Raw genomic sequence first — 57,671 nt, 5'->3', positions numbered from 1 at the left:
AACGCTCGTCGAAAAGACGCCGGTTGGCGACGCCCGTCAGGGGATCGTGTTGACTCAGTTCGCGCAGCTGTTCGGATTGGCTGTTCTGATGCTCCAGCAGGCTGCGGAACTCCCGCGACAGGGTGCCGATCTCGTCGCGGCGTGTCACCAGGTGATCGGGCATGTCGGGCGCCACTGCTTCATGGTGAAGACATTGGGTGTAGTGGGTGAACTGGCGCAGGGGCAACAGCACCATGCGTTCGAGCAGCCACAGTACGATTAGCAGCGTGACGATCAGCACGCCGCCGGTCCAGTAGAGGGCGAAGCGGAAGGTTTCGAGGCTTGCCTGGTAGCGCTGTCGAGGCAACAGGGCCTCGATGCGCACGACGCGACCCGGCGGCAGAGCCGGGATTAAGCGATGCGCTGCCATGTGCGTCGGTGAGATGCGCTCCAACTGCTGGACGGGGCCATCCTGTTCAGGCGCGGGAGTCAGTTCCAACTGGATACCGGTGGTATCGCGCAACTGCTCGATCCAGGAGGCATCGAGTGGGCGAACCATGGCCAGCCAGCCGGCGGCCGAGGACTCCTCCCGGCTCTGGTGAATCGGTGACAAGGCGGCCATGCCCATCTTGGAACGGGCCAGCAGCCAAGTGTCCGTGGCTTCGTCCGGCTTGCGTTCGATATGACGTACGAGGAAGGCTACGGCCGGTGTTGCCCAATCGCAGGGAGGTTCTGCACCAGGGCATGTGGTAAATTCACCCGCTTCGTCGAAACCAATGACCCAGTGGACATCAAGGTCGGCATCGAGAAAGAGCATCATCTTGAGATCCAGCGTCTCGAGGGTGTCCTCGTAGAGGTTCGAGTCGACGTATTCGGGCCGTTTCCCGCTGACGAAGTCATAGGAATCGTCCCAGTAGGCCCAGTCCTCCACCAGGCGGCGCATATGGTTGAGTTCGCTGTCCAGCGCACGCTCGGCCCGATCGAGTTCGGCGCCGGCAAAACTTTCCTCGTCTTCCAGCAGGATCGGCATGATCTGGTAGCGAGCGACCAGGACCAGGGCCAGCAACGCCAAGCACAGCACGCCACACAATGACAGCAGGAATCGGTTACGCAACGAATGGAGCCTTGTCATCATCGAGGCATGCCTGTTTATGTGCCGTCACCGCGGGTGTCAGGTGTCGGCACTAGTGTAGGTTTTCGCTTACAAGGACTATCGGCTTGGTATTACAAAACTTAAATGAACTGGAAATTCTAATCCACAAATACTGACCCCCTCAGAATCCAGATCAAGCATTGCAGTTCGCGCTCCTTGGAAAAGAAAAGCGCGGCCGAAGCCGCGCTGATTTACCGTTACGAGGCTGTCTACCTGACGCGCTGGCCGGGTTCTGCCCCCGAATCCGGTGACAGCAGATAGATACCGTCGTTGTCTCCGGCTGCCAGTACCATGCCTTCGGAGAGGCCGAAGCGCATCTTGCGCGGTGCCAGGTTGGCCACCATGACCGTCAGACGCCCCTCCAGAGCCTCGGGAGCATAGGCCGAGCGGATACCGGCGAAGACGTTGCGCGTCTCGCCGCCCAGGTCGAGGGTCAACTGGAGCAGCTTATCGGCACCTTCGACGTACTCGGCCTTGGCGATGCGGGCGATGCGCAGGTCGACCTTGGCGAAATCGTCGAAGGCGATCGTCTCAGCGATGGGATCGTCGGCAAGCGGCCCCTTGGCCGCCTCCTTGAGTTTCTGTTCTTCCACCAGGTCCTCCTTCGATGCCTCAATCATGGCATCGATCTTCTCCCGCTCGACGCGGGTCATCAATGGCTTGAATTTGGCAATCTCATGCGCGAGCAGCACGTCGTGACGGCTTTCCCAGTCGAGTGACTCCAGCTGCAGGAAACGGCGTGACTGCTGGGCCATGGCCGGGACGATCGGGGCAAGATAGACCATCAGCTGGCGGAACAGGTTGATCCCCACCGAGCAGATCTCCAGCACCTCCTGCTCGCGACCCTCCTGCTTGGCCAGCACCCAGGGTTCCTTGTCGGCAATGTAGGTGTTGGCCTCGTCGGCCAGCTCCATGATCTTGCGCACCGCACGGCCGAACTCACGGGCCTCGAAGTCCTCGGCGATGTCGTCACCGGCGGCGATGAAACGAGCGAGCAGTTCCGGCTCGGCGCAGTGCGACGAGAGCACGCCGTCACCCAGCTTCTTGACGAACCCGGCACAGCGACTGGCGATATTGACGACCTTGCCGACGAGGTCGGCGTTCACTCGAGCGGAGAAGTCCTCGAGGTTGAGGTCCAGGTCGTCGACCCGCGAAGTGAGCTTGGCCGCGAAGTAGTAGCGCAGGTATTCGGGGTTGAGGTGCTCGGCATAGGTCGCTGCCTTGATGAAGGTGCCGCGGGACTTCGACATCTTGGCGCCATTGACGGTAACGAAGCCATGGCAGTTCACCGCCGTGGGCGTGCGGAAGTCGGCGCCGTGCAGCATGGCCGGCCAGAACAGGGCGTGGAAGTAGACGATGTCCTTGCCGATGAAGTGATAGACCTCGGCCTCGGAGTCCTTTTGCCAGTAGGCATCGAAGTCGAGGCCGGTGCGGTCGCACAGGTTCTTGAAGCTGGCCAGGTAGCCGATCGGCGCGTCCAGCCAGACATAGAAATACTTGCCGGGGGCGTCGGGGATCTCGAAGCCGAAATAGGGTGCATCGCGGGAAATGTCCCACTCGTTGAGCCCCGATTCGAACCACTCCTGCAGCTTGTTGCCTATCTGCGTCTGCACGTGGCCGCCGCGTGTCCACTGCTTGAGGAAGTCGGCGAAGTCCGGCAGCTTGAAGAAGTAATGGGTGGAGCTGCGCACCTCGGGCGTGGCGCCGGAAATGGCCGATACGGGGTCGATCAGTTCCGCAGGAGTATAGGTGGCGCCGCACGCTTCGCAGTTGTCGCCGTACTGGTCGGGTGTCTTGCACTTGGGGCAGGTGCCCTTGATGAAGCGGTCGGCCAGGAACAGGCCCTTGACAGGGTCGTACATCTGCTCGATGTCACGGGTGGCGATATGGCCACGGTCGCGTAGGCGGGTATAGATCAGCTCGCTGAAGTAACGGTTCTCCTCGGAGTGGGTCGAGTGATAGTTGTCGAAGGCCACGCCGAAGGTGGCGAAATCCGCCTGGTGCTCCTTCGAGACGCGCTCGATCAGCGCCTCGGAGCTGATCCCTTCCTGCTCGGCGCGAAGCATGATGGCAGTGCCGTGGGCATCGTCGGCGCAAACGTAGTGGCACTCATGGCCGCGGCTCTTCTGGAAGCGCACCCAGATATCGGTCTGGATGTACTCCAGGAGATGGCCAAGGTGGATCGAGCCGTTGGCGTAGGGCAGGGCGCTGGTGACCAGTATCTTGCGCGGGGCGCTGGTGGAGTTCGACATATCGGCTCTGGAATTCCCAAGAAAAACAGGCTTTCGATTGTATCCCTGTTGGCGCGTCCCTGCATCCGATGGCAGGCAAAGGCACCCGAAGTCATCGAGGCCTTGCCCGGTGCACTACGCTATGGCCAGACATGGACAGACTCTACAGGCACGACAAGGAGGCAGGCTTGGACCCGATATTCTTCGATCAATGGCAGGCTCTGTTTCGCACGGCCGTACTTGGCGTGCTGGGCTATGCGGGGCTGGTGTTCCTGCTGCGTATTTCCGGTCGGCGCACGCTATCGAAGATGAATGCCTTCGACCTCGTCGTCACCGTCGCGCTGGGCTCGGTGCTGGCCACGGTCATGCTCAGCAAGGACGTGACCCTGGCGCAGGGCATGCTGGCCTTCGCGCTTCTCATAGGCATGCAGTATTTGGTGACCTGGTCGAGCGTGCGCCATCGCTGGGTCCGGCAGCTGGTCACCGGTGAGCCGGCGCTACTGTTCTACCGTGGCTGTTACCTGCCTGATGCCATGCGCCGGGCGCGTGTCACCGAGGAAGAAGTGCGAGCGGCGATGCGGGCCGCCGGCACGGCCGAGCTCGCCGCCATCGCGGCCGTGGTCCTCGAGACCGACGGCTCGTTCAGCGTGGTGAAGGGGGAAAACCGCTCTGATGTACCCAGTCTCGCCGGGGTGAAAGTGCCCGGAGCCCGGCCCGGCGAGCCGATCGGAGCCGACCGCAAGGGGCCGCCGGAACGCTGATGGATGCGATCGGCTGCCTGCTTCGTTACAATACAAATGAATGAATCCAAGGATGGGTTCCGTACACGACTCACGCATCGCAGGTTACGCATCATTCTCATAGCCGAACGACCAATGCTGAGGATGAAATGATGAAACTGCGACTGACTCTGCCCCTGCTGTTGATTGCCGGCCTGTTGGTGGGCTGTGGCACGAACGCCGTTGCCCCGCGCTATACCAGCTCGAATCCCGACATCATGCGCATCAGCGAAGAGCAACCCGCCAACCCCGAGAAGACCGTCGAGGATCTCGGCTCCTACTGTGTGGAAGTCACCGAGACCTGGAACGCTCACGGCGAAACGCCCAATGGCCAGACCCTGTGGGCCAAGGACACCCAGCGCGCTGTCGTTCCATGTGACTGAGCCTTGGCCAGGATGACGAACTAGCGGCACTCAGCCCGGCCCATGCCGAGGCATGGGCCGATTTTGTTGAGGTGTCGTTTGCTTGCCCCGCCTCTGGCATCGAGGAAAACATCATCGATCGGCGACTTCCCTTGCCCTACTGTATAGAATGACAGGCATGACGGTGGGATGATGCGAGGCTGTGGTGGAGCAATGGCAGGGGTTCGTGCTGACACGGCACTGGCGGGATACCCCCGCGGGCTGTGAAGTGGGGTTTTGGTTGGCGACCGACGCCGGGCCGCGCTATGTGCGTTTGCCGCCACAGCCTTCGGTGATGTTCTTGCCCGCAGAGCAGCGCGACCAGGCCGAGGTACTGCTGCGTGGCGAGCGCGACGGCGAGCTGCGCCAGTTGAACCTGCGGGATTTTAAACACCGCACCGTAATCGGCCTTTACTGTCGCCAGCATCGCCAGTTGATGAACCTTGCCAAGCGCCTGGGCGATGCCGGCATCGATATCTACGAAGCCGACGTGCGTCCACCGGAGCGCTACCTGATGGAGCGCTTCATTACCGCACCGGTAACGTTTTCCGGACAGGAAGGCGTGGATGGCACTCTGCATGACGCCCAGTTGCGGCCGCAGCGTGGCTATCGCCCTCGGCTCAAGCTGGTCTCGCTGGATATCGAGACCGATGTTCGCGGCGAGCTCTACTCAATCGCGCTCGAGGGCTGCGGCCAGCGCCAGGTCTACATGCTGGGGCCCGCCAACGGTGGGAACGGCGAGGCCGAGCGCAAGCGAGACTTCGCACTGGATTACTGTGCTGGCGTTGAAGAGCTGCTGGAAGCACTCAACCGCTGGCTAGCCCGGCACGACCCCGACGCGATCATCGGCTGGAATCTGGTTCAGTTCGACCTGCGCATCCTGCAGCGACACGCCGAACGTCTCGGCGTGCCGCTGCTGCTGGGACGCGGTGGCGAGCCGCTCGGCTGGCGCGCCCATGGCAGCAATCCCAATCACTTCTTCGCCTCGGCCGCGGGGCGGCTGATCATCGACGGCATCGAAGCCCTGCGCCAGGCGACCTGGCGATTCGACTCGTTCAGCCTGGAGAACGTTGCCCGGGAGCTGCTTGGCGAGGGCAAGGCGATCGACAATCCCTACCAGCGCATCGAGGAGATCGACCGCCTGTTCGCCGAAGACAAGCCGGCCCTGGCCCGTTACAACCTCAAGGACTGTGAGTTGGTCAGCCGCATCTTCGCCAAGACCGAGCTCATCGATTTTCTGCTCGAAAGAGCCAGCGTCACCGGGCTTCCGGCCGACCGCAGCGGTGGGTCGGTGGCGGCCTTCTCGCATCTTTATCTGCCGCGCATGCACCGGCTGGGGTTCGTGGCGCCTAACCTCGTGGAGGGGCGCGGCGGGGAAGACAGCCCGGGCGGCTTCGTCATGGACTCCCGGCCGGGGCTCTACGACTCGGTGCTGGTGCTCGATTTCAAGAGCCTCTATCCCTCGATCATTCGCACCTTTCTTGTCGATCCGGTCGGCCTGGTGGCGGGCCTGTGCGAGACCGAGGCCCAGACCGTACCGGGCTTTCGCGGCGCACGCTTTTCGCGTACCCGGCACGCGCTGCCCGACATGGTGGAGCGGGTATGGCAAGGACGAGAGGCCGCCAAGCGCGATGGCAATGGACCGCTGTCCCAGGCACTGAAGATCATCATGAACTCGTTCTACGGTGTGCTCGGCTCGCGCGGCTGTCGCTTCTTCGATCCGCGACTGGCCTCGTCGATCACGCTGCGCGGCCACGAAATCATGCGCCGTACCCGTGAACTGATCGAGGCCGAGGGTTACACGGTGATCTATGGCGACACCGACTCCACCTTCGTCTGGCTGGGGAGTGCCCATGAGGAGGATGACGCCCATGCCATCGGTCAACACCTGACGGAGCGCGTCAACCACTGGTGGGCACAACACCTCGACAGTGAACTCGGCTTGACGAGTGCGCTTGAGCTGCAGTTCGAAACTCATTTTCGGCGCTTTTTGATGCCAACCATTCGCGGGGCCGAGGAGGGCAGCAAGAAGCGGTATGCCGGGCTGGTACGGGATGCCGATGGTGGCGAGCGCGTCGTGTTCAAGGGACTGGAGACGGTACGTGCCGACTGGACGCCGTTGGCAAAGCGCTTCCAGCAGGAGCTGTACCGGCGCATTTTCCTCGGCGAGCCTTTCCGGGACTATGTCCGCGACTACGTCAGCAGAACCCTGGCCGGCGAGTTCGACGAGCGTCTGGTTTACCGTAAGCGCCTGCGCCGCCGGCTCGACGCGTATCGCCGCAACGTGCCTCCCCATGTACGCGCCGCGCGCATGGCTGATGAACTCAATGACCGGCTCGGACGTCCACTGCAATATCAGCACGGCGGCTGGATTCGCTATGTGATTACCGTGGCGGGGCCGGAACCGCTCGAGGCCCACCGCTCCGCGCTCGACTATCAGCACTACCTCTCCCGTCAACTTCAGCCGGTGGCAGACGCTATTCTGCCCTTCGTCGACGCAGACTTTGCCAACCTGATCGATAGGCAACTTGGGTTGTTCTGAGGCACTCATCTTCCTCGGCCATGGCCCCGGTCCTTAGCGCAGAGCCAGGTCGGAGGGCACGGCAGGAGCGTCGCCCGAGGCATCGGGTGAGCGATCGGCTTCGTCTTCGGCGAAGTGGTATTCACCGCTCGGAGAGGGGCGGCATGCGCCGTCGCCCGCTGAGAGATAGGGGCGCAGGATCGGCTCCATCCCCTTGAGCGCCTGTACCGGCAGCGCCGAAGTGAAGCGGAAGTCGTCCGAAGCGCTGCCGGGAACATAGGCGGTCAGGGTGCCGAAATGGTCCTCGCCGAGATAGAAGACGAAGGTCGCCGTACGATTGCGTGCCCGGGAGCTGATGACCTGGCCACCACGGCCCACCGTTTCGATCCGGTTGTTGCCGGTGCCGGTCTTGCCCCCGAGTACCAGCGGCGAGCCATCCTCGAGCGTGAAGCTGCCCTGGAGGCGTCGGGCGGTGCCGCCCTCGACCACTTGCGACAGTGTCTCACGCAGTACCGCGGCCACTTCGGGAGCCATGACGCGCTGGGCTCGCCCGCTGGCTGGCAGTAATCGAGTCTCGTAAGGGGTATTGGCGGCGAAGTGCAGCTCGTCAATGCGCAGGGTGGGGAGCCGTACGCCGTCGTTGAGGATGATGCCCATCAGTTCTGCCAATGCCGCCGGGCGATCTCCCGATGAGCCTATGGCAGTGGCCAGCGAAGGCACGAGATGATCGAAGGGATAGCCCAGACGCTGCCAGCGCTTGTGGATGTCGCTGAATGCCTCGACCTCGAGCATGGTGCGAATACGCACATCGCGTGCGCTACGATGTCGGGTCCTGAACAGCCACTGGTAGACCTCCTGGCGTTCGTCTGCGCTGGCGGATGCGGCCTCGCTGAAGCTGGCGTCGGGGTAATCGAGCAGATAGCCCAGCAGCCATAGCTCCAGCGGATGTACCTTGGCGATATAGCCCTGATCGGTAAGCGAATAGTTTCCCGGCGCATAGCGCTCGTAGAGCGTATCGACTTCGCGCTCGCTCAGGCGGCTGGCGTCGGGTAGCCAGGCGATGAGAAAAGCGGCGAAATTGTCGAGGTTGGCCTCGGGAAACAGGTAGCGATGGACGGCAGCCAGTCGTGGCGCCGAGATATTGAGCCCTTCGAGAAAAGTGACGAGGCGCTGGTCGGTATCGAGGTGGTGATACTTGCGCCAGAACCGCTGCAGGTAGGTGCGCCCCTCGCGATCGGCGAATAGGCGCAGGTACTCCATGCGCCGTGGATCGCTGTCGTCCTCCAGCAGTTGGCTGCGTGGTTCGCTACCGTGGGTACTGTAGCGCACCAGATCACGCATCAGTCGGATGAAGGGCAGGTTGAGCGACTCGCGCATGGCTTCGGCCAGGGTCGGGTTGCGCCCGTTGTCTTCACGACGGAAATTGTTGAACGTATGGCGCCCGCCGCCGGTGAAGAAGGCCTCCGCCGGGCTTGCCGAATAGCGACGCTCCATGGCCAAGTTCAATAGCTCGGCGAGCGCCAGCTCGGGGTTCTCGATGAGCCGGTCCAGTACCCAGCGGCTGAGGACGTCCTGACGATCGATTTCGACCGCACGTAGCGCTTCGCGGCTGCTCCCCGAGTGCCGTGCGTGCAGCTCGGCGATCACTTCCAGGTAGGTGGCCAGTACCCTCAATTTGGCGGTCGAACCGAGCTCGAGCTTGCTGCCCTGGTTGATGTCGAACGGCTGGTCGGTATTGTCGGTCTGCACGCGAACCACGAATCCCTCTTCGCTGCGTTCGAACAATGTAAAGCTGTAGCGTACGTCCTGTGTTCGCTCCGCTGTGAGCAAGCGATCTCCCAGCAGGCCGACCTCACTGGCAAACTCGGGATCGGCCAAGCGATGCAAGTAATGGGTCACTTCCCGTTGCAGCCCGGCATCGAGGGTGGTGCGAGCGCTGAGGTCGAGGCGGTCGAGGTCGTAGAGCGACATGCCCAGCATGCCGCTCAGGCGCTGGCGCGCGACCTGGAGCGCCTTGTCGGCTTCCACGCTCAGGTCAAAAGGAGTCTCGTTGTAATCGCGAAACGTCAGGCGTTGAGCCAGCGCCTCCTGGGCGAGCGCATCTGCTACCACGCCTTCCTGACGCAGCAGTCGCAGGTAGCTGTCGGTCAGATCCTCCAGAGCCACCCGACCGCCGGTGAGATACCACGAGGGGCGCCGCTGCGCGATCATGAGGGCCACGACCTGACGCAGGGCAAGCCCCTGTTCGGCGCGCTCTTCGACTTCATCGAAGCCGACGGCAAGACGGCGATTGAAGGCATCGAAATCGGTGCCGAACCAGACCCACAGCCCGTCGCCGATACCATGTACCTCGCCATAGCCGGGGGCTGCCGAGAGCGGCACGGTATTGAGGTAGTCGAGCGCCACGTCCTGGCGAGCGGTCAAGGTCTGAGGACCGTCACGGTAGCTGCGTACACTTGCCGAGATCATCTGGCGCAGCTTCTCCCGAGGGGAGTAAGTCAAGCCTTGGGGGGAGTGGCGATACTTTTCCAACTGCGTGGCGAGGGTGCTGCCACCTGCTGCCTGTCCGGGCAGATCCAGTGCCCGGCCAACCTGGGACAGGGCCGCCTTGGTGAAGCGCGGCCAATCGACGGCTGGGTTGGCGTAAGGCGTACTCTCGTCCAGCAGCTGGCGGTTCTCGATGAACAGCAGGGTCTGCAGAACGATCGGAGGAATGCTGTCGAAACTGGCGTACTGGCGCTGAGGGTGCCGGAACTGGTAGAGGGTGTCGCCCCGGCATTCCTCAATGGTCAGTCCTGCCTGGGTCTTTTCCGTATAGGGAGGGAAGAAACCTCGGCGGGTATAGTCGAGCAGGGCAGGCGTGAAATGGGCCTGCTCGATGACATCATAGCCACGTGACAGCAGGCGTGCTTCCAGTTCCGGCAGATGCGTATAGCCCAGGCGCTGGTCGAAAGGACCGTGGCTGGGGAATTGGATGCGGTTGCTGCTACCGGGCTCCAGCGTGTAGCGCAGAGTGGCGGCATAGCGCGAGATTTCCTGAGCCTGGAAGTGCGATGTCTTGGCTTCGGCAACCAGCAGCGTGGCAAGTGATATCCCGAACAGCAGTAGCAGGATGCCCAGGCCCAGGTAGAGATAGCGGTGAGACGGCTGATCCTGAGGAGCCGGAGCGAGTCTCGGTTCCTGAATGAAGGGCGAGTGCGTCTCGAGCGACTCGCCACTGTCGCGCCACGCCACGGTAGACGAAGTCCGGCGTGACGAAGCCCTGCGAACCCCCATGCGTCACCCCCACCGACCGCGACCTGTTAATTTCGTTTTAGCTCAGTCCAGCGGGGCAATAAAGTGGCTGCTAAAAAAGAATTTGTAACAGGGACGGCCAGCGGGCGAGTCCATGTGCCAAGCAAGGGGTTGCTATCGAGTACGGTAGACGCCGAAGTGCTTCAGCCCTCTGTCGTGCAGGTGCATGGCCTGCATGCGACTCATCACACCCTGGTCACAGTAGAGCAGGTAGCGGCGATCGCTGGGGAGTGTCGCGGCGCGCGATTGAAGTTCGAAGAAGGGAATCTCCAGGCACTCGACCTGCTCGAGCGAGAGGGGAGCGGCCTCGCGCTCTGCCGGAGGGCGAATGTCGATCACGCTGACGTTCGATGCACTGGCCACTCCCTGCAGGTCCGTCACGACTTCCAGCGGAGCGTCGTTGCTGGGCGGTGACTCGAGGAGATGATCGGAGCGAGTGAGGACTGCCTGTTCCACGGCGGCATCAAGCACGCTGAAATCGAAGTTCATTTCGGCGGCAGCGACCTTTTCGTGCCGCGCTTGGGTGTTGGGCCGTTGGGAGACTGCACCGCATACCTCCGGCATGCCTTCGGCAAAGGGGGCGGTGCCGATCTCACGCGCGGTATCGATGATCGACTGCTTGTCCTCGGCGATCAACGGGCGCAGGATCGGTACGTCGCTGGCCTCATCGATCAGCACCAGGTTGGTCAGGCTCTGGCTCGAGACCTGGGCGATGGCATCCCCGGTCACCAGCATGGGGATGCGCGAGCGCGATGCGATACGGCTCGCTGCTCTTACCATCATGCGCTTGAGAACCACGCCGATGAGCCCGTCGGGTATGCTGCGCTGCAGTTCCGCCACGATGCCTTCGAACGGCACCGCAAAAAACTTCACCCGGTGCGAGCGGCCGTAGGTCTCCCATAGATGGGAGGAGACTTCTCGCACGGCGGCTTCGTGACCGGCACCGCCGAGCTCGAAAAACAGGAAATGTGTCTTGATACCGCGTCGCATCATCTTCCATGCGGCGACGGGCGAGTCGTAGCCGCCCGAGATCAATGCCAGGGCCTGGCCCTGCAGGCCCAGAGGGTAACCGCCCAGGCCGGGCCAGCGCTGGCGTACCAGGCGCAAGCGACCCTCGACCACGTCCACTCGTACGTCCACGTCGGGTGCCTTGAGCCTAACCTTGGAGCCCGGCGCGGCATCCAGCAGTGCTCTGCCGAGATGGCGCTCGAGATCCTCCGAAGTGAAATCATGCTGTCCGCGGCGCTTTACCGTGATGCGAAAGGTGCGCCCCGTGATGACATCCCGCCAGACCGGCAACAGCCGCTCCGTCGTGTCGGCAAAGGAAACGAAGGGGACCTCCTCGACACATTGAACTTCGTGAATGCCCGGGATACGGCACAGCATCTCCTCCAACTGGCGAAGCCATTCTGAACTGGCCTCGTCGGGAATGCGTACCTTCAGGGCGTCCCAGCCACCCTGAACCTGCAGGGTATCGCCCAGCGGGCGCAGCACGTTGCGAATGTTGCCGACCAGGCAGCGCGTCATCTGGCGACGTACGGAGCGCGACTTGATGGTGATCTCGGGAAACAGCTTCAGCAGGTAATACATCGGCGAGGCACTTGTAAAAGAACTGGAAAACAATTGCTTGCCATTATACCAGAGCTGAGGGGCCGACGTTCGCCGGGTTCGTGATGGAGCCGGGCGGGCGCTGACCGCCCGGCGTGACAACCGCTCAGTAGAGGGCCTGCTCCTCGCTGATCACTTCCTTGAGCAACTCGAGAAACAGCTTGTCAGCTTCCGAGTGTTCCTGCGGGTCTTCGGGAATGTGCACACTCGTCGTGTCTGAGATCTCGTTGGCAATGCGTGCCTGGGCGCCTTCCGGATTGCCCTCGGCGTAATGACGGCGTGCTATCTCGAGGGAGCGCTCCAAAATCTGCGGTTCCTGAAGCAGCTTCTTGATGAAGCCGCGCAGCTCATTGATGACACGTGTTTTTTGAATTTCGGATGAGGCAGACATGCGTCTCTCCTTGTGCTGATGGCCCAGGTTGGACAATGGCCTGACGATAGCATGTTTGATGAGTGCTGGGAGAGCGCTGCCCGCTGATATCCCGGCTGGATGCGACCTGGCGTTCTCCTGCTTGATATAGCGCAGACCCATGCCAAAGGTTGATGCCGCGTGGTTAAAACTATTGGATTTTTTTATCCTCTCGTTTACGCTAGCTTACAAAAGTCAACAACAATGCCTGATGGCGTCGTAAGAAAGTGACATGAGTAGTTAAGTTTACTTCGGCTATTGCCAGGGAAGTTACGCTTTCTCCACACGCAGCCGACAGGCCTTAGGTAGTTGATTAATTAAGGGAATCGGGAATGGATGCACCATCCGGCCGCTCCGGATGAGCCCCGTAATAACAAGAACATGTCTCCACAACTCGACGGATTGCCTGTGCAGACGGGGCATCCGAATCATGAAAGGGAACACCCATGACATATGCGATTGACCTCTCTCGTGCCCATCGACTGGCCAAATCAGTGGTGGTGGGCTCATCTCTTGCGCTTCTTCCCGTGGCGGCGGCGGTAGCCCAGACACTGCCGCCGGGCTTGGCGGCACCGGGCGCTGCCGACATCCAGCAGGTGGTGCGCCAGGCGCTCACCACCAACCCGGAAGTGAGGGCCGCCCTGAACGGGCTGAGCGCTGCCGGGCATGACGTCGATGTGGCGCGTGGCAACTATCTGCCGAGTATCGACGCGTCTGCCGGTGTCGGCCTGGAAGATCGTGAGGGCGACGGGCGAGGCAGCTACGATACCGATTTTGCCGAACTGCGGCTGACGCAGATGATCTATGACGGTTTCGCCACCCGTAGCGAGGTCGAGCGTCTCGACCGTGCCGAGCTGGTGCGTTACTACGAGTTGCTCGACGCCAGCGAAAGCGTGACGCTCGAGGCCACGCAGGCGTATCTCGACGTCAGTCGCTATCGCGAACTCGTCCGGCTGGCCCAGAGCAACTACGCCGAACATCTGCGTGTCTACAACCAGATCGAAGAGCGCGTGCGCTCCGGGGCCGGACGTGGTGTCGACCTCGAGCAGATCAGCGGACGTCTGGCCCTGGCCGAGTCGAACCTGATGACAGAGGCGTCCAACCTGCATGACGTCACGGCCCGCTATCAGCGCATCGTCGGCAGCCTGCCGGCCGAGAGCCTGGCTCCGACGCCGCAGCTGGACGGCCAACTGCCGCCATCCGTTGCCGAGGCGGTCAACCTCGCCTTCCAGGGCAACCCTGAGTTTCACGCCGCGATCGCGAACATCGAGGCGGCCAGGGCCGAGAAGAGCGGTACCCGCTCGGCATTCCAGCCGCGTCTTGACCTGCGCGGCCGTACCGGTATCGACAATAACGAGAACGGCTTCGACGGCTTCGGCCGGCGCGATCGTCACAGCATCGAGCTGGTCGCCAGCATGAACCTGTATAACGGAGGCAGTGACCTGGCTTCGTTTCGGGCGGCAAGCGACCGTGTCGAGCAGGCGATCGATCAGCGCGACCTGGCATGTACCAACGTAAGACAGACCACCCAGATCGCCTACAACGACACCCAGCGCCTGCGTGAGCAGATCCGCTACCTCAACGACCATCGTCAGTCGATCGACCGCGTTCGCGGCGCCTACCAGCAGCAGTTCGACATCGGTCAGCGTACCCTGCTCGACGTGCTCGACAGCGAGAACGAGTACTTCGAGGCAAGCCGTGCCTATGCCAATGCCGAGTACGACATCGCTCTTGCCGATGCGCGCACCCTGGCTGCCATGGGCCAGTTGATGCAGACGCTGGGTGTGATGCGTGACGACATGCCGACGTTGGCTGAACTGGGAAGCGACGGCGTGGCGATCGAGCCCGAGGCGCTGTGCCCGGTCGAAGGTCCGATGGGCTACACGCTGTCCGACTTCGTTGGCGATATCAGTGCGCCGGCGCCGACGCGCGCCCCGGATGTCACGCTCTCTGCCGATGCCCTGTTTGCCGTCAACAGCGCCGAACTGGGTCCCGATGCGCGTCAGGAGCTCAGCGCGCTGGCCGGCCGGATCCGCGATCGTAACGACCTGGCGCGGGTGTTCATCGCCGGTCACGCCGACAGTACCGGCAGCGATGCCATCAACGATCCGCTCTCCCAGCGGCGTGCCGACAGCGTGGCGGACTACCTGGCCAGCCAGGGGGTCGAACGCAGTCTGATCCAGACCCGCGGCTACGGTTCTCGCCAGCCGGTCGCCTCCAACGATACGGTCGAGGGACGGCGTCAGAATCGCCGCGTGGAAGTCACCCTCGAGCGCGTAGGCGAGAATCTTGATCTCGGCGCGGCGTCTCAGTGGCCGAGCGAGCCGATTCTGGAAGCCGGCGATACGGAGCCGAGCCTGGCCGCGGCATGGGCCGAGACCCAGCCCGTGGCCAGCGTTTATGGCGAACTGGAAGGCTTGGCGCAGCTTGAGCAGCGGCAGCCGGTGGCAAGCGTGCAGCCCGGTGCCTTCCTGCAGGTCGTCGCCCTCAGCAACTCTGAACATGCCCGGAATGTTGGCTACCAGCTCAGTGAAGCGCTTGCCCAGCCGATGCGGCTGGTCAGTAGTTCCGACCTGCATCGAGTGCAGCTCGGCCCCATTGGCGACCTTGGAGAACTGGCGGCCCTGCGTGGCGAGCTGAAACGCCTTGGCTATGCTGACAGCTACGTCGTACAGGGTTGAACGACCTGGGGTAAACCTGCCTGCGCCGAAGGCGGCGTAGGCAGTATCGTCATTTAGCCCGAGCCCGTCCGGCATGGCCGGGCGGGCCTCATGCCCGAGGTTCCCGTGACGCAGCAAGAAGTACTGGATTCCTCCCAAGGTACTGCCCGGTCGGCGGTTCGCGACGAACTGCTCGAGTGCCTGCAAACCATTGCGCTCGCTCATGACCATGCAGTCACGCCTGATGCCTTGACGGCAGGCTTGCCGCTGGAGGAAGGATGCCTCACTCCGGGGGTTTTCTCCCGCGCCGCTGCCCGCGCCGGAATGACCGCACGTATCGTCAAGAGCCGGCTGGCGCAGCTCAACCCGGCCCTGTTCCCCGCGGTACTGCTGCTGGAACCGGGACGTGCCTGCGTGCTGGTGGCGCTGGACCTCAAGGCGCGCCGTGCCAGGGTGATCTTTCCCGAGCTTGGCGATGCCGTGAGCGAGGTCGATCTCGATGGACTGAGCCAAAGCTACAGCGGCCAGGCCATATACGTACGCCCGCGTTTTCGCTTCGATGCGCGCGGTCCCGAGGTCGGCAAGCAGCGATCACGCCATTGGTTCTGGGGCGTCATACGTGAGAATCGGCGGCTCTATCGCGACGTGATCGCCGGCTCCCTGGTAATCAACTTGTTTGCAGTGGCCATGCCGCTGTTCGTGCTCAACGTCTATGATCGTGTGGTACCCAACCACGCCACCGAAACGCTGTGGGTACTGGCTGCCGGTATCTTCATCGTGCTCTGTTTCGATCTGGCATTGCGCCTGATGCGCAGCGCCTTCATCGACCTGGCGGCGAGCCGGGCCGATGTCAAACTTTCCTCTCGTATCATGTCCCAAGTGCTGGGCTTGCGCATGGAGGCTCGACCTGCCTCGACCGGCTCGTTTGCGTCGACCCTGCAATCCTTCGAGTCGGTGCGGGCCTTCATAGGCTCGGCCACGGTGGTGGCATTGGTCGACCTGCCTTTCGTGCTGTTCTTTGCCGCCATCATCGCCCTGATAGGCGTGCCGCTGGCGCTGCCGGTCATCGCGGGCATCGTCATCGTGCTGCTTTATGCCATGGCGGCCCAGGGCAAGCTGCATGAGCTTTCGGAGACCACCTGGCGGGTCAGCGCCCAGCGCAATGCCACACTGGTCGAATCGCTGTCGCATCTGGAAACGGTCAAGACCCTGCGCGCCGAGAGCCGACTTCAGAGTACCTGGGAGAAGGCGACGGCCTTTCTTTCCCGTACCTCGGCCCAGTTGCGCCTGGTCAGCACTTCGGTATCCAACGTGGCGATGTGGGCCCAGCATACCGTGGCGGTATGTGTGATCCTCATCGGGGTCTACCTGATTATCGACGGCAACCTCACCCAGGGTGGGCTGATTGCCGCATACATGCTTTCATCGCGCGCCATGGCGCCGGTGAGCCAGGCGGCGGCACTGCTGGCGCAGTACCACCAGTCGGCTACTGCCTTGAAGTCCCTCGACGATGTCATGCAGCGCCCCGTAGAGCGGCCCGAAGGCAAGTCGTTCATCTCGCGGCCTGTCGTTCGCGGTGAGATCCGCTTTGACAAGGTTTCGCTGCGTTATCCGGAAGAAGAGCGCGATGCCCTGCGGGACATTTCGCTCAAGATCGAGCCTGGCGAGAAAGTGGCACTGCTCGGGCGCGTCGGCTGTGGCAAAACCTCACTCAACAAGCTGTTGTTGGGGTTGTATACCCCCACGGTGGGCTCGGTCATGCTCGACGGTGTCGACCTGCGCCAGTTCGATCCCGTGGAGTTGCGCCGTCACATCGGCTATGTGCCGCAGGACGTAAGCCTGTTCTTCGGCTCGCTGCGTGACAACATCGTGGCCGGTGGCGGTAGTGATGGCGTCGATGACGAAGCGCTGCTGCGCGCGATCAAGCTCAGCGGCCTGGAGGGCCTGGTCAACACACACCCCCAGGGCGTCGAACTCCAGGTCGGGGAGCGCGGACAGATGCTATCCGGCGGCCAGCGGCAGGCCGTCGCCATTGCCAGAGCGATGGTCAACGATCCGCAGATACTGCTGCTCGACGAGCCTACCAGCTCCATGGACCACGCCAGCGAAGAAGCCTTCAAGGCCAATCTGGCGGCGTATGGACAGGGCAAGACCTTGGTGGTCGTGACCCATCGCACCTCGCTGCTGTCGCTGGTCGATCGCATCATCGTGATAGATGCCGGCAAGATTGTCGCCGACGGTCCGCGCGACAAGGTGGTTGAGGCCTTGCGCAAGGGCCAGATCGGGAGGGCCAGTTGATGAATTCCAAGGTCCAGGGCAAGAGCGCCGAGCAGCAGGGCTTCGAAGCAATTGGACGTTTCACAGATGTCGGCGGCAAGCCGTTTCGTCCCTTCATGGATCGTCTGTTCTCCAAGCGTGTCACCTCCGCCCACCTCAATCGCGACTGGGCGAGTGACGCCGACTGGGCGCGCATGCAGCAGGACCCGATCCGCGCGCGGTTGTTCCTGTACGTCGTACTGCTCGCTTTCGGCGCGCTGATCGCCTGGGCCTATTTCGCCTCGATCGATGAGGTCACGCGTGGCACGGGCCGGGTGATTCCCTCCAGCCAGCTGCAGAAGGTGCAGTCGTTCGACGGCGGGGTGGTCCAGGAGATCATGGTACGTGAGGGTGAGATGGTCGAGGCGGGCCAAGTGCTGATGCGAATCGACCCCACACGCTTCATCGCCAATTTCCGTGAAAACCGTGCCCAGGCATTGGCCCTTCGTGCCCGTGCAGAGCGGCTACGGGCGCTTGCCACGGATACGCCCTTCAATCCGGATGAAGAACTGCGCAGCGAGGTGCCGGAGATCGTTGCCCAGGAGCGAGAGGTCTACGAAAGCCGTCGCGAAGAGATGCGTGAACAGGAGGCGATCTTGCGGGATCGCGTTCGCCAGCGTGAAGAAGAGCTGAACGAGGCGGAGGCAAGGCGTGATACCGCCCAGCGGGAAGCCAACATGGCTAGCCAGGAACTCAACCTGACTCGGCCACTGCTGGCCTCGGGTGCGGTGTCGGAAGTCGACATCCTGCGTCTCGAGCGGGAGGTATCGCGTGCGACGGGTGAGCGCAACCAGGCAACGGCCTCGGTGGCACGCCTCGAGGCGGCAGTCGAGGAGTCGCTTACCCAATTGCGCGAGCTCGGCGCCGAGCGGCGTAGCGAGTGGCGCAACGACTTGGCCCAGACACTGGGTGACCTGGGGGCACTCGACGAGTCCAGCGCCGGACTTCAGGATCGCGTGCGACTGGCCGAGGTCCGTTCGCCGGTGGATGGTGTCGTCCAACGCCTGGGGATCAATACCCTAGGCGGCGTGGTGCAACCCGGCCAGGAGGTGGTGGACATCATCCCCAGCGACGATCAGCTGCTCGTCGAAGCGCGTATTGCTCCGCAGGATATCGCCTTCCTGCGTCCAGGCCAGCCGGCCACCATCAAGCTGACGGCCTACGACTTTGCCATTTACGGCGGCCTCCAGGCCGAGCTGGATCATATCAGTGCCGATACCATCACTGATGACGAGGGCAACACCTTCTATCTGGTGCGTGTAAGAACGCTGCAAGGGGAAAACCTGGGCAGCGACATCCAGGTCATTCCCGGTATGACGGCCCAGGTCGACATCATGACCGGCAAGCGTACCGTAATGCAGTATCTGCTCAAACCCGTCTTGCGGGCATGGAGCGACTCCATGGGGGAACGATGATGGCAGTCCTGTTCGTAAGCCAGCGGCGCGCTGAGGTCCCGCGCCTGCGCAGCGCCTTTCCCGATGTCAGGCGTGTCACTCCCGATCAGGCGCGCGTCATGGCGGACAAAGGGGATCGAGTCTGGCTGATGACGGATCACTCGGATTGGCCGGTCGTGGCGACTGAAGTGGCGGGGCAGGGTGCCATCATCGTCGTCATGTCGCTGGCACCGAGCGAGGCCGAAGCACTCAAGGCGCTACAGGCTGGGGCGCGTGGCTATGTGCACGCTCTCTCCCCCCCGGAGTTGCTGGGGCAGGTCGCCCTTGTCACCCACCATCAGGGCATATGGGTGCCGGCCGAGTTGCTCAGCAAGGTCGTCGGGGGAGCCTTCACTGCCCTGGGCGGTAGCGAAAACCTGCCGCAGGAGAGTCTCTCCATGCTGACGGAGCGTGAACGTGCCGTAGCATTGGCGGTAGCGGAGGGGCGCACCAATAAAGAAGTGGCTCGTCAACTCGATATTACAGAGCGCACGGTCAAGGCTCATCTGGGCGCGATATTTCGCAAGCTCGGCGTGCGTGATCGCATGCAACTGGTGCTCAGGCTGGCCAGGCAGGACGAGCAAATTGCCTGATATCGCTTCGCTCCATGCCAGGTATCGACCGTTGCTTATTCAAGGGCTTGCTGCGACTGCAGCAAGCCCTTTGGTTTGTTGGACACTACCTTTCGAGCGATCCGTTTCCTGCCCTGTCCATCGGTCCAATATTTTTGTTTCGACATGTAACTTACTGTGCTTCTCCATGGGCCGTCATAACGCAGGGGCGTCGTACGGCTGAGTCACAATAACGAAGATCTTCAGGGAGATAAGACATGGCCATTGCCACCGTCATTTCGATTACCGGTCAGGCCTGGGCACGCGATGCCGAAGGTAACCTGCGTGAGCTGCGCGTGGGAGATACCCTCCAGGAGGGAGAGGTGCTGGTCACCTCTGACAACGGAAGTGCACAGCTCGACTTTGGCGATGGCCTCGAGGCGGCGCTCATCGAGAATGGCGAGCAAGTGGTCATGATGCCCGAGCTCGATGGTGACGAACCCGCCGATGCTTCCGAATTCGCAGCCCTGGATGAAGATCTTGAAGCCCTGTTGACGGCGCTGGACGACGACAGTGTCGATCTGCTCGACGTGCTCGATGCCACCGCGGCCGGTGCCGGCCCGGGTGGTGGTGCCGATGGCGGCCATAGTTTCGTGCGCTTGGCGCGAATTGCGGAGGACGTCAACCCGCTGGCGTTCGAGTTCGGTCTGGGGCAGGCGAGCGATCTGCCAGAAACCGAAGGCGCCTTCTTCGAGATCGTCGAGCCGTCTGCCGGCCTTCTCGATGCTTCCCTGTTTGATGCCGAGACCCTTAGCGAGTCGGGGTCCGTGGTTACCGGCGGCGTGCTGCCGTTCTCCTTTGGCACAGGTGTCAATGGCAGCGTGACCTTCGCAGACATGGACGGCGTACAAGCCCAGATCGGCCAGGAGAGCATCACCTATAGCTGGAACGCTTCCAGCAATACGTTGACTGCTTTCTCGCCTGCGCGTGAACTCAATATCTTCACCATCGAGGTCAATCCCGGCACCGGGGAGTTCACTCTCACGCAGCTGAACAACCTGCTGCATGAAGAAGGCATGGATGAGGCGCTGGCCAGCCTGGTCTATACCGTAACCAGCACCAGTGGCACGGCTTCTGGCACGCTGAACATCACCATTCTGGATGATGCGCCGAGCGTCGAGGTGGGCGATGTCGACCTGAGCGACGTGACCCTCGAGACCCAGGACAGCGACACCCTCGACGGCACTTCCGTGGCCACCGGCAGCGTGGCGGCGGCCTTCAGTGCCGCCGTCGACGCCCAGTACGGCGCCGACAGCGCGGGCAGCACCGTGATCGACGGCTACGCCCTGACCCTGGGCGAGGTCGAACACGGCCTCACCAGCGGCGGCGAGCCGATTGTCTTCACGCTGGTCGACGGCGTCGTCATCGGCAGCGCCGACGGTACCGAGGTTCTGCACATCGAGCTCGATGCCGACACCGGCGCGCTCACCGTGACCCAGTCGGGCCCGGTAGACCATGCCGAGCAGGGCACCGACAGCGTCGGCCTGCCGGCCGGCCTGGTCGGCGTGGAAGCCACGGTCACCGTGACCGACAGCGACGGCGACGTGGTCAGCGATAGTCTGAGCGCCGACCTCAGCGGCAGCATCACCATCGTCGACGATATGCCGAGCGTCGAGCTGGGCGACGTCGACCTCAGCGACGTGGCCCTCGAGACCCAGGACAGCGACACCCTCGACGGAACCTCCGTGGCCACCGGCAGCGTGGCGGCGGCCTTCAGTGCCGCCGTCGACGCCCAGTACGGCGCCGACGGCGCGGGCAGCACCGTGATCGACGGCTACGCCCTGACCCTGGGCGAGGCCCAGCACGACCTCACCAGCGGCGGCGAGCCGATCGTCTTCACGCTGGTCGACGGCGTCGTCATCGGCAGCGCCGACGGCACCGAGGTTCTGCACATCGAGCTCGATGCCGACACCGGCGCGGTCACCGTGACCCAGTCGGGCCCGGTAGACCATGCCGAGCAGGGCACCGACAGCGTCGGCCTGCCGGCCGGCCTGGTCGGCGTGGAAGCCACGGTCACCGTGACCGACAGCGACGGCGACGTGGTCAGCGATAGTCTGAGCGCCGACCTCAGCGGCAGCATCACCATCGTCGACGACATGCCGAGCGTCGATCCTATTCCCGGCAACCTGGCTGAACTGGATGTCGATGAAAGCGCCTTTGGCGAGCCGGCAACGGCCGACTTCTCCGGGGCCTTCGAGGTCGTCTTCGGTGCCGATGGCGAGGGCAGCGTCAGCTACGGCCTGAGCATCGATGGCGATGGTGCTACTGGCCTTGTAACAACGGACGGCGGCCAAGCCATCACCTTGATCGACGATAACGGCACGATCATTGGCCAGGCCGCCGATGGCCGTGTGGCTTTCACCATTACCGTCAACGCCGCTAGCGGCGAGGTCACCCTGACTCAGAACCTCGCCCTGTCGCACCCCGATGGCACCGATCCGGCCGACGTATTGGGCCTGGCAGGAAGCGGCCTTACGCTCAACGCCACAGCGGCTGACAGCGACGGCGACACCATCACTGTCGGTATCGACCTGGGCGGTCAGCTTAGCTTCGTCGATGACGGTCCGCAGGCCAGCAGCGATTTTGATTGGGGCTTGCTGTTGCAGCCAGGCCGCTTCGAGAAGTCCGGCAACGTCATGAACAATGACGAGCAGGGGGCGGATGGCGCCGAGGTTACGCACGTCCAGTTTGGTGGGGAAACGGTTGAACTGGTCGATGGTAAGGCAACCATTCAAGGCGTTCACGGCGAGCTGACCATTTACTCAAATGGCGACTACACCTACGTCCGCGGCGATACCCCGAACCACCAGGGGTTGTTCCTCGACAAGTTCACCTACACCCTGACCGACGGCGATGGCGATACCGATACGGCCACGCTGAACGTCAAGGGCCTTGACGCTGGGGTTATTATCTACAACCCGGTGGCTGGTCAAGGCGCTCATCTGGTCGTCAACGAGGCGAATCTGGCGAATGGAACGGATCCCAATGCCGGCGAACTGACCCAGAGCGGTGGTTTCCTCGTCAGTGCGGTGGACGGTCTTGAGCAACTGACCATTTCCATCGGCGAAGGCGGCGATCAGCAGACGCTGACCGTGACGCGAAACGAAGACGGCAGCTTCAACTTCGATGACGCCTCCGTCGACGTACCGGACGGATACAGGCTCGAGGTCACCGGCATTACGCCACTGCCGCTTGGTGGCTATGTCGTTAACTACGCCTACACCCTGCAGGGCAACAAGACCCATGCGGGTAGCGAAGACGACGCTCTGATCCGCAACTTCTCCATCACGATCACGGATCGTGACGGCGACACCGCAAGCAGCAGTTTGAAAGTGAAGGTCATCGACGACGCGCCAGAGGCCGACCTGGCGGGTGCTCGTGGTGCCATCGAGGATGGCGAGGCCGTTGTCGGTACCTGGAACACCGAGTCCGGCGCCGACAGCGAAGGCGCTCAGCAGCTCATCTCCATTAACGGTGGTCCCGAGCAGGCGCTGCAGATCGGTCATGCCTATGAACTGGCTGAAGGTACGCTGACCATCAACGAGAATGGCACCTGGACTTTCGTGCCTGGCACCAACCTCGACCACAGCAACGGCAAGGTGCCGGTGAGCTTCGAACTGATCGCCATAGATGGTGACGGCGATCGGGCCAGCGACACCCACCGTATCAGGATCAAGGACGGCGAAGGCCCGACTCCGGGGGGCGAAAACGGAGAGGGAGGCACGGTTGACTTGGTGGTCGACGAGCTTGGTCTGCGTGAAGTTGGTGACGCCGAGCTGACAAATGCCGAGGCAGTGCTCACCTTCACCGCTGGCAGTGACAATATCGTCGACTTTGCCTTCGTCAATCCGGGCGCCATCAACGTGAGCGGCCTCGAAGAAGGCGTCGAGCTGAGTTGGGTAATCAACGAAGTGGGCGAGCTGATCGGTAGCCTGGGAGGCGACCCGGTCCTCAAGCTGACCCTAAACGGTGGCGAGATCGCTGCGGGAGAAAGCGGTACGGTCACGGTCAATGTCGAACTGATCGGCAACCTGCCCCACAACGCCAACGTGGATGAACTCACCATCGGCGGTGTGCAGGTCGTGGCCTCCGATAGCGACGGCGACGTTTCCGCGCCGGGTACCATCAGCGTGCGTGTCGACGACGACCTGCCGAGCGTCGAGGGAACCGATCCTTCCGGCCACGAAGTCACCATTACCAATCTTAATAGCCTTGCCGGCTACAACAGCAGCTTTGGCTATTACATCAAGGACGAGAACGGCAATCCGACGGTCGGTATGGTCATCTGGGCCAACGTCAAGCAGGACAAGGGGGCCAGTTATGTCCTCGAAGGACATGCGCCTGGTGAGGTCGGCTATTTCATCATTCCCAATGGCGCAAACCTCAACTCTGGGCTCGGGAACGAAACTGAAGTCACCTTCCAGCAAGTCAATGGCGTCTGGGTAGCAGTTGCCCCGAATGGCGACCAGTTGAATGGGCAGAACGCCAACGCGCCCGTTCTCTTCAATGATCCCTCGCTGAACCCCGGCGGCGCCTCCCATGTCGAGAACAATGCCGAAGAAGGCGATATCAACTGGGAAGACGTCTATGGCGGCGGCGACAAGGATTACAACGACGTCAACATCAAGGTCGAGTGGGCGCCTGCCAACCTGACCGTGGACGAGTCCAAGCTCGAGGTCGACGCTGAATTCGACTTCTCCGGCTACTTCAGCGCCGAGTACGGTGCCGACGGCCTGGCGACGCGGGACTACAGCCTGAGCGTGGCGGAGAACGGCGCCGACTCCGGCCTGGTCGATACGCAGACAGGCGGTGAAGTGCTGGTCAAGGAAGGGGATGACGGCCAGATCGTCGGCTACGTTGTGATCGATGGCGAAGAGGTTCCTGTCTTCACGCTGAGTGTCGATGCCGAAACCGGTGTCGTGACGCTTGATCAGTTGAGGGCTGTCATCCACTCGGGCGCCGGTCAGATCGGGGCGAGTGATGTCACCAATATTCTCGCCAATGTCGTCTTCCTGACCAAGACCGTGGTCGATACCGATAGCGATGAAGCCAGCGCCACGATCGACATCGGTCAGGTCATTCACTTCCTCGACGGTGGTCCGGTTGCGCAGAATGACCTTGCGGAAACGGCGGAGGATACTGCCATCACCTATAACGTGATGGACAACGACATCGAAGGCGCCGACGGCGCCACTCTGACCGCGGCCAGTTTGCGTAACCCGAGCCAGGGCAGTATTACCTTCGGCGCCAATGGTGAAGTCACTTTCACTCCGGCAGCGGGCTTCGAAGGCGATGCGGTGATCGACTACACCGTCACCGACGCTGACGGCGACACCTCCAGCGCCACGCTGACCGTAACCGTGGCGGAAGACTCCGAGCCGACCATCGAGGTCAGCGGACCCGACGTCAACGACGGCCAGACAAGCGTCGACGAAGCCAGCCTGCCGAACGGCAGTGCCAACGACGGCTCCCACGCCACCAGCGGCACCTTGGCCATCAACACCGGCAACGACGGTCTGCAGTCGCTGGTCATCAACGGCGTGAACGTCACCGGCGGCGGCACGGTCAACGGCACCCACGGCACCTTGGTCGTCACGCTCGTCGATGGCGAGTATAACTGGACCTACACCCTGGACGGCGCCACCGACGATCACGAGACCCAAGGGCCTAATGTCGATGGCGTTACCGACAGCTTCGAGTTGGTCGTCACCGATAGCGATGGCGACAAAGCCAGCGATAGTCTCGTCATCGATATCGTCGATGATGTTCCCACAGCCAGCGATCAGAGTGCCGGGGCAGTCGAAGAGGATGGTGCCACGACTACGCTGTCCGGTAATCTGTTCAGCGACCAGCATGCCAGCTTCGGCGCCGACGGTGCAGGCAGCGTCACCTGGAGTGGTGCTGCTATCGAGTCGCTTGCCAACTATGGGACACTGTCGCTCGATGCGAACGGCAACTGGAGCTTCACTCTGAATAATTCCCTGGCAGCGGTCCAGGAGCTAGGCGATGGTGATAAGCTGAGCTTCAAGCTGGAATTTACGGTTACCGACAAGGATGGGGATAGCGATGACGGCTCTTTGACGATCGCCATTAACGGTAACAACGATGCGCCGCTCACCACCGACAGTGCCATCAGCACCGATGAAGACGTTACCGTCACGCTGGGTGTCGAAGCCTTCGGTAACTACAGTGATGCCGAGGGCGATGCGCTTGGCGCCGTGCAAATCGTGACTCTGCCACAAAACGGCGTGCTGGAACTCGCAGGGGTGGCGGTGGCGGCGGGTGCCATTATCAGCGAAGCGGATATTGTATCTGGAAAGCTGACCTTCACGCCTGATGAAGATAGTGACGCAGAGGGTTCTTTCACCTTCAAGGTACAGGATGCCGAAGGCGCATGGTCGGAAGTGGCCAACACGGCAACTATTAACGTCGATGCCGTAGCGGATGCACCGAACGTCAGTATTGGAATAGGTGAACAAACTCCTGTCTCCGAGCCAGGCGATGTCACGCCACTGCCCAATGGTATTTCGCATGTGAAATACGTGCTGAGCGACGGTACTACGCTCAAGCTGGATGGCTATGGTGGAGACATCAAGGATCCTTCCGATCCGACCAAGTACATTGCCGATATCGAGGCGAAGACCGGCCTGGCTGTCGTTAGCTACTACATCAAGGCAGGTACTGGTGTTTACTCTTCTAGTGGGGAGTACCTAGGTGGGTTCAACAATGGTCCGGCAAGTGATCCGCTATCTAACCGAGCGGACGATGAAGGGTCAGCTGGGAACTACCAAGCAGGAAATACGTACTTCTTTGGCGGAGAAGCTGACAGCTACGCCTTCAGTATTAACCTTGTGGCCAGCCTGAAAGATACCGACGGTAGCGAGTCGCTGAGCCTGGTGATCTCCGGTGTGCCGGAGGGCGCCGAGCTGAATCAGGGGACGGAAAATCCGGATGGAACCTGGACGATCGAGGTCGCGCCGGGTACCCAGAGCTATGTCTCCAATGGCCTGACCATCACCGTGCCGAAGGGCACCGATGAGTTCACGCTCACCGTCAAGGCAACGGCCACCGAATCCAATCCGCAAGGCAACGTGTCGGTTGAGACGGCAGAGTCGACGGCCAGCGATACGGCTGCCGTGGATAAATTGGAAGTCGAGGGCAATGGCGACAGTACGGTTGAGACGGGGGCAGGAGACGATGTCCTGATTGGCGACATGGGAGGCAAGTTCACCATCACCGAACCTGGCCAGAACTATAACATTTCTCTGATCGTCGACAGGTCGGGGAGCATGGGGCACGCCTCAGGTTCCGGCAGCTTGAGTCGCATGGACCTGACCAAGCAGGCGCTGCTGAACCTGGCCAATCAGCTCAAGGACCATGATGGCACGGTCAACGTACAACTGGTGGCCTTCTCGTCCCACGCCAGTACCTCGGCCAGTATTCAGAATTTGAATGCGGGGAACGTGGGCCAGCTCATCTCGGCAATTACCGCACTCTCGGCGAGTGGTGCAACCAACTTCGAGGCTGCATTCGAAGAAGCCGTCTCGTGGTTCAACTCCCAGAATGGCAACGGAGCTTCTGTCGTCGATGGTTTCAAGAACCTGACCTACTTCCTGACCGATGGAGATCCGACGAGATACTACGACTCCGATGGTGGCCTGAGGGGCTCGGGAAATGAGACGAGTTATAAAGTGTTCAAGAACTCCGTCGAAGCCTTCGAAGCGTTGAGCAATATCAGCCAGGTGCACGGAACCGGCATCGGGAACGGAGTCAGCGAGAACTACCTGAGATTCTTCGATAATACGGATGATTCAGGGGAGGGGACCGAGACCTTCTTCGTTGGGTATCCTTGGTGGGATATATTTGGCCAGTATCCTCAATATGAAAGCGTCACGGGCCCCGTTGGCGAAGTCGATATCGTCAATACTGCCGAGGATCTAGCCGCTGCGCTGCAGGGCGGCTCAAGCAGCGACGAGCTAGCCGAGCTGGGCGACGACGTGCTCAATGGAGGCGATGGCGACGACATCATCTTCGGTGACAGCGTCAATACGGATCATCTGGAGTGGACCAACGGCGATACCGGTGAATCGTTTACTGCTGGCAGCCACGATGGACTGGGCTATGCAGGACTGGTCGAGTACCTACGCTGGGCGGAGGGCACTCCGGGTGAAGCGCCGAGCGATGCAGAGGTCATTGCCTACGTCAGGGATAACTGGCAGGACCTGGTGGATAGCGTCCGTCCTGATGGCGGTATCGATACCCTAAGCGGTGGTGCCGGTAATGATATCCTGATCGGTGGGGCGGGTGACGACACCCTCAACGGCGGCGCAGGCAACGACACTCTCGTTGGCGGCCTCGGCGCCGATACCTTCGCCTGGAAACTTGGTGACCAGGGTGAAGAGGGCAGTGCCGCTATCGACACGGTCAAGGACTTCTCGCTGGAAGAAGGCGATAGTCTCGACTTGAGCGAATTGCTCAGCGATGGCAACGGCCCCGAGCACCTGCGCTTCGAAGCCGATGGGAGTGGCAGCACCACGCTCTACATCAGTACTGAAGGCAACTTTGGAACCGATGAGGGCAGCTTCGACAATACATTGGCCGACCAGGTCATCGTGCTGGAGAACTTCAGCGGGGATCTCGAGGCGCTGAAGTCGAGCCTCAATATCGACTGATTTACCGTAAGGAGTTAAAGCGCCCAGCCTAGGCTGGGCGCTTTTTTTATTGATAATCACTCACATTGCCTCTTGATTGGACTCAACTTTTTTCTCCACCCTGTACTACGGTCCAATATCGCGCTGTAAGCCTTGGCTCATACTTCACCTTAAGCACGCCCCTCCAGGCACGGACCGTTTGGCCGTGGCGAGCCTCGTAAAAAGTTCTTCCACTTTGCGGGGTAACTTCTCATGTCTATTGCAACTGTTCTGTCTATCTCCGGTCAGGCCTGGGCTCGTGATGCCTCGGGCAACCTGCGTGAACTCCGCGTCGGAGACGCACTGCAGGAAGGAGAAACCGTCATCACATCCAATGGAGGGGATGTGCAGCTAGACTTTGGCGACAACCTCGGTCCCACCTGTGATACAGGGTGGCGAGCAGGTGGTCATGACCCAGGAGTTGGGTGCCGACCAGCCGGTCGATGCGAGCGACTTCGCGGCCCTCGACGAGGATCTTCAAGCGCTGCTGTCAGCGCTGGATGACGAGTCGATTGACCTGCTTGACGTGCTCGATGCCACCGCGGCAGGAGCCGGCCCCGGTGGTGGGGCAGATGGTGGGCATAGCTTCGTGCGACTGGCTCGCATTGCCGAAAACGTCGATCCCCTGGCGTTCAACTTCGGGCTGAACGACTTGGGTGGCCCGCCGGATGAGCAGGGCGGGGCTTTCCTTTTGACGCAAGCCGAGGAAGTGGAGGAGCCGCAAGAACCGCAAGAACCTGTCGGCATCCCGCCGACTGCGGGAAGATTCGACGCCACGTTGCTCGATATAGAGACATTGAATGAGCCTGGCTCGGTAGCCAGTGGCGTGCTTCCCTTTACCTTCGGTTCCGGTAGTGGTGGCAGCGTGTCTTTCACCGCCATGGATGGAGTCACCGAGCAGGTGGGCGGTGAGACGCTCGCTTTCAGCTGGAATGCTGGCACCAATACGCTGCAGGCGGCTTCCGAAGCCCGTGGCGTCACGATCTTCAGCATTCAGATCAACCCCACTACCGGCGCCTTTACCGTTACACAGGTGAACAGCCTGCTGCATGCGGAGGGGATGGGCGAAGCGCTTGCCGGTCTGGTCTATACCGTATCGAGCAGTAGCGGCAGCGCTAATGGTCCGCTCCAGCTTACCATTGTCGATGATAATCCTCTGGCATCGGACGACACCGCCAATACCGGTGAAGACACTCCCATCACCGTCAACGTGATGGGCAACGACACCGCCGGTGCCGATGGCGCCACGCTGACCGCGGCGAGCCTGCGCAACCCGAGCCATGGCACGCTGAGCTTCGCAGCCAACGGCCAAGTCACCTTCACCCCGGCGCCTGGCTTCGAAGGCGATGCGGTGATCGACTACACCATCACCATCACCGACACCGATGGCGACATCGCCAGCGCCACTCTGACCGTGACCGTCGTACCCGACTCCGAGCCCACCATTTCTGTCAACGCCGATAGCGACAGCGTTGCCGAGGCCGGCCTGCCGGGCGGCAGTGCGGCGGGCGATGACTCCCACGTCACCAGCGGTACCTTCGTCATCGACACCGGCAATGACGGCCTGGCGAGCCTGGTAATCAACGGCGTCAACGTCACCGCCGGCGGCACCGTCACCGACAGCCACGGCAGCCTGGTGGTCACGCCGGGGGCGGGCGGCAGCTACAGCTGGACCTACACCCTGAGTGGGCCGACCAGCGGCGACGCCACCAGCGACAGCTTCTCCCTGGTCGTCACCGACAGCGACGGCAGCACCACCAGCGACAGCCTGACCGTCAGCATCGTCGACGACGTGCCGCAGGCCAGCAACGACCCGGGTGGCACCGTCACGGAAGATGCCGCCCAGAACGTGCTCAGCGGCAACGTGCTCAGCAACGATAGCTTTGGCGCCGATGGTTCCGCTGGGAGTAGTGCGGGCGTGACCTGGAACGCCAGCGCGGCACAGTTGACCGACATCGGCCAATACGGAACGCTGGTGCTGAATTCCGACGGAAGCTGGAGCTTCACCCTCGATAACAGCCTGGCCGCCGTGCAGGCATTGAACGCCGATGACCTGCTGAACTTCGAACTTGGCTATACCATTACCGATGCCGATGGCGACACATCCAGCGCCACCCTGAGCATCTCCATCCGGGGCGCGGACGACAGTGCCCAGGTGATCGTCAATGCCAGCGGCGCCGATAGCACCGTCCACGAAGCTGGCCTGACCTCCGTGGCCAACACGAGCGAGACAGCGACGGGCAGCTTCCAGGTCTCGGCTAGCGATGGCATCGCCAGCGTCACTGTGGGTGGGCAGAGCTTCACTCTGGCCCAACTGCAAGGCTTTACTGCCTCGTCACCCTCTGGCGCCATCGTAACCAGCATGGGTACGCTCCTCCTGACTGGCTACACCGGTACGGCCATAGCAGGCACCGTCAGCTACACCTACACCCTGAGTGAGGCCCAGGTGCATGGGGCTCCGGGGAGCAGCACCGATGGCTCCCTGACCGACAGCGTGGCGCTGAGCGTTAGCGGCGTGGGTGGCAGCACAGCAGAAGCAACGCTGACCGTGGACGTCATCGACGACACACCCAGCCTGACCAGCCTCAACCTGGCTATCGGGAACGTAGCCGGAGCGTACGATGGTGTCTATGAATTCGACGTGGGGGCTGATAGCCAAGGCTTCCTCGACAGCTTCGGTGAAAGTTCACTGATCTGGTCGGGAATGCCGGCAGGCTACGAGCTGATCATTACCGGTACATCCTTGACCTCGATTACCTACACTGCGCAATCGGGTTCCTTTGAGTTCTTCCATCTCACATTGAACGCCGATGCTACCTACAGCTTCGAACTGGTATCTCCCGCTCCTGTCGTCGAGACGGAAATAGAGAGTTTGTTGAGCGCCTTCGATCCAGATGGCTTCTACAAGGAAGGGGGCAAGGACGCCTACCTGTTCTCAGCGGATGTCTTCGATGGAAAGTTTGAACTCGCCGTCGAGGCATTCAGTAACGGTGGTCGAGCGAATGTCAGCCTGTCGTCAACGGACTTGGGCGTGCATTCTAACGTGGTGCAGGGCAACAAGAATGACATGCTGAGGTTTGATGTCCGGCCCGTGGGCGATGCGGGAGTGATCGGTATTTCCTCCTTCGTCTTCAGTGTATCCGGCACGGGAGGGACCAGGGCGGGTGACCAGGCCAAGCTGACCGTCTATGACGAGGATGGGTCGTCGCAGGTCTATACGGCCACACTGGCGACCGCCGATGGGGAGTTCGTCTTCAATATCGACCCGACCCTCAATCTCGACTATATGGAACTGCGTCCGGCTGGTAATAACAGCTTCAAGATCGATGGACTCTCGACCAGCTACGTGACCCAGATCTACCCGGACGATTACCAACTCGACTTTGAGCTGACCGGCTCGGATGCAGACGGGGATCTGGCGACCGCAGCGTTCACGGTTTCGGTCAAGACCACCGAAGACGGTACTTATGAGATCACCGGCACTGATAGTGACGACGTGGTACACGGTACCGAAGGCGATGACATCCTCATCGGCGGCGATGGCGATGATGTCTTCCTGTGGAGCCTGGGCGACCAAGGCGGGGAGGGCACACCGGCCGTCGATACCATCAAGGACTTCGGTATCGGCGAGGACGTGCTGGACCTGGCGGACCTGTTGCAGAGTGAAAGTGTCGAAACCATCGACAGCTTCATCGTCGCGGCACAGCAGGGCTCGGATACCGTGCTTTATATCAACCACGAAGGCGGTATCAATGTGGACGGCAGCAACGCCACCCAGGTGATCGTGCTCGAGAACTACAACATGGGAGAAGTCAGCTCGGCGGACTTCCTCCAGGAAATGCTGGAGAGCGGGCAACTGCAAATCGACCAGTAACGTACCGTTGAGCTAGACACTGCGCCCTGCCTGGAGACACCGGGCAGGGCGTTTGTTACTCTACGTAAGGACCATTCAAGGGCAGAGCCATGTACATCAAGCGCAACGAATCGGGCCAGGTCGTGCAAGTTAGCCGTGAGGCAACGGCAGAGTGCCGTGAATTCGTGCCGCCGTGTTCACCCGAGCTTCAGAGCTTCGTCGCGGAGGATGACGCCGAGAACCTGGCGCTATCCAAATCCGACCTGGCTTTCGTGCGGGTACTCGAAGACGTGATCAACGTGCTGATGGACAAGGGCGTGATCAGTTTTACCGACCTGCCCGAGCCCGCCCAGCAGAAGCTGATGGAGCGCCAGTCGCTGCGCAAGCGCAGGAACAGCGTCGGGCTGATGTCGGAAGAGGACAACGACACCATTTGAGGCTACGAACGAAAACGGCCGGCGCAATGCCGGCCGTTTCGCTAGCAGGGTGTCTTGTCTCACCCGTGAACGCCGTGTTCACGCACTCCCGGCCCCGTCACGCCATCCAGCCCCAGCTCGAAGAGCGTCTTTGCGGCTCCCTGGCTTTCCACGCCTTCCGCAATGGCCATGATGCCAAGAGAGTGGGCCAGTGTGGCCATGCCGCGCAGCAGGCTCTGCTGATCGCTGCGGCTCTCGATCTCCTGGCTCAGCGCACCTTCAACCTTCAAGAAGCTCAGGCCCAGGTCCTGCAGCCCCTCGATCTTGCCGAACTGCGTGCCGACGTGTTCCAGGCCGACCCGGCAGCCCAGCCCAAGCAGGGCATGGCAGAGCGTCTTCAGCGCCTGGGGCTGTTGCATGGCAACGGACTGTGGCAGCTCGAACCATAGCCTGTCGGCAATGCCATGGTGAGCACTGACGCGAGAGAGCAGCTCACCGACGAAGTGGCCATCATTGAGCGATTCGGCGGAAAGGTTGATTGCCACCGCCTTACCGCTGGACTCGACGTCGGCGATCGCCGCAGAGACCACGGCGAGGTCGAGTGTCGGCGCCATCGCCAGACGCGATACCCAAGGCAGGAAGACCCCCGCCGGACGCCATTCGCCTTTCAGGCGCAGTCGTGACGGCACCTCATGGTGAATCAACTGACCCTGCGCATCGAGCACGGGATAGTGTGCCAGGAGGACGCCTTGGCGGAGGGCATCGCCAAGGGCCTGACGCCATTCGTCATGACGTGTGAAGAGCACGTTGCTGGCGGGCTGGTCGACGATCTCCTGACCATTCTCACCGCGTGTTTCCGCCGATGCCAAGGCGCCATCGAGGCTGGCCAAAAGCTCGGCCTGGCGTTCACTCTGACTGTACTGACGCAGAGCGGAGGGTAGGGAGGGACTGAACTCCTGCTCGCCATTCAGGGCTTCGAGCTGTTGCTTGAGAGCTTCGCCAATCGCTTCGAGATCGTGGTGACGCGGCAGGATCACACCGAAATCGCTGCCGTTGAGGCGGCCAACCGTGCCATGGCCATGAGCCCTGGCGATCTGCTCGAGACGCCGTGCCAGCCGTGCCAGCAGGGCATCGGTTGCCGCATGCCCTAGCTGCTGGTTGAGTTCGGCCAGGCGCGCGACCCGCACCAGGGCCAGGGTGCCGCTGGCATCGTCCTTCTCGCTCTTGAGATGCGCCTGCAACTGGTCGAGGAACGGCGCCCGGGTAAGAGTATCGGTAACCGGGTCATGCTGCATGCGCCGCCGCAGCTGGTCGAGCTTGTCACTCTCTTGGCCTAGCATCTGGCGGACCGCCAGCGAGAGCTGGTTCATGGCCTGGACGACTTCGCGCAGCTCCCGGGTGCGCGGCTCGCTGGCCGTAGTGAAGCGGCGTTGACCGATGGCCTGCGCTTGGCTCACCACATTGCGCAGCGGGCGGCGTATGGTACACACGATCCAGCTCGCCAGCAGCAGGCTGGCGACACCGGCAAGCGCGAACCAGCCGGCCAGCTCCAGGGTGCTGCGCCATAGAGAGCGGTAGGCAAAGCTGTGCTGGCTTTCCAGTTCCAGGGTGCCGTACTGCTGCCAGCCGTCCTGCACCACCGCATGGCCTGCGGGCACGTCGAAACGTACCAAGTTGACGAACCAGTCCGGCACGTCATCGATATACTCGCCGGCAGTGCGCTGCTCGATGATATCGCCTGCGGCATCGCGTAGTTCGATGTGACGGTAATGCCCGGTATCGAACTGAGCGGCCAGCAATAGCTCCAGAATGACCGGATCCTTCTCCATCTGGCTCATCGACAAGGCCAGTGCATTGGCGTTGTCGTTGTTCTTGATCTCGATTTCCTGCTCGATGTAATGACGGCTGCTCGACACGCCGATGAGCAGGCTGCCGACGAAGGCCAGCAGCAGCAGGGTCGCTATGGTCAGCCAGAGCTGCTTGATCAATGACATGTCTTCGTTTCCCCCGGAAATGAACGCCCTGATTCGTGCCGCTTTATCGGTCGCTTCTTGTCGTGTGGCTTCGTCATCAGATGAATCCTTGCTGCTGCATGCGTTCGATCACGCTGCGCCAGCGTGACAGCCGTGCCACCGGATCGGCCCGCGACTGGCTGGAGCCGCCGGCCCACAGGCCCTCGCTGTTGAAGCTGAACACGGGGTCGAGATCGGTACGCTGGGTGGCAGGTGTGATGGAAGGCACGAGATTGTCGAGGATCAACGGCACTGCCGTAGGTACCTCGTAGTAGCCCAGCACCATATGGGCTTGCACGATCTGGCTGCGGCCGATGCGGGCACGAACATAGATCATGCGCAGTCGGGAGCCGGGCACGCCGAGTTCCTTGAGCGTCACGTACTTGGCGATCGAGTAGTCCTCGCAGTCGCCCTGGCGCTTGCCCATGGTTTCCAGCGGTGTGGCCCAGAAATCCTCGGCGCCCCAGATCTGGGTATCCTCGAGCCAGCGCACGCGGCGATTGAAGAACTCGTTGACCTCACGCAGCTGGGTGTCGAGGTCGGCAGTCTGTAGCCGGTCGAGCAGTGAGAACCACTCTTCGAGAATGGCGAGACCCGAACTGCCGTAGAGACGCTGCATGCTGTCGCGCAGGCGTGTGCGGTTGACTCGGGCCTCGAGCGCCGTTGGATTGAATCCCAGCCCGGCGGCCAGCAACAGCCCCCCCAGGCCAGCCAAGAATCGGCGGCGACTGGGTCTGAATACATGTGGGGCGGGGCGATGCGTCATCAGGCGCGCCGAATCATGTTAAAGAATGTAAGTCATGGGGCGAGTATAGAGGAGTGGTATCGCCAACACGATAGGTATGGTTCTTTTAGAGTACCTTTGGGAAGTGCGTCTCAGCAGGAAGTATGTGTCCCTATAGTCGTCAGGTCATCCAGTGCACCGGCGCGCGAGGGTCGGGCTCGTAGGCGAAATAGCTGCCGGTGCGGATCGTTCGCGCCAGATGCTCGCCGAGGCTCGGGTGATGCTGCGAGATTCGCTTGAGGGCGTAGCGCAGCGAGCGGGTGGCACTGGTGCGAGCGCGTTCCAGACCGTCACCGACGGTTCGGGCCCGGCTGTCCAGGCCGACCCCGCGACGTAGCTCATCGATCAGGAACTGACGGTCGGCACGCGCCAGCTCAGCACGGTGGAAGTCATTGTTCGCCTCGGCCTCGGCAATGTCCTCTTCGGTCTCGGCGAGTCGCTGTCGGTAGGCCTCACGCGCCTTCGAGTCGAACACTTCCAACCCCGCCTGACCCCGTTCGTAATGGACATCGCTTCGGGTACCCTCCGCAGCGCCGCCGACCGGGAGCGAGCCACGCTCCACGGCCACCAGATCGAGCACATGAAATTCCCGGCCGGGCTCGGTCAGAAGGCGTTCCAGGTAGTGCATGCCCTTGAGATCCTTCAGGTGAACGGTGAGGCCGTCGAACGTCACCGTGCGCATGTCTCCCTCGCAGCGGAAGAGGCATTGCTCGGGCTCGGCCGCTTGCCGCGCCGGCATGGCCGGCAGGTGTTCTCGCGCCAGTTCCGCCCAGGGCAGGGCATGCAGGGTCTCGAAGGCTCGACATGCTGCGTCGAGCTCCAGCTCGGCCGTCTTCTCGTCGCCCGCCGCACGGTGCGCCGCCGCCAGTTCGATGCGCAGTTGCGCTGCCTCGAACGGCATGCGCAGCGCGACCCACTCCATGACGGCCTCGCTCAGAAGCCGTATCGCATCGCTCGTCTGACCGTCGTACAACGCCAGGCGACCCTGCGCGGCGAGCGCTGAGTTCTGCAGCGTGCGGCTGCGGTACGTCCCGGCAATCTCCGCGAGGTCGGCCGCGGCGGTGCGGGCCGTGTCGCCGTCTCCGGCCGCCAGCGCGATGACCACCTGGGCATCGCGCAAGGGAGCCCGCTGCAGGCCTCCCGAAGGTGGGCGCTCCTTCGACGGCACGTCGAACGGGTGGTCGAGGGCACCGTTGATCATGGACAGCGCTTCGTCGACCCGGCCCTGGGCAAATCGCAGCAGCGCCAGGCCCGGCTGAGGCAGCCAGGCGTTCTGATGCGCTGCGAGAAACGCCTCCTCGGCACCGGCGAAGTCACCCTTGCGCAGCCGCGCGTTGCCGAGTTCGGTCAACGGCCAGCCGTACTCCCGCCGCATCCACGGGCGCAGCTCTTCGCAGGCCAGCAGAGCCTCCTGCTCGGCGGCGTCGCAAGGCCCGCGCAAGCGCATGATTTCCGCGCGGTGCACCCGGCAGCGGCCGTTGAGCCCACCGAACGCCGCCCCATGGCGCCAGCGCTCCATCGCCTCGGTCCACTCCTCGGCGCGATCGTGCTGGCCGATCCACTGCATCGCGCAGATGACCTCGCACCACATCTGTCCCGTAGTGAGAGGGTCGAGATGGCCGGAGCTCAGCTCCACGGCGACGTCGTCCAGCGCACTCAGCCCTTCCTCCAGGTCGCCGTCATGGATGCGGACCCGCGCCATGGCCACCTGCCCGATGATCTGTGGCGGGACCAGCCCGTGCCGTTGGCCTTCGTCCATGGCCCGTTGCGCCCACTGCGCCGTGCCCGGCATGTCGCCGCACATCAGGCGCTCATAGGTGCGCACGGCGGCGAGCCATGCCCAGACGGGATTGTCCGGCGCGTCTTGTACCAGGCGTTCTGCCCGCGATAGCCAGGCGCGGACCGTGGCCATCAGGCCGGTGTCCATCATCAGGTACATGCCGACCATGACGGCGGCAAAGGCTGCCTCATGGAGGCGGTTCGCTTCCAGGTGCAGGTGGTAGAGCTCGCCATAGGCGGCCAGCGTGCCTTCCAGGTCGCCCGTGCCGTAAGCCGCCTGGGCTCGCAGCGCCAGCAGCTCGGACGAGGGCGGCATCGCAATCTCGGCGAGCAGCTGCTGGGCCTGCTTGAAGTCGCCGGCGTCGAGGGCGGTGCGAATCGAGGAGAGGTCCGCTTCCGTCATCGGAGTTGCCTTTGTTGCGGTTGTAACAAGGATTGTTACGCCCTTTAGTAGGTGCCCCGGCACCTACCCGAACACGAATCTCGAAAAGGAGCATTTCGCCATGAACGAAACCCTCTATGACAGACTCGGCGGTCGCGACGGTATTGACAAGCTCTGCGACCGCATCGTCGAACTCCACCTGCAGAACGAGGTCGCCGGCCCACGCTACCAAGCCCTCGATCAAGAGGCGCTGGACCGGGCCCGCACCAAGGTCAAGGAGTTCATCGCGGCAGGTTCCGGCGGGCCGGTGGAGTACACCGGCCGCTCGATGATCGAGACCCACACCGGCATGAACGTCAGCGCGGCCGAATACGTGGCCGTGATGGACGACATCATGCAGGCCATGAACGAGATGGAGTATCCGCGCCCTGTCTGCGACGAAGTGCTGGGCATCGCCTATTCGCTCAAGGGGGAGATCATTCACCGATGAGCGCAGCCTTGCCATGCCCTCCGAAAGCCGGTATCGACCAGCTGGCGATGGTCGATACCGGCTTCGTATCATCGAGTGGCCAAGTCTTCGCCTAACCTGTAGCTGGTATGCTTGGTGACAGTGAGTAGGGCGGCGCCAGTGGATGCGGCTCGTCAGCGATACGCCGACTGTCTGGCCTCGCAACGGCGCATCGCTGGAGCCACCGCCGCCTGTCGCCTCCAAGGATCCCAATACGCGCTACCTCCACATCCACCAGGATGAGCCGATCGACGAAGCCCAGTTGGAAGAGTGGCTTCGCCAGGCATCCAGGCTGCCTGGGGAGCGGATGTTCTAGCGAGCGAAGACAAGGCGTCGAAAACGGTTGAGGAGAGAGGCGTGAACGGAGTCATGCAGGTTGCGGAAAACGTATGGATCGTGGAAGGCCCCGTTGTGCGCTGGTTCAGCATGCCATTCCCGACGCGCATGACCGTCGTGCGGCTGCCTGACGATGATCTCTTCATTCACTCGCCGATCGACTTGACCCCAAGAGTCGCCCAGGCCGTGGAATCCTTGGGACGGCCGAGGTACCTGGTATCGCCCAACACCCTTCACCACCTGTACTGGGCTCAATGGCAGGCCGCCTACACGAATACCCTGAGTTTCGCGCCACCCGGCCTTAGCCGAAAGCGGCAGGATCTGGCCTTTCACAAGGAACTGGAAGATCGTCCGGAGCCATTCTGGGCCGACGCAATCGACCAGCTCATCTTCCAGGGCAGCCGACTGTTCGATGAAGTCGTATTCTTCCATCGACCCTCCCGGACCCTCATCTTCGGCGACCTGGTGGAGAACTTCGATCCGAACTCCCTTTCACGCTTCCATCGGATACTGGCCCGGCTGGGGCGAGTGCTGGCTCCCCATGGGCAAACCCCGCTCGACTATCGCCAGTCATTCCTGCTGCGCCATCGCCAGGCCCGTCAATGCCTGCAGCGAATGCTCGAATGGGAACCTACCAATGTCATCATGTGCCATGGCATACCGGTACAGGAGGAGGCGGAAGCGTTCCTGGAAAATGCGTTTGGCTGGCTGAGGGAATAAAGAGGAGTACGAGAAAAGGCAGTACTGACAGCAAAGCCTCGCGGTGTGGCGCGCTTTGCCAAGAGACGAAGCGCAGGGCAAGCTGACCCACATTCATCTTCACGCAACGCAGAGAAACCGACAATGAACCAGGACCTGCTCCCCCTCGAAGGTGGATGCCGCTGCGGCGGTGTCCGGATCCGTGTGACAGCGCCACCCTTGCTGACCGCGGCCTGCCACTGCAGCGGATGCCAGCGCATGAGTGCCAGCGCCTTCTCGCTGAGTGCCATCTTTCCCAGCGATGCCTTCAGCGTCACGCTGGGGGAGCCGGTCATCGGCGGCCTGCACGACAAGGAGCTGGCACACTTCTTTTGCCCCCACTGCATGAGCTGGATGTTCACCCGGCCGGCCGCCATCGAGGCCATCGTCAACGTGCGCCCGACGATGTTCGACAATGCCGCTTGGTTCGTGCCGTTCATCGAGACCTACACGAGCGAGAAACTGCCGTGGGCCGCCACACCGGCGATGCATCGCTTCGAGCAGTTCCCTCCCTTTGAACTGTACGAAAGACTGACCCAGGAATACGCAGCGCACACCAGTGAGATCGACAGTCGATGAAATGCCTCGTCATTACAGGGAATCCGCCGCCGCTCATGTCGAACGTTAGCCATCAGACACGGAGAGTGGTGGTGATCTGCTCCCGCACAATGCCAGGCCTGAGGAGGGTGTCGACATGCATGCGCAACAAGCAAGAGATCTAGCCAGCTACAACCGGTGGATGAACGAGCGTCTCTACGCCATGTGCGCCGAGCTTTCGGAGGCCGAGCGGCAGGAAGATCGTGGAGTCTTCTTCAAGTCCATCCATGGCACCCTGAACCACCTGCTGCTGGCAGACAAGATCTGGCTGGCGCGATTCACCGGGAAGACATTTCATGTCAGCGGCCTGGACCAAGAGCTTCATTCGGCGTTCGATGCGCTGAGAGATGACCGGAAAGCCACCGATGAAGAGATCGTGCAGTGGGCCGATTCGCTCACGGAAGACAAGCTTTCAGGCACGCTAGAATATACGAGTATCAGCAATCCCGAGCCTCGCTCCTTCGATATGTGGTTCGCGGTCACGCACTTCTTCAACCATCAGACCCATCATCGGGGCCAATTGACGGCGTTGCTGAGCCAATGCGGCAAGGACTATGGCGTGACGGATTTGATCGCGCTACCGCAGGCGGTACTGCGCAATGCAACCTGACCTGAAGGCTCTACCAGATCACCCGCAATGCACTGGTGGATCACTACCGGGCGCACAAGCCGCTCGAACCGCTACCGGCGGAACTGGCGGAATGGCCGGAAGCAGATGAGCGAGCGGAAGCGGAGCTGGCGCTGTGCCTGCGCCCGCTCATGGTCTGCCGGCTCGCAGCCCAGCCTACTGCAAGTGAATAGGCGAGCATGTGGTCTACAATATTCGTAGCGGCAAAACCTGGCTATCAAAGCGAGTTCGAGTCCAAATCGCTTAACTCTCAGCGCGCGACAGACGGGTAATGGCGGCTTGGCTGCGCAGGAGGCTTTTGCATGAGCCAACTACATCAGCAGCAGCTGGAAATGGTGGCAGCAGAGTATGAGAGCCTTCTTGCTCCAGCCTTGTTTGCGGAATGGCCGCATCGGTTAGCAGATGCCGCGGATATTGGCGATGGGCAAGATGTCCTGGACGTTGCGTGTGGTACCGGCGTACTGACACGAGTCCTCGTCGAGCGAGTTGGGTCAAACGGGTCAGTGTCGGGAGTTGATATCAATCCCGGCATGCTGGCCGTAGCACGGCGAATCTCACCCGAAGTTTTATGGCGCGAAGCAGACGCTGAAGCCTTGCCTTATGAAGACGAGAGCTTTGATGCCGTACTCTGCCAGTTCGGCCTGATGCTCTTCCTCGCGCCAGAGGCGGCACTACGGGAAATGAAGCGTGTTCTAAAGCCAGGGGGCAACTTAGCGGTGGCGGTGTTCGGCTCGCTGGAAGACCTGCCCGCCTATGCTGCCCTCGCCGAGGTGTACGAGCGCTTGGTCAGCAAGTCAGTAGGCGACGCGCTTCGCATGCCCTTCTCGATGGGTGACCCGGACAGGCTTGCGTCCCTGTTCGCCAGTGCGGGCATCAGTTCCCCGAAAATTGCAAAACACAAGGGACAAGCCCGCTTCTCTAGCGTTGAGCACATGGTATTGGCAGACGTACAGGGGTGGTTTCCGTTTGCTGGAATCCGGCTTGATCGGGACACCATCGACGCCGTAACCCAGGAGGCGGAAGTAGAGCTGAAGCCGTTTAGTCGCTCCAGCGGTGCCGTGGAGTTTCCGGTGCCCGTATACATCGTAACGAATCCGTGATCATGGGCCTTCCGACGCCTTCGTAACGGGGGAGTGACGCTGCATCCGACTGCCAGGCTGTCGCAAACGCCGTCCAGCCCGTTCGCTGACTTGGGTATCTTCACTCATAGCCTGACCCTATCGAGCCGAAAGCCCTCAACCGCCTTGACGGTTTCGCTTCCGAATCCTTGACTGATAACTGACGGCTTACGGGACGCTCATGCCTACGGCTTCGGGCCGCAAGGCGTTTACAACAATGACCCCTAGGCCACCATCCAGTCGAGGAGAAGACCGTGTCCGATCAGAAGCCTACACGCCGGGAGTACGGGGCGCGCACCACATCCCGCCTGCAGGGCAACGAGCACTGGTGGCCCGACCAGCTCAACCTCAACATCCTGCATCAGAAACACCCCGACGCCAGCCCGTTCGGGGCCGACTTCAGCTATGCCGAGGCGTTCTCGCAGCTCGACGTCGACGAACTCTGCGCCGATCTCGATGCCTTGATGACCGATTCGCAGGATTGGTGGCCCGCCGACTGGGGCCACTACGGCCCGTTCTTCATTCGCATGTCGTGGCACGCGGCCGGCACCTACCGTGCGGTGGATGGCCGTGGCGGCGGCGGCACCGGCGCCCAGCGCTTCGCCCCGCTCAACAGCTGGCCCGACAATGGCAACCTGGACAAGGCGCGCCGCTTGCTATGGCCGATCAAGCAGAAATACGGCGAGAAGATCTCCTGGGCCGACCTGCTGGTGCTCGCCGGCAACCGCGCGCTGGAGACCATGGGTTTCCGCACCTTCGGCTTCGGCTACGGTCGCGCCGACATCTGGGCACCCGAGGACGACATCTACTGGGGCCCCGAGACCGAGTGGCTCGCCACCAAGGACGAGCGCTACACCGGCAGCTGGGAAGACGGCAGCCGCGTGCTGGACAACCCGCTGGCCGCGGTGCAGATGGGCCTCATCTACGTCAACCCCGAAGGGCCCAACGGCGTGCCGGACGCCATGAAGTCCGCCCAGGACGTCCGCGAGACCTTCGCCCGCATGGGCATGAACGACCGCGAGACCGTCGCGCTGACGGTGGGCGGCCACACCTTCGGCAAGATGCACGGCAACGGCTCGCCGGATGCCGTGGGCGAAGCGCCCGAAGGCGCCAAGATCCACCAGCAGGGCTTCGGCTGGGCCAACACCCATGAGACCGGCCTCGGCGAGTACACCGTGACCTCCGGCCTCGAGGGCGCCTGGACCCCGACGCCGACCAAGTGGGACAACTCCTACCTCAACACCATCTTCGCCCACCAGTGGGAGGTGAAGAAGTCGCCCGCCGGCGCCAACCAGTGGCAGCCGGTCGAAGTGAAGGAGGGCTACTGGGTGCCCGACGCCCACGTGGAAGGCAAGAAGAACCCGCCGGTGATGAACACCGCCGACATGGCGATGATCACCGATCCCGCCTACCTGGAGATCGCCAAGGACTTCCACCAGAACCCGGACAAGCTTGCCGACGAGTTCGCCCGCGCCTGGTACAAGCTCCTGCATCGCGACATGGGCCCACGCGCCCGCTACCTCGGCCCGCAGGTGCCCAACGAAGTGCTCGTGTGGCAGGACCCGGTACCCGAGCACCAGGGGCCGCTGGTCAACGAGCAGCAGATCGCCACGCTCAAGCAGCAGATCGCCGACTCCGGCCTCAGCGCCAAGCAACTGGTGAGCACCGCCTGGGCCTCGGCCTGCACCTACCGCCAGACCGACCACCGCGGCGGCGCCAACGGCGCGCGCATCTGTCTCGAGCCGCAGACCGGCTGGGACATCAACCAGCGCTCGGGCGTGTACGACGTCATCGACAAGCTCAAGCAGATCAAGGACGCTTCGGACGCCAACATCTCGCTGGCGGACATGATCGTGCTGGGCGGTAGCGTCGGGGTCGAGATGGCGGCCAAGGCGGCCGGGCACAACGTCACCGTGCCGTTCACCCCGGGCCGCACCGACGCCACCCAGGAGATGACCGAGGTGGATACCATCGCCCACCTGGAGCCGAGGCACGACGCCTTCCGCAACTACATGCAGCCCCAGGTGACCTCCATCCCGGCTGAGCACCTGATGGTGGACCGTGCCTTCATGCTCAACCTCAGCGTACCGCAGATGACCGCACTGCTCGGCGGCATGCGCGCCATCGGCGTCAATGTGGGTGACAACGACGACGGCATTCTCACCGACCGCCCCGGCCAGCTGACCAACGACTTCTTCGTCAACCTCATCGACATGGGCACCGTATGGGAGCCCCTCGACGACAGCGAAGAGCGCTTCGAAGGCCGCCACCGCAAGACGGGCGAGAAGAAGTGGACCGCCACTCGCGTCGACCTCGTGTACGGCTCCAACTCCCAGCTACGCGCCATCGCCGAGGAGTACGCCGCCAACGGCGGCGAGGAGCGCATGGTCGACCGCTTCGTGAAAGGATGGGTCAAGGTCATGGAGAACGACCGCTTCGACCTGCACCGCTGAACGCCAGGTCCGCAAGAACGCGGACCTCACTCAAAATCGAACCCAAAGATGGATACCCGTCTTTGGGTTTTTTTTGTTTCCGACTCAGATCAAGCGAACCGACTCTATCGGCGCCTCATGCTTTCGTTGGCATTGCCCTAAACGTTTCGCTTGGTTACGTTAGGTAAAAAGCCGCAGTAGACGGCTAAGGCTCTATCCGAATACTGGCTGCGCTCGCCACCTATTCAGACAAAGCCTTGTGACCAAGACGTACTCAGGGACTGCCGCATTAGGATGATGCGAATCTTCATCCATTCTGCCAGCAGGGGCGGTAGCGTGCCCCAACTCCCCGGTTTCCCCCGCCTGACAAAATCATTCTTATTTAAAAATACCAGTAACCTATTGAGTTAAAGCTAATTCGGCCGTGTAGGAGAGAGCCCAATGCGGCAGCAAGGCAAGCTCACCCAGTGGAACGACGCCAAGGGTTTCGGGTTCATCACGCCAGCCGCAGGCGGCCCTCGCGTGTTCGTCCATATCAGCGCCTTTCCCCGCGGTGAAGGCCGGCCAAAAGTGAACGAGCCAATCACTTACCATCTGACCCGTGATAGCCAGAGCAGGCCCAGAGCACAGAAGGTACTTTTTCTATCACCAAACCGCTCAGCTCCTCGCAGCAAGGGGATGGCATTCGCTTGCACTGTGGTCGCAGCCTTCTCCACGCTTCTGGCGGCCTTGAGTGCTCTGGGCCACATACCGCTAAAGCTTGTGGGAGCCTACATGATGCTGAGCGCGATCACCTTCGCCATGTACGGCTTCGACAAAGCCGCAGCGGAAAGGGGCCAGTGGCGAACATCAGAAGCCACGCTTCTCTTCGCAGGCTTGATCGGTGGTTGGCCCGGCGCACTGGTGGCACAACGACTGTTTTGGCACAAAACCAGGAAGCAGCCGTTTCAGGCCATTTTTTGGTGTGGGGTGATGGTGAATTGTGGGGTGTTGGGGTGGCTTGTTTATACAGGAGAGGCGGTGTGGCTTTGGGCTGGTTTAGGAATCGGTTAACAGAAACAAAATCTGGTGTGCAAAAGGCACTCGGCTACATACCAGCATATTAGGTAAAACGCATACAGTATATTGGAACCGGCAAAGCACGCACGCACGCGAATTCTGCATAAGTGGCCGAGCTATGCTTAGGTGAAGAAAAGCAGCTCCACCGGACAAATTTTTATGTCACCTTTATTGTCCCAAAAAAGCCGCCAATAAAATTTGCTCGGTGAGCCGGGCGTAATGCATTCTAAGAAACGGAGTTAGTATGGCATTTTCAGATGAAACTAGATCAGCAATTGATGCCTATCTTGAAGGGCATTTAGCTGACTGGGATTGGCATAAAGACAGATTTGATTTTATTTCGGATCCAACTCTTCGGGATCGTCTGGCAGATGAATTCATTTCAACTCGCTATGTGTACAAGCTCCTAGAAGGAATGGCTGCTGATTCATGGTTATTGCGGGCACAAATACGCCTGCAAGTCTTATCGTACGCTTCTATCTACGAGGCGGTTATTCATCACATTCTATTTAAAGATTTAGCATCAAATCCTGAGGTTTAGTCATTAACAGAATTCAGTATGAAAAAAGTGATATCGATCCCTGCAGATAAAAAGGCTGCATTGGCGGCAGCGCTTAAGCATGATGAAAAAGATATCATTCCGACTTATGAAGGGATCGGGAGGACTGATACTACAAAAGTTCGTTTCGACCGAAAAGCAGAGTGTGCCGAAAAGCTAGGATTAATAGATGGCTGGCTGAAAGACGAAGTTGTTGAGTTTTATGAAGCCCGGAATGCCATTCACATTCATGCTGAAATTAGAAAGAGTTTAAATTATCAATTGGACCTATCTAAAAGAGCATACATGCGCATGGAGCCATTTATTGAACAAATACAAGAAAATCTACCCTCTGTGCTAGCTAATCATGCATAACAATGCCAAGCACGGCGACAGCTTTTCCGTTCCGGCTTCTCCTTCACTGCAAAGCTGCGCGTGTTGCGGGCGTTATGCGGAAATATAGCGGTCTGAGAAATCTTCGAAGGAACAATGGACAATACTATTACTAACGTATATCTAATTGTTGCCATAGCTGGCACATTAGGTTTGTTTTTCGCACTCATCGCATCGCTATGGCGAGAGGCATTGGGGAGTAAGGAGGAGGATGTTCTTCTCCCTATACTCATTAGGTTGGAGAATATAACTATAAGAAATGTCCCTCATGCGGCAGCAAACAGCTTGAATAACTTTTTTTCGGTTTTTTGGGGTAGCCAAAAAACCATATGTGTGACTGCCGTCATTCGTGCAACGACCCTTTCGATGGGGGGGTCATTGTTTGCACTAATATTAGGTCGAGCGTATGCTGTTGATTCGCTGGCTTGGGCTTTAGAAGACGTATTCTCGGGTGGTGCCCTCTCAGTAGTAAGTTTATATTTTCTTGTTGTCAATGCAATATTTGCTGTTCCTTCAGTTTTGCTAACGCGCCATTTGGTGAAAAAGGCTGCTAGTTCTAAAGCTGCGGGCAGAGTTGGCAAATACCTACTTCTAGACACGTTTGCTGCGTACCTTTTTGTTTCTTTAAATTTGTATTTTTTATATATCGGAGTGAATTCGGTATTAGCCCTTGCAAATGCAGACCTTCAAAGTGCAATTGAAGTCGTTAAAGTAATGGCTCAATTTCAACATATGAACGCGGTCCAATGGCCTGTTCAAAGCTCATTAATGATCGATGGAGTTAGTGCCACTATATATGCCTTGCTTTCTTTCATTCCTACACTGCTTTTTGTTGGTCTAATTTCATCGTCATTAATTGGTTATTGTATAGTAAAAATTATACATAAGCTGGCATTAAAGACAACAGAGGTGCTAACTCTAGGTGAGAAGACTGCGCTTGCTTCGGTGGCCAGTGGGCTGTTTATGTTCTCTGGTGCCTTAGCAGCTTGGGGAAAAGTTTTGGAGCTAGTTTCCTCGGCAAATTGAGACTCCACATAACCAGTGTATCAAACTGACCAATTTTCATCTGCCGCTCCATATTGGCAGCTTATTCAGGCGTTAGGAGCACGCACGGAGAGGCGATGAATATTCGGGATATAGGAAGCAGCATCAGGCTTGGTATCATGAAGTGTATGGTGACGCAGATATTCGGCCAAGTACCTAATAATATAGTTTCAGCTCTCGTTGAAATAAAGAAAAACGCAACAATATTGTTCACGAACTGGAGCGTACCCGTGACTTTAAATTATTCTTTTGAGCCACGGTCGCAATTGCGTGCTGCATTTTTCCATGAGCGACGAGTCCGCTGGCGTTATTGGGTATATCCGTGGGAAGATTACCATGGGAAGTATAGTAATTTCATCAACTCCGGCAGCCAAAAGCTAGGCTCCTTCGTCGCTCCGCTTACGGCTGCCGGTTATGGACAACGTTGGGCGAAATGAACTTCGATAGCAGCATATATGATGGATTTGGCGTCACACAGGAAGACGTCGACGCGTATGTGTATTTAGATATCGGACTATATGGAGTCGACATCACCCGGATAAGCAGTTATTTGCTTGTTCAGTTAGCAAGCGCGTGGAAGCACCGTACTCTAAACACCTACTCAATAACAGACGTGATTCAGTCCCTTGAGGGTGTGCGCCAACGGGCAAGGCCACCGAAAGCAAAGCCATTCAAAGGTGTAGCTCTATCTGGTCTCTGGAAAGTGCATTTTGTGAACCCTCGGTTCTTTGTTCGGAATGTTTATAACGAATGGGGAATGTTTCACGAAAATACTCAGAAATTCGTAGCGCTCTGCGCCAGAGTCGCAGAAGCAGAAAGGCAGGAACCATTGCCTCTGGGGTGGCAGGGACAGTTAGCGCATGAATACGTTATCGGCGGGTACGAGAACCGAGCAAGAAAAGGAAAGCTTACAGGTGAGTGGTTGATATTCGGCATTCATGAAGGCAAGAACATCTATCTTACGCTGTGTCAACACTCTAGCGGACCAGAGGAAGACGAGGAGATCCAACAGGCACTCAGAGGTCTATGCGGCAGTGAATTCCCCGAGCTATTTTCAGCTATCGCCCAACAAGGCGCTTGAAGCGACGCCGGTAAGCGTGCGCGCCGTTTCATGCCCGTTAGCGGTGCGCTCAGCTTTCGTGTTAGGCATGTAGATAGGTACAGCGATGGCGAAAAATGACAGATTAAGTGACGAGCAACGCGCGCAGCTGGCCGTTTTGGAACCCATGCTGCGGTCCGCCGCGGATGCGCGGGATTACGAGAAGGCGAAGTCGGTCACCCTCCAGATCCAAAAAGTCCTTCGCCCCACCGGGCACGAGACGCGCCTTATGAAAGCTAAGAATCAGCTCTTTGAGGTGGCTATGGAGTCGGGCAACCTCAGCACTGCCATCACGGGCTTCATAGGCATACGGCAGAAGGTCTCGAGGCGCACACGGCTTTATCTAGAAGCTACGACGCTGCTAGCCATCTGCTATCTGCGAAAGAAGGATCTAGCATCCGCTCGTCCATACATACTTGAGGCATTTGAGCGCGAGAAGAACATTATCTCCCCTGAGCGGCAGTCGGAGTACCGGCTGGCGTTGGCCAAGCGCTTCGATGAGGAAGCGTTGCTGGCTAGTCTGTCACCGGGCGCCTCGGAGCAGCTGGATATTGATAAGATCCAGGATGAGGCGGGAAAGCTCATATACTCGAAGCACGAGGATGACATATTGGAGCTTCTGGGCGCTTCGGTTCCTGAGGGCGCGCTCGAGTTCGTCAATGACGTCCACAAGGAGTCACAGGGCCTGCTTACCTACGAGGAAAAGAAGAAGCTTCCTTCGCCTGCTGCCTTCGAAGAGCGTAAGAAGCTAGGGAAGGGTGTGCTTTCAGCATTTCAGGCCGTTATATGGAGGTCCTTCTGCGATAAAAATAGCGAAGTCTACAAGATGTGGTTCACTAACGGAATGCAGGCTGTCCTCGACAAGAAGTACATCACCGCCTCTGTCGTGAGCGCATTATCCGGGCTCAGCATAGGTGTTTATGCAATAGCTGTGTACCTTACAGCATTGCTCATAAAAATGGGAATCGAAACATTCTGTAGTGTATACAAGCCATCGAGTATTATGGGACTGCGGCACTAGATGCTGGATAGCAAAGGGGATTGCAACATGGAGCAAGAAGCAATAGCGAAGGCATTCTATATGACGCTATGCTCAAATGAGGAGATTGAGCGTATATTTAATGTCTCGTCTGCTAGTGATTACTTGTTGAAGGTTAGAGCTGACGCCGCTACCGAGCATACGAGAATATATCGTGTATTTAGACGGAGAATGCTCAATGCTGGAGATGGGTGGTGTTTCAGTGATTATTTTAATACCAGGCCGTTTGAAAACTATATTAAGTGTCTGGTTGATGAAGATTTTACGGAAGCAAAGAGTTTGGCAGCAGGTTTTGTATTTTGCGATAAACCCAACGGCCTTATCGAAAAAACAAGATTTGGTAATGTGATTGCAATATCGGAGTCGTTAAGGTATTTTTTATATTTTATGAACCTGGCGATTTTGGATCATGGCGATGTAGATGTTCATCAAGATGTAAGAAGTGCTGCAATGAAGATTGCGATTAGAACAATGCTCCAGAGAGAGGCGCTTGATTTCGATCTTGATCCTAGAGGCGAAATTCCAGCAGAAGTCCATAATAGCGTACAGCACCATACTGACCGACAATTGGAGTTCGTGATAGGGCATGAGTTTTCGCATCACTTTTTGGGTCATCTTAATGATTCGAAATTGATTGACGGCGCATATCTATCTGCTCAGGAATTGAGTGGTAAAACACATAAATTTTTTTCTTACTCACAGAAAAACGAGCTTGATGCCGATTTAGATGCAATAGAAAGGCCAATTTACACACCAGATATGAAAGCCGATATGGTAAATAGTGCTTTGTTCTTTTTCGTGTACTTGCACATATATCGAGGGGTGAAAGATCAAATAATGCCCTCTATGGGAGGACCTAGCACACACCCTGATCCCATAGATAGGTTTCATCATATTTACAATCATTTCAAGGATAGTATCGAGCTAGATGAAAATAACTTGAAAGATCTTTTGAAATTGAGTGACATTTACAAAGAATCTTTGACTGCTGATGTGGCTTTGAATTTTGAGTCGTATGAGACTTATGGTTCAATATATTTGGCGCAATGGCACAGAAAGGTGTTAATTGATCGTGTGGATTTTTAACAGTGCCTTCCAGCGGACCCAGTCGCTTACGCGCCGAGTCACTGAAGTCGGGGTTATTTGGCACTCATGGTGAGTAATCATGAAAGTTGATGTTACAAGCGTTAGCCAACCATCCCTCTCATGCCCCACCTAAGCGGCAAAGGACCCCACCAGTGATCATCCCCCAAGACGGGCGCTTGCGGCTGGATCGTGAGCGCTTGAAGCAGCATCGCAAGCGGCTGGGCCTGAGTCAGGAGGCGCTGGCCGAGTACTGCTTTGATCGGCGCTTGTGTGTCTCCATCGCTTCCATCAAGCGGGCGGAGAGTGGCAAGGCGGTGCTGTATCGTACCGCGCGCCATCTGGCTGAGATCTACGAGGTCGAGGTCGAGGAGTTGTCAGCGGAGGCTGAGGAGGCTGCCGTTGTCGCTGCCGATATCGAGGAGATGGAGAGTGCCCGTGTACTGATCCAACTCCACGCCGTGGCGGCCGATCCGTCGGCGCTGGCGAGCTGGGTGCAGCATTTTGGCGGCAGCCTGGAGGAAGGGGGAACGGCGCTGTTCGGGCTGCCCCGCGCTTACCGCAGCGATGCCCAGCGCGGCCTGTTGTGTGCTGCCACCTTGGTGGAGCAAGGGGTGGCGCGTGGCGTTTATCTTCAGGCCGGCCATTGGCCCACGGCTGCGCCGCTTTCCATGTCGGCCGGGCAGAGCGGCGTCTGGGTCGAGCGTGGGGTGGCGGTGCAGTTGGCGGAGCGTTTCGTCTTCGAAGATGAAGGCGGGGAGTGGCTGCGCTATCGCCATCCACGCGACGAGGCTCATGACGCTCGCTTCGAGCTGGTGGGGCGCCGGGTGCAGTTGGGCCAGCTGCAAGCCATTCTGGAGAGCACCCAGGCCTACCAGGCCGGTCATCTGATCTATATCCGCGGGGTGGCCGGCATCGGCAAGACGCGCCTGAGCGCCGAGTTTGCCGAGATGGCCGCGGCCCATGCCGATCATCATCAGGCCGAGGTGCTGGACTTCGGTACCCGCGCCGATGAAGGCCCGCTGATGCAGCTTGCGCGTTCGCTGCTGCAACCCTCCGCCGAGGCGAAAGCGGAAATTCTGGACGAGGCTTTCCTGCTGGCCCGTCTCTCGGCGCTGCGCCTGCCCATGGATCACGCCATGCTGCTGCGTCCGCTGCTGGGCTTGCCTCAGCCTGAGGAGGCGCAGTCGCTCTATGCCGCCATGACCCCGGCTACCCGCAGCCAGCGCCTGGTGCTGGCACTGCGCGACCTGCTCCTGGCGCGCTCCATTCATCGCCCGCAGCTGGTGGTGGTGGAGGATCTTCACTGGGCGGACGAGGCGCTGCTGGCCACCCTCACCGGGCTGCTGCAGGGCACCCAGGAAGCTCCGGTGATCTGGCTGTTCACTTCGCGCCTGGAGCAGGACCCGCTGGAGAGTCGCCTGCGCCCGCAGCTGCCGGAGCTGCCGCTCACGCTGATCGAGCTGCCGCCGCTGCGCCCGCAGGAGGCCGAGGCCCTGGTCGCCAGCTACGGTACGGTGCCCGCCGAGCACGCCGCCCGCTGCGTCAGTCAGGCCCAGGGCAATCCGCTGTTTCTTACCCAACTGTTGCTGTTTCATCCCCAGCGCAGCCTGCCGGCCAGCCTCGCCAATCTGGTACAGAGCAAGCTGGATCAGCTCACCGATCTAGATCGTCGGGCCATGTGCATCGCCGCGGTGATGGGGCAGCGCTTCTCCCTGGCCTCGCTGCAGGAGGTGCTGGGGCAGGCCGATTATCAGCCCGAGCTGCCCCAGCGCTACAGCCTGGTTCGCCCGCTGGAAGAGGGCAGCTACCGCTTCGTGCACGACTTGATTCTGCAAGGTATCTACGAGGGGATTCCCAAGATCCAGCGCGACCGCCTGCACCTGCGCCTGGCCGCGCTCTACGGCGAGGCGGAGCCGGGCTTACGGGCGCGCCACCTGCACCGGGCGCGTTCGCTGGAGGCGCCGAATGCCTTCCTGCAGGCGGTGGCGGCGGAAATGGCCCGCTATCGGCATGAAGAAGCCATGGCGCTGCTGAGGGATTGCCGCGCAATCGACTACGCGCCCAAGGATGAGTACCGACTGATGCTGCTGCAGGGCCAGGTGGCGATGGCCACCGGGCAGATCCAGGCGGCGCGGGAACACTTCGAGGCGGCGCGTGCCTTCGCCCGGGAGGAGCGGCAGCGCATCACGGCCGACCTGTGGCTGGCCCGGGTGTTGAACATGCTCGATGCCCTGGAGGCGGAGGAGGCGATACTCGACGGCCTGCTGCCCCTGGCCGAGGCGCTGGAGGATCCCTTGCCCCTGGCCGAGGCGCTCTATCTCAAGGGCAATCTCTATTTCCCCCGGGGCGACTTTGCCACCAGCCGCGCCTATCACACCCGCGCCCTGGAGCAGGCCCGCCGTGGCGGCGACGTGCGCACCGAGATCCAGGCCCTGAGCGGGCTGGGCGATGCCCACTATGCTCAGGGGCAGATGCGCAGCACCCTCGAGCTGTTCGATCACTGCGTCACGCTGTGCCGAACCCATGGTCACGCCGATCTGGAGGCCTCCAACCTGTTCATGCTGGGTACCGCCCGCATCTATGCCAACCAGACCGAGGCGGCGCTGGCCGACTGTTTCGATGCCGCCGAGCTGGGCAAGCGGGTCGGCAATCGGCGTGCCGAGGTGGTGGCGCGGCTCACGGCGGGGTGGATTCTGCTCTCCCAGGGCGAGCCTTATGCGGCGGACGAGCAGGTCACCCAGGCGCTGGAGGTTGCGCGCGGCCTGGGCTCATGGCGCTTCGAAGCCTTTCTACTGGAGAGCCGGGCCCGGGTCGAGCTGATCACCGGGCAGCTGGCAGAAGCCCGAGCCAGCATCGAGCGCGCCTGGCAACTGGTGGAGCAGCATGGGATGCAGGCCTTTATCGGCCCCTGGGTGCTGGGCACCCGGGCGCTGCTGGCAGAGGATGCCGAGGCTCGCCTGGCGACGCTACAACAGGGCGAAGCGCTGCTGGACGCCGGCTGCGTGGGGCACAACGGCTATCGCTTCCTGATCGCGGCGGCTGAGGTCAGCCTGCTCGACCGGCGCCCCGAGGCGGCCCGCCACTACGCCCGGCGCCTGACCCAACTGATGGGGGCGGAGCCCTGTGCCTGGGGTGAGCATCACCGCGCCCTGATCGAGGCCCATGCCGATTGGCTGGAGAACGGCCAAGCGGAGGGCGAGAAGGGCGGCGAGGCGCACGCCCTGGAAGCCTTACGAGCGTGCTGGCACCGAGGCGAAGCCGTCGGCCTGCGGATGACGCTGCCCCGCCTGGCCGGCACTCGGCACTAGCCGCAGGACTTTCTCATCCCGGCGCTCCGCCGTGCCCAGCAGCAGCTCGACCAGATGCGCCGATTGCTCCAGGCACTGCTCCTGCAGGCCGGCACCGCGGGTCCAGCCGCCGGCGAACAGCAGCGGGCACCCCTCCTGGCTATCGAGGCGCTTGCGGGCGGTGGCCTGGTTGTAGCCCTCGATCTCCGCTTGCGCCTCTAGGCAGTTGGCATCCAGCACGTTGTGCTTGAACAGGGTCCAGGCCTTGGCTTCCAGGGCGGGGTCCAGCGGCGGCAGTCGGTCACGGTAGCCGGCTTCGTCGGGGGCGTTGGCCTCCAGCACTACCGGTTCGTCCAGGGGAGAGGACTGCCGATCGAGCATCTCGCTGCGGGGAATGCGGTTGAGATCGTCCACCAGGGAGACGAAATACTGCGGCAGGCCCGCCTGATTGTAGGCGGGGTTCTCGGCATCGTTCTGGTGGCGATTCGCCACGTAGTCGATGCGGTAGGGGAAGAAGGTGTCCTCGCGTTTACGCACCTCGATATTGTAGGTGCGCCACAGGTTGCGATTGGGCGGCAGTCGGGCGGCGGCGGTGTGGCAGACGCTGAAGCTGCGGGTGTAGCGCACCTTGCCGAGGATATGCTGCAGCTCCCGCTTGGTTTCGCTCAGGCCGTCGCCGAAGGTCAGCAGCGGCAGGGCATCTTCGGCGTGGGTGGCCATGATCAGCAGGTCGGCCTCCCAGCGGCGCTCCCCGGGGGCGCGCTCGCTCAGCTTCACGCCATGGGTCGTGAGCGTCGCTTCGACCTCGATGCCGCGCAGGATCTCGACTCGGGCGCCCGGCGTATTCGGGTTGGTAATGTGGGCGGCCAGGGCCTCCAGCCAGTGCTGGGCGCCGTGCTCGAAGTAGCGCCGATCCGGGGGCGAACCGCCCTCCTGAATGCGGTAGTACTCGAAGGGCGCCTGAAGCGGCATGCCACCCGGGCCGCGATCGTCGGCGAAGTACATGGCCGAGATGCGGGGATAGTAGATGGTGCGGCGGATGCGCTCCAGCCGGGCCGGCAGCTCGGGGTCGTGCCAGTCGATGGTGACGTGCAGCTGATCCGCCGCGGCGGCCAGCATCTCGGCGGGTGTGGCAACGCAGGCGTCGAAGAAATCGTCCACCGTATAGCGCGGCGTAACGCGATGATTCTCCACCAGGGCGATGGCACTTTGGTGGACCACTGGGATCAGCAGTGCCAGCCGGCCTCCATCGACCTTGGATAGCTCATGGGCCGGATCGCTGACGCCGCGGAACAGCTCCTTGTCGTCGGTGAGGGCGATGCTTCCGTCACGGCTGAAATAGCTTTCGGTATTCTCCAGCGGCTTCATGCGCTCCAGCTCGCCGATCTCGCCGAGGATCGTGCGCAGGCGGTGGTAGGTCGCCAGGTTGACGTCATTGACGCCCAGATCGGCCCAGCGACGATAGGGCGAGTCGGGCTTCCCTGGATGGCGCCGCATGCCCAGGTCGACCCACACCGTCTCGGCGTTGCCGCCCAGGGTGGCCTTGCGCTCGAAGATCGTGACCTCGATCTGCCGGGTCGGCTCGCTGCCGAGCTTCTGGCAGCCGAGTTTTTGCAGATAGTAGGCCAGCGACAGGCCGGAAACCCCTCCGCCGATGATGGCAACCCGTAGCGGTGCATGGTCCATGGTGACGCCCCCCAGTCTTTGTTTTCCTAAGAATCCACCAGGAGGAAGTCGCATCCAAGAGGCTCAGCTGAGGTGATACCGAAGTGATCCGTTGCGCTTGGCAGGGCTGATACCGGCGCTCGTGGTGATACCGAGGTGATGCGGTCGGTATGAGATATCTGAACTGGAATGCTTAGGGCAGTAAGCCGGTCGGGTTCCGACCGCCAATTCCAGAACAACGCACGAGGTATCGACCGATGAACGCTCCGCAAACCATCGACAAGCAGCTGATCGCCCACGACTTCCGTGTCGCCATGCATGGCAAGCTCGAGCCCGAGAAGATCGACGAAGCCGCCCAGGCACTGGCCGCCTCCCAGAAGGCCTATCCTGCCAATGGCAGCGTCGCCAGCATGATCTTCTACCTGAAGTTCCAGGTGAATATCACCGATGGCAAGACTTTCGACGGCCATGCCGGCGGCGCCTCTTCACCGGGCGGCGGCGCCCTCTTCGGGCACGTCTACACCGACGACCTCGACCGGCTCTACCGCGATACCGTGAGCTTCGAGTTCCAGGCCACCCCGGTCTACCTGAGCATCCTGTTCTTCGACAGCCACAGCAACCTGCTGGGCCACTTCCAGTCGGGGGCAGTTTCCATCGTCACCGGCGTCGGCGGAGGCAAGGGTAGCTGGAGCTGAGCGGATACTTGGGCTTCAGCTGGTAACATCCGGGGGCGCTTCGGCGCCCCCTGTTCATTTAATGGGGATCACTAGGTAAGAAGAGAATTACCATCCATACTGCGGGTTGGGGCGGTGGCAGCTGTCTGTCTTGCATATGGAGGTAATCCAATGCATTTATATGAAGAACAATTTTCAGAAAGTCATGATTTTCCAAGAGTGCAAAGTCCCTCCAAGGTGTTGGTTATCGCCTCGACGGGAAGGTCTGGCAGCCATATGCTTGGGCATGCACTCCATGAAACGCACAGGTTTGGTTTTCCATTGGAATACGCGAACCCTGCAAATCTTTCGGAATGGAAAATACGACTAGACATAGATGACTTGCAGGGGGTCATGGCGGAAATAAAGCGGCGAAGGACATCACCTAATGGTGTGTTTGGGATAAAGCTTCATTACCCACACATCAAGCTGTTTGGTGGTTTCGATAATGTGGTCAACTGCTTTCCAGACGCCTATTATATTCTCTTGTCGAGAAAAAATTTGCTGAAACAAGCCGTGTCGTTGTCGATAGCTAGCCAAACGGGAGTATGGATTTCCGGCCAAAAAGCGGTAAATGACAATCCGCAGTATGATTTCGCTCACATTGACAAGTGCCTTCGTGAGACCATTTTGAACAATGCCTCATGGAGGTATACGTTAGCGGCTAATGGTTGTAACTACATCGAGATGGACTTTGATCATGTTCGTCATGATCTCGACCAGGCGATAAATGATATAGCAAGATTTATGGGCATAGAGATCGATCCGGCTGACATACCCCGCGCACCAGTCACAAAAAAGCAGAGTAACCGTAGAAACGCAGAATGGGAGAAAAGATTTATTTCCGATTTCAATGCGTCGGGCGAGCTTTTGAGCAATGCAGGGCCAAGCATACTTAAGAGAGTCGAGGGCAAGGTCAAACGGATGCTATATGAATAACGGAGTGCTTCGCTACACACTGGGCAGTTTTTTCTTCACTGGGTACCGTGCGCCTCGAATACGTCATCGCAATTTCTGTCATGGGTTATGATCACCGTATGCCGACTACGATCACCCTGGACCATCTTCGCCGGTACGCTATCACGCGCAGTCTGTTCAAGCCGAGAGCCTTGATGCGTGCCGTCACAAAGCTGGGCTTCGTCCAGTTCGACCCGATACGTGCCCCCGCACGGGCTCAGGACCTGACGCTGCGCCATCGTGTCACCGACTACCGAGCCGGCGATCTGGAAGCGCGTTACCCGCGTCTAGCCGTCGAGGAGGATTTTTTTGTCAACTACGGCATTCTGCCGCGTGCAACGCAATGCCTGATGCACCCACGGACGGCACGCACCGAGTGGCCGTCCTCGCGCTGGGCGCAGGCACGGGCCGTGCTGGAGTTCGTGCAAAGCCGTGGTGTGGTTCACCCACGCGAGGTGGACGCCGCGTTCGAGCATGGTGCGACCAGGAATTGGTTCGGTGGCAACAGCCGGGCCAGTACCCAGCTCCTGGACGGCATGCATTACCGCGGTCTGCTGCGTGTGGCGCGGCGCGAAGGTGGGATACGTCTGTACGCACCGCAGCTTGCCCATGAACGTGACTGCCCTGCGGACCCTGACGCTACCCTGGATGCGCTGATCGACGTGGCAGTGGCGAAGTACGCGCCATTACCTGCGGCCACGCTCAGTCGCCTCGTCACTTGGGTGGGCTCTGCGGCGGCGCCACAGTGGCGCGAGGGTCGCCGCCATGCACTGGCACGTACCAAGGCGCGGCTACCTCAGGCCACGATAGACGGCTGCCGCTGGTACTGGCCGGCCGGCGAGAACCCTGGTAGTCGACGCTTCGCACACGACGCTGTGCTGGACGAACGCCTTCGCCTGCTGGCGCCGTTCGACCCGGTAGTCTGGGACCGCGAACGCTTCGAGCGCTTTTGGGGCTGGGCCTATCGCTTCGAGGCCTATACGCCGCCAGCGCAGCGGGTGCGTGGTTACTACGCGCTACCCATGCTGTGGCGCGGTCAGGTCATTGGCTGGGCCAATGCCGCCGTACGTGACGGACAGTTGCAGTTGCAGCCGGGCTATGTGAGCGGACATGCCCTTAGGGA

General features: G+C 60.7%; 37 protein-coding genes (2 of these 37 running past the window's edge). 28 read left to right on the top strand and 9 right to left on the bottom strand.

Annotation, left to right across the window (positions count from 1 at the left end; all coding sequences use genetic code 11):
• Both KPL81_RS09295 and metG read right to left on the bottom strand, forming a co-directional pair.
• Window positions 1-1,114, bottom strand: the 5' portion of a protein-coding gene (locus KPL81_RS09295; protein ID WP_219791617.1) for a sensor domain-containing diguanylate cyclase. It extends 473 nt beyond the left edge of the window; only the first 1,114 of its 1,587 coding nucleotides appear in the window; its start codon is at window positions 1,112-1,114; the stop codon falls past the left edge of the window.
• A 227-nt stretch (window positions 1,115-1,341) separates the two neighbouring features.
• Entirely contained in the window at window positions 1,342-3,384 is a 2,043-nt protein-coding gene (metG, locus tag KPL81_RS09290) for a methionine--tRNA ligase (RefSeq protein WP_219791615.1), read from the bottom strand.
• Window positions 3,385-3,551: 167 nt separating this feature from the next.
• On the opposite strand from metG, the gene KPL81_RS09285 reads away from it, so the two are divergent.
• From KPL81_RS09285 to KPL81_RS09275, 3 genes are all read left to right on the top strand, one after another.
• Entirely contained in the window at window positions 3,552-4,124 is a 573-nt protein-coding gene (locus KPL81_RS09285) for a DUF421 domain-containing protein (protein WP_219791614.1), read from the top strand.
• A gap of 131 nt (window positions 4,125-4,255) precedes the next feature.
• A complete protein-coding gene (locus KPL81_RS09280; protein ID WP_209472445.1) occupies window positions 4,256-4,525 on the top strand; it encodes a hypothetical protein in 270 nt (89 codons plus the stop codon).
• A 184-nt stretch (window positions 4,526-4,709) separates the two neighbouring features.
• Entirely contained in the window at window positions 4,710-7,085 is a 2,376-nt protein-coding gene (locus KPL81_RS09275; protein ID WP_338035603.1) for a DNA polymerase II, read from the top strand.
• 33 nt (window positions 7,086-7,118) lie between these two features.
• Here KPL81_RS09275 and KPL81_RS09270 read toward each other — a convergent pair whose 3' ends face one another.
• The 3 genes from KPL81_RS09270 to KPL81_RS09260 form a co-directional block, all read right to left on the bottom strand.
• The gene (locus KPL81_RS09270) at window positions 7,119-10,298 is read right to left on the bottom strand and encodes a transglycosylase domain-containing protein (protein WP_219791612.1); all 3,180 of its coding nucleotides are present in this window, start codon (window positions 10,296-10,298) and stop codon (window positions 7,119-7,121) included.
• A gap of 174 nt (window positions 10,299-10,472) precedes the next feature.
• Entirely contained in the window at window positions 10,473-11,948 is a 1,476-nt protein-coding gene (thiI, locus tag KPL81_RS09265) for a tRNA uracil 4-sulfurtransferase ThiI (RefSeq protein WP_219791610.1), read from the bottom strand.
• A 124-nt stretch (window positions 11,949-12,072) separates the two neighbouring features.
• On the bottom strand, window positions 12,073-12,357 hold the full coding sequence (locus KPL81_RS09260; protein WP_209472439.1) for a hypothetical protein: 285 nt from the start codon (window positions 12,355-12,357) through the stop codon (window positions 12,073-12,075).
• A 464-nt stretch (window positions 12,358-12,821) separates the two neighbouring features.
• Here KPL81_RS09260 and KPL81_RS09255 point away from each other — a divergent pair, with 464 nt between their 5' ends.
• The 7 genes from KPL81_RS09255 (at window position 12,822) to KPL81_RS09225 (ending at window position 32,375) form a co-directional block, all read left to right on the top strand.
• Window positions 12,822-15,056: a TolC family outer membrane protein gene (locus KPL81_RS09255; RefSeq protein WP_219791608.1), complete on the top strand. Its 2,235-nt coding sequence runs from the start codon at window positions 12,822-12,824 to the stop codon at window positions 15,054-15,056.
• A 90-nt stretch (window positions 15,057-15,146) separates the two neighbouring features.
• Window positions 15,147-17,333, top strand: a complete 2,187-nt coding sequence (locus tag KPL81_RS09250; RefSeq protein WP_240549153.1) for a type I secretion system permease/ATPase — start codon at window positions 15,147-15,149, stop codon at window positions 17,331-17,333.
• A complete protein-coding gene (locus KPL81_RS09245; protein WP_219791607.1) occupies window positions 17,333-18,766 on the top strand; it encodes an HlyD family type I secretion periplasmic adaptor subunit in 1,434 nt (477 codons plus the stop codon). Before KPL81_RS09250 ends, KPL81_RS09245 begins: the two co-directional genes overlap by 1 nt.
• Window positions 18,766-19,377 carry a response regulator transcription factor gene (locus KPL81_RS09240; protein ID WP_338035602.1) on the top strand — a complete coding sequence of 204 codons (612 nt, stop codon included), beginning with the start codon at window positions 18,766-18,768 and terminating at the stop codon, window positions 19,375-19,377. Before KPL81_RS09245 ends, KPL81_RS09240 begins: the two co-directional genes overlap by 1 nt.
• Before the next feature lie 236 nt (window positions 19,378-19,613).
• On the top strand, window positions 19,614-28,067 hold the full coding sequence (locus tag KPL81_RS09235) for a retention module-containing protein (protein ID WP_219791603.1): 8,454 nt from the start codon (window positions 19,614-19,616) through the stop codon (window positions 28,065-28,067).
• 439 nt (window positions 28,068-28,506) lie between these two features.
• Entirely contained in the window at window positions 28,507-31,959 is a 3,453-nt protein-coding gene (locus KPL81_RS09230; protein ID WP_219791599.1) for an Ig-like domain-containing protein, read from the top strand.
• Between the two features lie 89 nt (window positions 31,960-32,048).
• A complete protein-coding gene (locus KPL81_RS09225; RefSeq protein WP_219791597.1) occupies window positions 32,049-32,375 on the top strand; it encodes a tryptophan synthase subunit beta like protein in 327 nt (108 codons plus the stop codon).
• 59 nt (window positions 32,376-32,434) lie between these two features.
• On the opposite strand, the gene KPL81_RS09220 is transcribed toward KPL81_RS09225, so the two are convergent.
• The 3 genes from KPL81_RS09220 to KPL81_RS09210 all read right to left on the bottom strand — a co-directional run bounded on the left by KPL81_RS09220 (window position 32,435) and on the right by KPL81_RS09210 (window position 37,332).
• Window positions 32,435-34,348 (bottom strand): EAL domain-containing protein, encoded by a 1,914-nt coding sequence (locus KPL81_RS09220; protein ID WP_219791595.1) that lies wholly within the window; start codon window positions 34,346-34,348, stop codon window positions 32,435-32,437.
• A gap of 76 nt (window positions 34,349-34,424) precedes the next feature.
• Entirely contained in the window at window positions 34,425-35,132 is a 708-nt protein-coding gene (locus KPL81_RS09215) for a transglutaminase-like cysteine peptidase (protein WP_219791593.1), read from the bottom strand.
• Window positions 35,133-35,271: 139 nt separating this feature from the next.
• Window positions 35,272-37,332: an ATP-binding protein gene (locus KPL81_RS09210; RefSeq protein ID WP_219791592.1), complete on the bottom strand. Its 2,061-nt coding sequence runs from the start codon at window positions 37,330-37,332 to the stop codon at window positions 35,272-35,274.
• 100 nt (window positions 37,333-37,432) lie between these two features.
• Between KPL81_RS09210 and KPL81_RS09205 the strand changes: the two genes are divergently transcribed.
• From KPL81_RS09205 to KPL81_RS09130, 15 genes are all read left to right on the top strand, one after another.
• Entirely contained in the window at window positions 37,433-37,801 is a 369-nt protein-coding gene (locus KPL81_RS09205; protein WP_209472417.1) for a truncated hemoglobin, read from the top strand.
• A gap of 375 nt (window positions 37,802-38,176) precedes the next feature.
• Window positions 38,177-38,875 carry a DUF4336 domain-containing protein gene (locus KPL81_RS09200; RefSeq protein ID WP_219791590.1) on the top strand — a complete coding sequence of 233 codons (699 nt, stop codon included), beginning with the start codon at window positions 38,177-38,179 and terminating at the stop codon, window positions 38,873-38,875.
• 123 nt (window positions 38,876-38,998) lie between these two features.
• Entirely contained in the window at window positions 38,999-39,472 is a 474-nt protein-coding gene (locus KPL81_RS09195; RefSeq protein WP_219791588.1) for a GFA family protein, read from the top strand.
• Window positions 39,473-39,587: 115 nt separating this feature from the next.
• The gene (locus KPL81_RS09190; protein ID WP_219791586.1) at window positions 39,588-40,100 is read left to right on the top strand and encodes a DinB family protein; all 513 of its coding nucleotides are present in this window, start codon (window positions 39,588-39,590) and stop codon (window positions 40,098-40,100) included.
• A gap of 320 nt (window positions 40,101-40,420) precedes the next feature.
• On the top strand, window positions 40,421-41,218 hold the full coding sequence (locus tag KPL81_RS09185) for a methyltransferase domain-containing protein (protein WP_219791582.1): 798 nt from the start codon (window positions 40,421-40,423) through the stop codon (window positions 41,216-41,218).
• A 272-nt stretch (window positions 41,219-41,490) separates the two neighbouring features.
• A complete protein-coding gene (gene katG, locus KPL81_RS09180; protein ID WP_219791580.1) occupies window positions 41,491-43,689 on the top strand; it encodes a catalase/peroxidase HPI in 2,199 nt (732 codons plus the stop codon).
• A 420-nt stretch (window positions 43,690-44,109) separates the two neighbouring features.
• Window positions 44,110-44,721, top strand: coding sequence for a DUF1294 domain-containing protein (locus tag KPL81_RS20605; RefSeq protein WP_240549151.1), 612 nt, complete (start codon window positions 44,110-44,112; stop codon window positions 44,719-44,721).
• Between the two features lie 250 nt (window positions 44,722-44,971).
• On the top strand, window positions 44,972-45,268 hold the full coding sequence (locus KPL81_RS09165; protein ID WP_219791579.1) for a hypothetical protein: 297 nt from the start codon (window positions 44,972-44,974) through the stop codon (window positions 45,266-45,268).
• An 18-nt stretch (window positions 45,269-45,286) separates the two neighbouring features.
• A complete protein-coding gene (locus KPL81_RS09160) occupies window positions 45,287-45,640 on the top strand; it encodes a hypothetical protein (RefSeq protein WP_219791577.1) in 354 nt (117 codons plus the stop codon).
• A 114-nt stretch (window positions 45,641-45,754) separates the two neighbouring features.
• Window positions 45,755-46,684 carry a hypothetical protein gene (locus KPL81_RS09155; RefSeq protein WP_219791576.1) on the top strand — a complete coding sequence of 310 codons (930 nt, stop codon included), beginning with the start codon at window positions 45,755-45,757 and terminating at the stop codon, window positions 46,682-46,684.
• A gap of 95 nt (window positions 46,685-46,779) precedes the next feature.
• Window positions 46,780-47,139, top strand: a complete 360-nt coding sequence (locus tag KPL81_RS09150) for a hypothetical protein (RefSeq protein WP_219791575.1) — start codon at window positions 46,780-46,782, stop codon at window positions 47,137-47,139.
• On the top strand, window positions 47,136-47,783 hold the full coding sequence (locus KPL81_RS09145; protein WP_219791574.1) for a hypothetical protein: 648 nt from the start codon (window positions 47,136-47,138) through the stop codon (window positions 47,781-47,783). Before KPL81_RS09150 ends, KPL81_RS09145 begins: the two co-directional genes overlap by 4 nt.
• Before the next feature lie 247 nt (window positions 47,784-48,030).
• The gene (locus KPL81_RS09140; protein ID WP_219791572.1) at window positions 48,031-48,822 is read left to right on the top strand and encodes a hypothetical protein; all 792 of its coding nucleotides are present in this window, start codon (window positions 48,031-48,033) and stop codon (window positions 48,820-48,822) included.
• 27 nt (window positions 48,823-48,849) lie between these two features.
• Window positions 48,850-49,926, top strand: coding sequence for a M48 family metalloprotease (locus KPL81_RS09135; RefSeq protein WP_240549150.1), 1,077 nt, complete (start codon window positions 48,850-48,852; stop codon window positions 49,924-49,926).
• Between the two features lie 152 nt (window positions 49,927-50,078).
• The gene (locus tag KPL81_RS09130) at window positions 50,079-53,234 is read left to right on the top strand and encodes an ATP-binding protein (protein ID WP_219791569.1); all 3,156 of its coding nucleotides are present in this window, start codon (window positions 50,079-50,081) and stop codon (window positions 53,232-53,234) included.
• Here KPL81_RS09130 and KPL81_RS09125 read toward each other — a convergent pair.
• The gene (locus KPL81_RS09125) at window positions 53,157-54,899 is read right to left on the bottom strand and encodes an NAD(P)-binding protein (protein ID WP_219791567.1); all 1,743 of its coding nucleotides are present in this window, start codon (window positions 54,897-54,899) and stop codon (window positions 53,157-53,159) included. The genes KPL81_RS09130 and KPL81_RS09125 overlap by 78 nt on opposite strands.
• Window positions 54,900-55,135: 236 nt before the next feature.
• Between KPL81_RS09125 and KPL81_RS09120 the strand changes: the two genes are divergently transcribed.
• From KPL81_RS09120 to KPL81_RS09110, 3 genes are all read left to right on the top strand, one after another.
• Entirely contained in the window at window positions 55,136-55,573 is a 438-nt protein-coding gene (locus KPL81_RS09120) for a VapA/VapB family virulence-associated protein (protein WP_111412218.1), read from the top strand.
• 150 nt (window positions 55,574-55,723) lie between these two features.
• The gene (locus KPL81_RS09115) at window positions 55,724-56,530 is read left to right on the top strand and encodes a Stf0 family sulfotransferase (RefSeq protein ID WP_219791565.1); all 807 of its coding nucleotides are present in this window, start codon (window positions 55,724-55,726) and stop codon (window positions 56,528-56,530) included.
• 173 nt (window positions 56,531-56,703) lie between these two features.
• Window positions 56,704-57,671 carry the 5' portion of a DNA glycosylase AlkZ-like family protein gene (locus KPL81_RS09110; RefSeq protein ID WP_219791563.1) on the top strand. Its footprint extends 64 nt past the window's final position, so the window shows 968 of its 1,032 coding nt (coding positions 1-968); it begins with the start codon at window positions 56,704-56,706; its stop codon lies off the right edge, out of view.

It is taken from the genome of Billgrantia antri (assembly GCF_019430905.1).
GTDB classification, from domain to species: domain Bacteria; phylum Pseudomonadota; class Gammaproteobacteria; order Pseudomonadales; family Halomonadaceae; genus Halomonas; species Halomonas antri.
This window is presented reverse-complemented; position numbering and strand designations above follow the sequence as displayed.

What these genes read in the sequence shown, in the direction of transcription:
- metG (WP_219791615.1), bottom strand. Translation starts at nt 3,384, where the DNA reads ATGTCGAACTCCACCAGCGCCCCGCGCAAGATACTGGTCACCAGCGCC.
- KPL81_RS09280 (WP_209472445.1), top strand. Translation starts at nt 4,256, where the DNA reads ATGAAACTGCGACTGACTCTGCCCCTGCTGTTGATTGCCGGCCTGTTG.
- thiI (WP_219791610.1), bottom strand. Translation starts at nt 11,948, where the DNA reads ATGTATTACCTGCTGAAGCTGTTTCCCGAGATCACCATCAAGTCGCGC.
- KPL81_RS09260 (WP_209472439.1), bottom strand. Translation starts at nt 12,357, where the DNA reads ATGTCTGCCTCATCCGAAATTCAAAAAACACGTGTCATCAATGAGCTG.
- KPL81_RS09255 (WP_219791608.1), top strand. Translation starts at nt 12,822, where the DNA reads ATGACATATGCGATTGACCTCTCTCGTGCCCATCGACTGGCCAAATCA.
- KPL81_RS09250 (WP_240549153.1), top strand. Translation starts at nt 15,147, where the DNA reads ATGCCCGAGGTTCCCGTGACGCAGCAAGAAGTACTGGATTCCTCCCAA.
- KPL81_RS09245 (WP_219791607.1), top strand. Translation starts at nt 17,333, where the DNA reads ATGAATTCCAAGGTCCAGGGCAAGAGCGCCGAGCAGCAGGGCTTCGAA.
- KPL81_RS09240 (WP_338035602.1), top strand. Translation starts at nt 18,766, where the DNA reads ATGGCAGTCCTGTTCGTAAGCCAGCGGCGCGCTGAGGTCCCGCGCCTG.
- KPL81_RS09235 (WP_219791603.1), top strand. Translation starts at nt 19,614, where the DNA reads ATGGCCATTGCCACCGTCATTTCGATTACCGGTCAGGCCTGGGCACGC.
- KPL81_RS09225 (WP_219791597.1), top strand. Translation starts at nt 32,049, where the DNA reads ATGTACATCAAGCGCAACGAATCGGGCCAGGTCGTGCAAGTTAGCCGT.
- KPL81_RS09220 (WP_219791595.1), bottom strand. Translation starts at nt 34,348, where the DNA reads ATGTCATTGATCAAGCAGCTCTGGCTGACCATAGCGACCCTGCTGCTG.
- KPL81_RS09215 (WP_219791593.1), bottom strand. Translation starts at nt 35,132, where the DNA reads ATGACGCATCGCCCCGCCCCACATGTATTCAGACCCAGTCGCCGCCGA.
- KPL81_RS09210 (WP_219791592.1), bottom strand. Translation starts at nt 37,332, where the DNA reads ATGACGGAAGCGGACCTCTCCTCGATTCGCACCGCCCTCGACGCCGGC.
- KPL81_RS09205 (WP_209472417.1), top strand. Translation starts at nt 37,433, where the DNA reads ATGAACGAAACCCTCTATGACAGACTCGGCGGTCGCGACGGTATTGAC.
- KPL81_RS09195 (WP_219791588.1), top strand. Translation starts at nt 38,999, where the DNA reads ATGAACCAGGACCTGCTCCCCCTCGAAGGTGGATGCCGCTGCGGCGGT.
- KPL81_RS09190 (WP_219791586.1), top strand. Translation starts at nt 39,588, where the DNA reads ATGCATGCGCAACAAGCAAGAGATCTAGCCAGCTACAACCGGTGGATG.
- KPL81_RS09185 (WP_219791582.1), top strand. Translation starts at nt 40,421, where the DNA reads ATGAGCCAACTACATCAGCAGCAGCTGGAAATGGTGGCAGCAGAGTAT.
- KPL81_RS20605 (WP_240549151.1), top strand. Translation starts at nt 44,110, where the DNA reads ATGCGGCAGCAAGGCAAGCTCACCCAGTGGAACGACGCCAAGGGTTTC.
- KPL81_RS09165 (WP_219791579.1), top strand. Translation starts at nt 44,972, where the DNA reads ATGGCATTTTCAGATGAAACTAGATCAGCAATTGATGCCTATCTTGAA.
- KPL81_RS09160 (WP_219791577.1), top strand. Translation starts at nt 45,287, where the DNA reads ATGAAAAAAGTGATATCGATCCCTGCAGATAAAAAGGCTGCATTGGCG.
- KPL81_RS09155 (WP_219791576.1), top strand. Translation starts at nt 45,755, where the DNA reads ATGGACAATACTATTACTAACGTATATCTAATTGTTGCCATAGCTGGC.
- KPL81_RS09150 (WP_219791575.1), top strand. Translation starts at nt 46,780, where the DNA reads ATGAATATTCGGGATATAGGAAGCAGCATCAGGCTTGGTATCATGAAG.
- KPL81_RS09145 (WP_219791574.1), top strand. Translation starts at nt 47,136, where the DNA reads ATGAACTTCGATAGCAGCATATATGATGGATTTGGCGTCACACAGGAA.
- KPL81_RS09140 (WP_219791572.1), top strand. Translation starts at nt 48,031, where the DNA reads ATGAAAGCTAAGAATCAGCTCTTTGAGGTGGCTATGGAGTCGGGCAAC.
- KPL81_RS09135 (WP_240549150.1), top strand. Translation starts at nt 48,850, where the DNA reads ATGGAGCAAGAAGCAATAGCGAAGGCATTCTATATGACGCTATGCTCA.
- KPL81_RS09125 (WP_219791567.1), bottom strand. Translation starts at nt 54,899, where the DNA reads ATGGACCATGCACCGCTACGGGTTGCCATCATCGGCGGAGGGGTTTCC.
- KPL81_RS09120 (WP_111412218.1), top strand. Translation starts at nt 55,136, where the DNA reads ATGAACGCTCCGCAAACCATCGACAAGCAGCTGATCGCCCACGACTTC.
- KPL81_RS09115 (WP_219791565.1), top strand. Translation starts at nt 55,724, where the DNA reads ATGCATTTATATGAAGAACAATTTTCAGAAAGTCATGATTTTCCAAGA.